The organism is Microbacterium sp. TW_SC_2, from assembly GCF_055361165.1.
In genome coordinates this window covers 55,598-112,236 of sequence record NZ_CM143952.1, presented here as the reverse complement: position 1 = coordinate 112,236, position 56,639 = coordinate 55,598, and the positions used below count along the sequence as shown (strand labels likewise).

General features: G+C 69.5%; 54 protein-coding genes and 3 pseudogenes (2 of these 57 running past the window's edge). 29 read left to right on the top strand and 28 right to left on the bottom strand.

The annotated features are described in order from the left end of the window. From ACWA14_RS00560 to ACWA14_RS00510, 11 genes are all read right to left on the bottom strand, one after another. Window positions 1–87 carry the beginning of an ABC transporter substrate-binding protein gene (locus ACWA14_RS00560; RefSeq protein WP_463795496.1) on the bottom strand. It extends 831 nt beyond the left edge of the window, so only the first 87 of its 918 coding nucleotides appear in the window; the start codon lies at window positions 85–87; the stop codon falls past the left edge of the window. Between the two features lie 53 nt (window positions 88–140). Continuing rightward, complete coding sequence (locus ACWA14_RS00555; protein WP_463795495.1) at window positions 141–875, bottom strand: ABC transporter permease; 735 nt, start codon at window positions 873–875, stop codon at window positions 141–143. Next, window positions 872–1,552 (bottom strand): ABC transporter permease, encoded by a 681-nt coding sequence (locus tag ACWA14_RS00550; RefSeq protein WP_463795494.1) that lies wholly within the window; start codon window positions 1,550–1,552, stop codon window positions 872–874. Before ACWA14_RS00550 ends, ACWA14_RS00555 begins: the two co-directional genes overlap by 4 nt. Beyond that, window positions 1,549–2,430, bottom strand: coding sequence for an ABC transporter ATP-binding protein (locus ACWA14_RS00545; protein WP_463795493.1), 882 nt, complete (start codon window positions 2,428–2,430; stop codon window positions 1,549–1,551). The genes ACWA14_RS00550 and ACWA14_RS00545 overlap by 4 nt, the downstream gene beginning before the upstream one ends. Window positions 2,431–2,494: 64 nt before the next feature. Next, window positions 2,495–2,797, bottom strand: coding sequence for a DUF427 domain-containing protein (locus ACWA14_RS00540; protein WP_463795492.1), 303 nt, complete (start codon window positions 2,795–2,797; stop codon window positions 2,495–2,497). A gap of 208 nt (window positions 2,798–3,005) precedes the next feature. Further along, entirely contained in the window at window positions 3,006–4,445 is a 1,440-nt protein-coding gene (locus ACWA14_RS00535; RefSeq protein WP_463795491.1) for a dihydrolipoyl dehydrogenase family protein, read from the bottom strand. Between the two features lie 230 nt (window positions 4,446–4,675). Continuing rightward, entirely contained in the window at window positions 4,676–5,797 is a 1,122-nt protein-coding gene (locus tag ACWA14_RS00530) for a lactonase family protein (protein WP_463795490.1), read from the bottom strand. 10 nt (window positions 5,798–5,807) lie between these two features. Then, entirely contained in the window at window positions 5,808–7,094 is a 1,287-nt protein-coding gene (locus ACWA14_RS00525; protein ID WP_463795489.1) for an adenylosuccinate synthase, read from the bottom strand. A gap of 181 nt (window positions 7,095–7,275) precedes the next feature. After that, the gene (locus tag ACWA14_RS00520; protein WP_463795488.1) at window positions 7,276–8,535 is read right to left on the bottom strand and encodes a hypothetical protein; all 1,260 of its coding nucleotides are present in this window, start codon (window positions 8,533–8,535) and stop codon (window positions 7,276–7,278) included. An 80-nt stretch (window positions 8,536–8,615) separates the two neighbouring features. Continuing rightward, entirely contained in the window at window positions 8,616–8,993 is a 378-nt protein-coding gene (locus tag ACWA14_RS00515; RefSeq protein ID WP_463795487.1) for a hypothetical protein, read from the bottom strand. 460 nt (window positions 8,994–9,453) lie between these two features. Beyond that, on the bottom strand, window positions 9,454–10,614 hold the full coding sequence (locus tag ACWA14_RS00510; protein ID WP_463795486.1) for a hypothetical protein: 1,161 nt from the start codon (window positions 10,612–10,614) through the stop codon (window positions 9,454–9,456). A 383-nt stretch (window positions 10,615–10,997) separates the two neighbouring features. On the opposite strand from ACWA14_RS00510, the gene ACWA14_RS00505 reads away from it, so the two are divergent. Then, window positions 10,998–11,936, top strand: a complete 939-nt coding sequence (locus ACWA14_RS00505; protein ID WP_463795485.1) for a DMT family transporter — start codon at window positions 10,998–11,000, stop codon at window positions 11,934–11,936. Here the strand turns inward: ACWA14_RS00505 and ACWA14_RS00500 are convergent. Further along, window positions 11,933–12,754, bottom strand: a complete 822-nt coding sequence (locus ACWA14_RS00500) for a CAP domain-containing protein (RefSeq protein WP_463795484.1) — start codon at window positions 12,752–12,754, stop codon at window positions 11,933–11,935. The genes ACWA14_RS00505 and ACWA14_RS00500 overlap by 4 nt on opposite strands. Before the next feature lie 130 nt (window positions 12,755–12,884). Next, on the bottom strand, window positions 12,885–13,619 hold the full coding sequence (locus ACWA14_RS00495; RefSeq protein ID WP_463795483.1) for a GntR family transcriptional regulator: 735 nt from the start codon (window positions 13,617–13,619) through the stop codon (window positions 12,885–12,887). A gap of 291 nt (window positions 13,620–13,910) precedes the next feature. Here ACWA14_RS00495 and ACWA14_RS00490 point away from each other — a divergent pair. The 8 genes and pseudogenes from ACWA14_RS00490 (at window position 13,911) to ACWA14_RS00455 (ending at window position 20,221) form a co-directional block, all read left to right on the top strand. Continuing rightward, a pseudogene (locus ACWA14_RS00490) lies at window positions 13,911–15,026 on the top strand (AAA family ATPase). Window positions 15,027–15,060: 34 nt separating this feature from the next. Next, window positions 15,061–15,396, top strand: a complete 336-nt coding sequence (locus ACWA14_RS00485) for a DUF58 domain-containing protein (protein WP_463795482.1) — start codon at window positions 15,061–15,063, stop codon at window positions 15,394–15,396. After that, entirely contained in the window at window positions 15,321–15,947 is a 627-nt protein-coding gene (locus tag ACWA14_RS00480; protein WP_463795481.1) for a DUF58 domain-containing protein, read from the top strand. Before ACWA14_RS00485 ends, ACWA14_RS00480 begins: the two co-directional genes overlap by 76 nt. Before the next feature lie 466 nt (window positions 15,948–16,413). Then, window positions 16,414–16,617 carry a hypothetical protein gene (locus ACWA14_RS00475; RefSeq protein WP_463795480.1) on the top strand — a complete coding sequence of 68 codons (204 nt, stop codon included), beginning with the start codon at window positions 16,414–16,416 and terminating at the stop codon, window positions 16,615–16,617. Window positions 16,618–16,668: 51 nt separating this feature from the next. Beyond that, the gene (locus tag ACWA14_RS00470; protein WP_463795479.1) at window positions 16,669–17,400 is read left to right on the top strand and encodes a VWA domain-containing protein; all 732 of its coding nucleotides are present in this window, start codon (window positions 16,669–16,671) and stop codon (window positions 17,398–17,400) included. 327 nt (window positions 17,401–17,727) lie between these two features. Continuing rightward, complete coding sequence (locus tag ACWA14_RS00465) at window positions 17,728–18,027, top strand: VWA domain-containing protein (protein WP_463795478.1); 300 nt, start codon at window positions 17,728–17,730, stop codon at window positions 18,025–18,027. A gap of 179 nt (window positions 18,028–18,206) precedes the next feature. After that, a complete protein-coding gene (locus ACWA14_RS00460; protein ID WP_463795477.1) occupies window positions 18,207–19,652 on the top strand; it encodes a hypothetical protein in 1,446 nt (481 codons plus the stop codon). Window positions 19,653–19,864: 212 nt separating this feature from the next. Continuing rightward, entirely contained in the window at window positions 19,865–20,221 is a 357-nt protein-coding gene (locus ACWA14_RS00455) for a hypothetical protein (protein WP_463795476.1), read from the top strand. Window positions 20,222–20,406: 185 nt separating this feature from the next. Here the strand turns inward: ACWA14_RS00455 and ACWA14_RS00450 are convergent, their stop codons facing one another. Beyond that, a complete protein-coding gene (locus ACWA14_RS00450; protein ID WP_463795475.1) occupies window positions 20,407–20,868 on the bottom strand; it encodes a ZIP family metal transporter in 462 nt (153 codons plus the stop codon). Window positions 20,869–21,318: 450 nt separating this feature from the next. On the opposite strand from ACWA14_RS00450, the pseudogene argG reads away from it, so the two are divergent. The 7 genes and pseudogenes from argG to ACWA14_RS00415 form a co-directional block, all read left to right on the top strand. Beyond that, window positions 21,319–22,749, top strand: a pseudogene (gene argG / locus ACWA14_RS00445) (argininosuccinate synthase); the annotation flags it as partial. A 296-nt stretch (window positions 22,750–23,045) separates the two neighbouring features. Then, a pseudogene (locus ACWA14_RS00440) lies at window positions 23,046–23,120 on the top strand (TetR/AcrR family transcriptional regulator); the annotation flags it as partial. Between the two features lie 334 nt (window positions 23,121–23,454). Beyond that, entirely contained in the window at window positions 23,455–23,604 is a 150-nt protein-coding gene (locus ACWA14_RS00435) for a hypothetical protein (protein WP_463795474.1), read from the top strand. A 147-nt stretch (window positions 23,605–23,751) separates the two neighbouring features. After that, window positions 23,752–24,468 (top strand): hypothetical protein, encoded by a 717-nt coding sequence (locus tag ACWA14_RS00430; protein ID WP_463795473.1) that lies wholly within the window; start codon window positions 23,752–23,754, stop codon window positions 24,466–24,468. Continuing rightward, window positions 24,465–26,342 (top strand): YhgE/Pip family protein, encoded by a 1,878-nt coding sequence (locus tag ACWA14_RS00425; protein WP_463795472.1) that lies wholly within the window; start codon window positions 24,465–24,467, stop codon window positions 26,340–26,342. The genes ACWA14_RS00430 and ACWA14_RS00425 overlap by 4 nt, the downstream gene beginning before the upstream one ends. 133 nt (window positions 26,343–26,475) lie before the next feature. Then, window positions 26,476–29,151, top strand: a complete 2,676-nt coding sequence (locus ACWA14_RS00420; RefSeq protein WP_463795471.1) for a penicillin acylase family protein — start codon at window positions 26,476–26,478, stop codon at window positions 29,149–29,151. Window positions 29,152–29,195: 44 nt separating this feature from the next. Beyond that, entirely contained in the window at window positions 29,196–29,957 is a 762-nt protein-coding gene (locus ACWA14_RS00415) for an alpha/beta fold hydrolase (RefSeq protein ID WP_463795470.1), read from the top strand. A gap of 78 nt (window positions 29,958–30,035) precedes the next feature. Here the strand turns inward: ACWA14_RS00415 and ACWA14_RS00410 are convergent, their stop codons facing one another. From ACWA14_RS00410 to ACWA14_RS00380, 7 genes are all read right to left on the bottom strand, one after another. Continuing rightward, complete coding sequence (locus ACWA14_RS00410; RefSeq protein ID WP_463795469.1) at window positions 30,036–30,938, bottom strand: endonuclease domain-containing protein; 903 nt, start codon at window positions 30,936–30,938, stop codon at window positions 30,036–30,038. Window positions 30,939–31,165: 227 nt separating this feature from the next. Then, window positions 31,166–31,555, bottom strand: a complete 390-nt coding sequence (gene mnhG, locus ACWA14_RS00405) for a monovalent cation/H(+) antiporter subunit G (protein ID WP_463795468.1) — start codon at window positions 31,553–31,555, stop codon at window positions 31,166–31,168. Continuing rightward, a complete protein-coding gene (locus ACWA14_RS00400) occupies window positions 31,552–31,821 on the bottom strand; it encodes an MrpF/PhaF family protein (protein WP_463795467.1) in 270 nt (89 codons plus the stop codon). The genes mnhG and ACWA14_RS00400 overlap by 4 nt, the downstream gene beginning before the upstream one ends. Beyond that, window positions 31,818–32,402, bottom strand: coding sequence for a Na+/H+ antiporter subunit E (locus ACWA14_RS00395; protein ID WP_463795466.1), 585 nt, complete (start codon window positions 32,400–32,402; stop codon window positions 31,818–31,820). The genes ACWA14_RS00400 and ACWA14_RS00395 overlap by 4 nt, the downstream gene beginning before the upstream one ends. After that, window positions 32,399–33,952, bottom strand: a complete 1,554-nt coding sequence (locus tag ACWA14_RS00390; RefSeq protein ID WP_463795465.1) for a Na+/H+ antiporter subunit D — start codon at window positions 33,950–33,952, stop codon at window positions 32,399–32,401. The genes ACWA14_RS00395 and ACWA14_RS00390 overlap by 4 nt, the downstream gene beginning before the upstream one ends. Beyond that, window positions 33,949–34,524: a Na(+)/H(+) antiporter subunit C gene (locus ACWA14_RS00385; protein WP_463795464.1), complete on the bottom strand. Its 576-nt coding sequence runs from the start codon at window positions 34,522–34,524 to the stop codon at window positions 33,949–33,951. Before ACWA14_RS00385 ends, ACWA14_RS00390 begins: the two co-directional genes overlap by 4 nt. Then, window positions 34,524–37,469, bottom strand: a complete 2,946-nt coding sequence (locus tag ACWA14_RS00380) for a Na+/H+ antiporter subunit A (RefSeq protein WP_463795463.1) — start codon at window positions 37,467–37,469, stop codon at window positions 34,524–34,526. The genes ACWA14_RS00385 and ACWA14_RS00380 overlap by 1 nt, the downstream gene beginning before the upstream one ends. A 159-nt stretch (window positions 37,470–37,628) precedes the next feature. On the opposite strand from ACWA14_RS00380, the gene ACWA14_RS00375 reads away from it, so the two are divergent. Next, entirely contained in the window at window positions 37,629–39,134 is a 1,506-nt protein-coding gene (locus ACWA14_RS00375; protein WP_463795462.1) for a hypothetical protein, read from the top strand. Between the two features lie 36 nt (window positions 39,135–39,170). Here ACWA14_RS00375 and ACWA14_RS00370 read toward each other — a convergent pair whose 3' ends face one another. Then, entirely contained in the window at window positions 39,171–40,232 is a 1,062-nt protein-coding gene (locus ACWA14_RS00370) for a LacI family DNA-binding transcriptional regulator (RefSeq protein ID WP_463795461.1), read from the bottom strand. Window positions 40,233–40,292: 60 nt separating this feature from the next. Between ACWA14_RS00370 and ACWA14_RS00365 the strand changes: the two genes are divergently transcribed. The 3 genes from ACWA14_RS00365 to ACWA14_RS00355 all read left to right on the top strand — a co-directional run bounded on the left by ACWA14_RS00365 (window position 40,293) and on the right by ACWA14_RS00355 (window position 43,004). Next, a complete protein-coding gene (locus tag ACWA14_RS00365) occupies window positions 40,293–41,528 on the top strand; it encodes an MFS transporter (protein WP_463795460.1) in 1,236 nt (411 codons plus the stop codon). Window positions 41,529–41,575: 47 nt separating this feature from the next. Continuing rightward, window positions 41,576–42,271, top strand: coding sequence for an endonuclease NucS (gene nucS / locus ACWA14_RS00360; protein ID WP_463795459.1), 696 nt, complete (start codon window positions 41,576–41,578; stop codon window positions 42,269–42,271). A 67-nt stretch (window positions 42,272–42,338) separates the two neighbouring features. After that, window positions 42,339–43,004, top strand: coding sequence for an HAD hydrolase-like protein (locus tag ACWA14_RS00355; protein ID WP_463795458.1), 666 nt, complete (start codon window positions 42,339–42,341; stop codon window positions 43,002–43,004). A 104-nt stretch (window positions 43,005–43,108) separates the two neighbouring features. On the opposite strand, the gene ACWA14_RS00350 is transcribed toward ACWA14_RS00355, so the two are convergent. Continuing rightward, on the bottom strand, window positions 43,109–43,315 hold the full coding sequence (locus ACWA14_RS00350) for a cold-shock protein (protein ID WP_042540947.1): 207 nt from the start codon (window positions 43,313–43,315) through the stop codon (window positions 43,109–43,111). Window positions 43,316–43,977: 662 nt separating this feature from the next. On the opposite strand from ACWA14_RS00350, the gene ACWA14_RS00345 reads away from it, so the two are divergent. Together ACWA14_RS00345 and ACWA14_RS00340 are read left to right on the top strand one after the other, a co-directional pair. Continuing rightward, window positions 43,978–44,796 (top strand): shikimate 5-dehydrogenase, encoded by an 819-nt coding sequence (locus ACWA14_RS00345; RefSeq protein ID WP_463795457.1) that lies wholly within the window; start codon window positions 43,978–43,980, stop codon window positions 44,794–44,796. Window positions 44,797–44,879: 83 nt separating this feature from the next. Beyond that, window positions 44,880–46,064, top strand: coding sequence for an alcohol dehydrogenase catalytic domain-containing protein (locus ACWA14_RS00340; RefSeq protein ID WP_463795456.1), 1,185 nt, complete (start codon window positions 44,880–44,882; stop codon window positions 46,062–46,064). A gap of 85 nt (window positions 46,065–46,149) precedes the next feature. On the opposite strand, the gene ACWA14_RS00335 is transcribed toward ACWA14_RS00340, so the two are convergent. The 3 genes from ACWA14_RS00335 to ACWA14_RS00325 all read right to left on the bottom strand — a co-directional run bounded on the left by ACWA14_RS00335 (window position 46,150) and on the right by ACWA14_RS00325 (window position 47,850). Next, a complete protein-coding gene (locus ACWA14_RS00335) occupies window positions 46,150–46,440 on the bottom strand; it encodes a hypothetical protein (RefSeq protein ID WP_463795455.1) in 291 nt (96 codons plus the stop codon). Beyond that, window positions 46,437–46,724, bottom strand: coding sequence for a hypothetical protein (locus ACWA14_RS00330; protein WP_463795454.1), 288 nt, complete (start codon window positions 46,722–46,724; stop codon window positions 46,437–46,439). Before ACWA14_RS00330 ends, ACWA14_RS00335 begins: the two co-directional genes overlap by 4 nt. Before the next feature lie 130 nt (window positions 46,725–46,854). Further along, window positions 46,855–47,850, bottom strand: a complete 996-nt coding sequence (locus tag ACWA14_RS00325; RefSeq protein WP_463795453.1) for a LacI family DNA-binding transcriptional regulator — start codon at window positions 47,848–47,850, stop codon at window positions 46,855–46,857. Between the two features lie 67 nt (window positions 47,851–47,917). On the opposite strand from ACWA14_RS00325, the gene ACWA14_RS00320 reads away from it, so the two are divergent. From ACWA14_RS00320 to ACWA14_RS00290, 7 genes are all read left to right on the top strand, one after another. Continuing rightward, complete coding sequence (locus ACWA14_RS00320) at window positions 47,918–49,411, top strand: mannitol dehydrogenase family protein (RefSeq protein WP_463795452.1); 1,494 nt, start codon at window positions 47,918–47,920, stop codon at window positions 49,409–49,411. Further along, a complete protein-coding gene (locus ACWA14_RS00315) occupies window positions 49,408–50,412 on the top strand; it encodes an L-idonate 5-dehydrogenase (RefSeq protein ID WP_463795451.1) in 1,005 nt (334 codons plus the stop codon). Before ACWA14_RS00320 ends, ACWA14_RS00315 begins: the two co-directional genes overlap by 4 nt. Before the next feature lie 41 nt (window positions 50,413–50,453). After that, window positions 50,454–51,848 carry an MFS transporter gene (locus ACWA14_RS00310; RefSeq protein ID WP_463795450.1) on the top strand — a complete coding sequence of 465 codons (1,395 nt, stop codon included), beginning with the start codon at window positions 50,454–50,456 and terminating at the stop codon, window positions 51,846–51,848. A gap of 72 nt (window positions 51,849–51,920) precedes the next feature. Continuing rightward, window positions 51,921–53,147, top strand: coding sequence for a D-mannonate dehydratase ManD (gene manD / locus ACWA14_RS00305; protein ID WP_463795449.1), 1,227 nt, complete (start codon window positions 51,921–51,923; stop codon window positions 53,145–53,147). Beyond that, window positions 53,137–53,781, top strand: coding sequence for a bifunctional 4-hydroxy-2-oxoglutarate aldolase/2-dehydro-3-deoxy-phosphogluconate aldolase (locus ACWA14_RS00300; RefSeq protein WP_463795448.1), 645 nt, complete (start codon window positions 53,137–53,139; stop codon window positions 53,779–53,781). The genes manD and ACWA14_RS00300 overlap by 11 nt, the downstream gene beginning before the upstream one ends. Further along, window positions 53,778–54,731 carry a sugar kinase gene (locus ACWA14_RS00295; protein ID WP_463795447.1) on the top strand — a complete coding sequence of 318 codons (954 nt, stop codon included), beginning with the start codon at window positions 53,778–53,780 and terminating at the stop codon, window positions 54,729–54,731. Before ACWA14_RS00300 ends, ACWA14_RS00295 begins: the two co-directional genes overlap by 4 nt. A 134-nt stretch (window positions 54,732–54,865) precedes the next feature. After that, the gene (locus ACWA14_RS00290) at window positions 54,866–55,750 is read left to right on the top strand and encodes an aldo/keto reductase (protein WP_463795446.1); all 885 of its coding nucleotides are present in this window, start codon (window positions 54,866–54,868) and stop codon (window positions 55,748–55,750) included. Between the two features lie 26 nt (window positions 55,751–55,776). Here the strand turns inward: ACWA14_RS00290 and ACWA14_RS00285 are convergent, their stop codons facing one another. Continuing rightward, the gene (locus tag ACWA14_RS00285) at window positions 55,777–56,469 is read right to left on the bottom strand and encodes an ABC transporter ATP-binding protein (protein ID WP_463795445.1); all 693 of its coding nucleotides are present in this window, start codon (window positions 56,467–56,469) and stop codon (window positions 55,777–55,779) included. Continuing rightward, window positions 56,466–56,639 carry the 3' end of an FtsX-like permease family protein gene (locus ACWA14_RS00280; protein ID WP_463795444.1) on the bottom strand. It continues 897 nt past the right edge of the window, so only the last 174 of its 1,071 coding nucleotides appear in the window; its start codon lies beyond the right edge, outside the window; the stop codon is at window positions 56,466–56,468. The genes ACWA14_RS00285 and ACWA14_RS00280 overlap by 4 nt, the downstream gene beginning before the upstream one ends.

The following is a 56,639-nucleotide window of genomic DNA, read 5'->3' as shown; positions in this document are numbered from 1 at the left end:
GTTGCCGCCGCAGGCGGAAAGGGCGAGTGTCGCTGCGGCGACCAGGCCGACGGCGAGGACGGAGCGCTTGCCTCGTGCTGTGAACATGGACTTCCTCTTCTCTGGGACTTCTTCTGATGCTGTGAGTGCGGGACGGAGGATCAGGCGGGGGATGCCGCCGGCGCCGGTGCCGGGGTGAGCGGACGGGTGCGCCGACGCGCGGGACGACCGGTGCGGAGTCCGTGCGGGACGGCCGCCTTCTGTGCGGTCGCGAGCAGCAGGTCGACGAGCAGCGCGAGGACGGCCACGATGAGCGCGCCGCCGAGGACCTGGTCGAAGCGACGCAGCGGGATGCCCTGGATGATCGGCCAGCCGAGCCCCCCGAGGTTGACGTAGGCGGCGATCGTGACGGTCGCGATGACCTGCAGCAGGGCGGCCCGGATGCCCCCGACGAGCAGCGGCAGCCCGAGGCGCACCTCGACCTTCCAGAAGATCTGCCACTCGGTCATGCCCATGGCCCGCGCCGCGTCGATCACGCGGCGGTCGATCGCCTCGAGGCCTGTGTAGGCACCGGCCAGGAGCGACGGGATCGCGAGGAGCACGAACGTGGTGATGGCGGCCTCGGGAACGCGCAGCACCCCGAGCACGAGCACCAGCAGCACCATGAGGCCGAAGGCCGGGATGGCCCGCGCCGCGCCCGAGACGGCGACCGCGATCTCGCGACCGCGACCGGTGTGACCGATCAACCATCCGAGCGGGAGGGCGATGATCGCGGCGATCAGGACCGAGATCGCGGTGAGGGCGAGATGCTCGCCGAGGAGCTTGGGCAGGGCGTAGTTCCCGGTCCACTGCTCGGGGGCCAGCATCCAGGCGATGGCGTCTGTGAACAGATTCATGCGGCGGCCCTCACGGGAACGGTGCGGCTCGCGGTGACGCGACTGGTCGCCCTCGTCCACGGCATCAGCGCGCGGCCGATCAGCAGCAGGATCAGATCGATCACGAGCGCGATGATCACGACCGCGACGACACCGGCCAGCACCTCGGCGATGATGCGGCGCTCGAGCCCGTTCGTGAACAGGTAGCCGAGGTTGGTCACGCCGATCAGGATGCCGACGGTCGCGAGCGAGATCGTGCTGACCGCGGCGACGCGGAGTCCGGCCAGGATCACGGGCCCGGCGAGCGGGAACTCCACCGCCCAGAAGCGGCGGAACGGCGCGAAGCCGGTGGCGGTCGCTGCCTGGCGGACGCCGTCGTCGACCGAGTCGAGGCCGTCGGCGACCGCGCGCACCAGGATCGCCACGGCGTAGATCGTCAGGGCGATCACGAGATTGGTCTGACTGATCGCGGAGTAGCCGAGTGTGGCCGGCAGCAGGATCAGCAGAGCCAGCGACGGGATCGTGTAGAGGAGTCCGGTGAGCACGATGATCGGACCGCGCACGAGCCGGTAGCGCCACGCCACCCAGCCGAGCGGCAGCGAGAGCACGAACCCGAGCACGATCGGCACGATGCTCTGCCGCAGATGCACCAGCGTGAGGTCGAAGATCAGCCCGAGATTGTCGGTGACCCAGTTCACGGAGCGCTCCCGGGCACCGACCCGTCGACAGGCCCGGTGACGGACGAGGCGGCATCCGTCTCGGGCTCGGCGACGATCGCTCCCTGCGTCCGCCCCTCGGAGTCGACCACGACGGTGCCGTGCGGCGTGTGCTTCAGGCGCAGTGCCCGCCGGCCGCGATCGGCGCCGATGAACGCCGAGACGAAATCGTCGGCGGGATTCTCGATGATCTCGCTCGGACTGCCCACCTGCACGATGCGGGCGCCCTTGTCGAGGATCACGACCTGGTCGCCGAGCAGGAACGCCTCGTCGATGTCGTGCGTGACGAACACGACCGTCTTGTCGAGCTCGTGCTGCAGACGCAGGGTCTCCTGCTGCAGGTCGGCGCGGACGATCGGGTCGACGGCGCCGAAGGGCTCGTCCATCAGGAGGATGTTCGGATCGGCCGCGAGGCCTCGCGCCACCCCGACGCGCTGCTGCTGCCCGCCCGAGAGCTGGCTGGGGTAGCGGTCGGCGAGCGCCTGGTCGAGGCCGACCGTGTCGAGCAGGGTGCGCGCCCGCTTGTGGGCTTCCTGCTTCTTCACCCCGGTGAGCCGCAGCACGGTGGCGACGTTGTCGATCACCGAGAAGTGCGGCATGAGCCCGGAGTTCTGCATCACATAGCCGATGCGGCGGCGCAGCTGCACCGGATCGCCGACCAGGACGTTCTCGCCGTCGATCTCGATGTCACCCGAGGTCGGTTCGACCATGCGGTTGATCATGCGCAGGAGTGTGGTCTTGCCACACCCGGAGGATCCGACGAAGACCGTGGTCTTGCGGGAAGGAAGGACGAGGTTGAAGTCCTCGACGGCCACGGTGCCGTCGGGGAACTGCTTGGTGACGTGGCGGAATTCGATCATGGCTGGACTCCAGTCGGTCGATCGACGAGGCGTGCATCGGCGCCACGGCGCCGGCAGACGGACGTCACTGAGAGATCTCGACGCTCGGGTCGAAGGCGACGTAGCCGGAGAAGTCCGTGCCGACGCGGTCGAACGCAGAGGGGTAGGGGGTGGGGTACGACCAGGCGAGATCCTTGTGGAGCGCGTCGTCGACCTGGATCGAGAAGTACTGGGCGTCGCCCTTCCAGGGGCACCGGTAGGCGGTGGGGCTCTCGACGAGCGCACCGGGCGTGATCGATGCGGGCGGGAAGTACCAGTTCCCCTCGATCTTCACGAGATCGCCCTCTGCGGCGTCGGCGATGACGGTTCCTGCGAGTACAGCCTTCATGGTGGTGCCTCCTCGGATTGAGATTCGAGCGTATAAGAGGTCGACGACATTCACGCGAGGCTTGCGCGAGGGGCCGTCAATGTGAGAAACAAACCGTTCCCACCTGCGGGCACGCGGAACTGCGGGGCGCGCCCGCTCTCTGTTCGGAGCGGGCGCCGGAACGGATGCCGTGCGACCGCATCCGTTCCGGCATCCTGCCCCGCCAGGGTCATGCCGACGCTCGGCCGTAGGTCTCGAGCAGACGGAGCCAGATCTCGCTCACCGTCGGGTAGGAGGGGACCGCGTGCCACAGCCGCGAGATCGGGACCTCGCCCACCACCGCGATCGTCGCGGCATGGACGAGTTCCGCGACCTCCGGACCGACGAAGGTCGCCCCGAGCACGACGTCCCGCTCGGTGTCGATGACCAGACGCGCCTGGCCCTCATAGCCGTCCTCGTAGAGACTCGCGCCGGCGATGCCGCCCAGGTCGTAGTCGACCACCTGGATCGTCCGCCCGGCCTCGCGCGCCGCGCTCTCGGTCAATCCCACCGACGCCACCTCGGGGATCGAGAAGGTCACCTGCGGGGTCGCCGCGTGATCCGCCGTTGCCACGTGGCGGCCCCAGTCGGCGTCGTCCACCGTCTCGCCCTTCGCACGGGCGACGATCACGTCGCCCGCCGCGCGCGCCTGGTACTTGCCCTGATGCGTCAGCAGCACCCGGCCGTTCACGTCGCCCACGGCGTACAGCCAGTCGGATCCGGGAACGCGCAGCGTGTCATCCGTCTCGATCCAGCGTCCGGGCGTCAGACCCGCGATCTCCAGACCGATGTCGCCGCTGCGGGCCGAACGCCCTGTCGCGGCGAGCACCTCGGTCGCGACGACCGTCGATCCGTCGGCCAGGGTGATCGTCACGCCGTCGTCACCCCGGTGCACCGCGGTGGTTCCCGTGTCGGTGCGCACCGTGACGCCCAGCTCCCGGAGCCCCGCCGCGACACGTTCACCGGCGAACGGTTCCATGGACGCCAGCAGCGCCCCGCGCGCGATGAGGGTGACCGTCGAGCCGAGGGCCGCGTAGGCGGTGGCCATCTCGACGGCCACGACACCGCCGCCGATGATCGCGAGCGAGTCCGGAAGCTCCTCGGCGCTCGTCGCCTCGCGGCTGGTCCACGGGGAGGCCTCGCGCAGTCCGTCGATCGGCGGGATCACGGCATCCGACCCCGTGCTGATCGCCACCGCGTGCCGGGCGCGCAGCACGCGCGTGCCGCCGTCCACGTCGGTCACGGTGACCTCGCGCTCGCCTGTCAGCCGGCCGTGGCCGCGGGCCAGGTCGATGCCCGCCGAGTCGAGCCACTTCACCTGTCCGTCGTCCGACCAGTTGCTCGTGAACGAGTCGCGTCGGTCGAACACCGCGCGCACGTCGAGGCCGCCGGTCACGGCCTCCTTCGATCCGGCGACGTGCTGCGCCGCCCGCAGCGCCTGCGCCGAGCGGAGCAGTGCCTTCGACGGCATGCAGGCCCAGTACGAGCACTCCCCGCCGACGAGCTCGCTCTCCACGATGATCGCGGTCAGCCCGCCCTGCACGGCACGATCGGCGACGTTCTCTCCGACCGGTCCCCCGCCCAGAACGATCAGGTCGTACTCGTCGGTCGATGTGTTCTCAGCGCTCATGCCTCAAGCCTCTCGTCGCCGGTCGTCATGTTCAAGACCAACATCGGATCACGGGCCGGATGTTCCCGACGCGCCGAAACGGGGCATGGGGTCGTCGGGCGCCGGGGGGGCTGTGGCGAGTGCGGGGGGCCGAGTGCTGTGAGCGGGTGCGGCCGGCCGAGCCTCGGCGTCGAGCGCGACGTGCAGGAGAATCCGCCGGATGCAGGAGGAAACGCGCCGTGTGGTGGGTCTCAGCGCACGGGCAGGAAGTGCGTCGGGGTGGGGACCTGAGCCTGATGGCGGATGCCGCGCACGGCGCCCGAACGCTCGTCGAGGTCGAGCAGGCTGATCGTGTTCGAGCGCTGACCGGCGACGAGCAGCTTGCCCTCGTGCACCAGATGGTGGCGCGGCCAGTCGACGCCGGAGTCTGCGAGCGCGACCGACTCGAGCGACTCGCCGGCGCCGCGCACCCGGAGCGTGACGATCGTGTTGCTGCCGCGCAGCGCGGTGTAGAGGAAGGCGCCGTCGCGCGTGCGGGCGAGTTCGGCGGGGAAGTCGGTGCCGATCTCGGCGATCGGGCTCGCCAGCAGCGAGGACACGACGCTCCAGGTGCCGTCGACGGCAGCCGCGAGCGTGAAGACCTCGCACGAGTACTCGGTGACCACGTGCAGGTGGCCGCTCGGATGCATGACCATGTGGCGCGGACCGGTGCCCTGCGGCAGCACCACCTCGTGATCGAGGCGGAGTCCGTCGCCGGTCGGTCGCCAGATCCGTACGAGGTCGAACCCGAGGTCGGTCGTCGCGATGCGTCCGTCGGGAAGGAACACGGCGGAGTGAGCGTGCGACGCGCGGTCGGCGTCGTAGGGGTCGGATGCCGGTGCGCCGACGCCCGCGGGAAGCGGGGCGGCAGCGGCATCCGCCGATTCCGATCCGTCGTCTCCGAAGAGCGCGGCCCGCAGCGCCGCGGCCTTGGCGGCCCGGTCACCCGCCGCAGGGACGAGTCTCCCGGCGGCGTCCAGCCCGATGCGGACGACCCGCCCGTCGCCGTAGCAGCTGGCGATCAGCGAGTGTCCGTCGGGGGCGACCGCGACGTGGCACACCGAATCCCCGGCCCCGACCGGCTCGCCGAGGGGCACGAGGGCCTGATCGCCGGAGCGCGCGAAGGCCTGCACCGCGGCATCCCCCTCGAGCGCCGCGTAGACGACGTCGAGTCGCGGGTGCGCCGCCAGCCACGACGGCGACGGCGTGCGGGTGACGGCCCCGCGATACGACAGGCTGTTCGCCTCGCGTCCGGCGTCGCCCGCGAGCAGACCGATGCCCTCGGCCTGCCCCTCCATGCCCTCGCCGTAGCCGCCGAGCCAGAACCGCGTCATGGCGGCGGGCTCAGTCGAGCAGGTCGTGTCGCACGATGACCTGGTCGCGCTCGGGGCCGACGCCGATCACCGAGATGCGCGTGTTGCTCATCGCCTCGAGCGCCAGCACGTAGTCCTGGGCGTTCTTCGGCAGGTCGTCGAAGGTGCGCGCGGTCGAGATGTCCTCGCTCCAGCCCGGGTAGTACTCGAGCACGGGCGTGGCGTGGTGGAAGTCGGTCTGGTTGACCGGCACCTCGTCGAAGCGCTCCCCGTCGACGTCGTAGGCGACGCAGACCGGGATCTTCTCGAGCCCCGTGAGGATGTCGAGCTTGGTCAGCACGAGGTCGGTGATGCCGTTCACGCGGGTCGCGTAGCGGGTGATGGGAGCGTCGTACCAGCCGACGCGGCGCGGACGGCCGGTGGTGGTGCCGAACTCGAACCCGGCGGACCGCAGCCACTCGCCCTGCTCGTCGAAGAGCTCGGTCGGGAACGGACCCGATCCGACGCGGGTCGTGTACGCCTTCACGATGCCGACGATGCGGTCGAGAGCACCCGGGCCCACGCCCGAGCCGGTGGACGCGCCACCCGCCGTGGCGGACGAGGAGGTGACGAACGGGTAGGTGCCGTGGTCGACGTCGAGCATGGTGGCCTGGCCACCCTCGAAGACGACGACCTCGCCGCGGTCGAGCGCCTGCGAGATGAGGTAGCCGGTGTCGGCGACCATCGGGCGCAGTCGCTCGGCGTAGGAGAGCAGGTCTTCCACGATCTCGTCGGCCGTGATGGCGCGACGGTTGAAGATCTTCACCAGCAGGTGGTTCTTCTGGTCGAGAGCGCCCTCGACCTTCTGGCGGAGGATGTTCTCGTCGAAGATGTCCTGCACACGGATGCCGACGCGGTTGATCTTGTCGGCGTAGGCCGGGCCGATGCCGCGGCCGGTGGTGCCGATCATGCGCTTGCCGAGGAAGCGCTCGGTGACCTTGTCGAGCGTGCGGTGGTACTGCGTGATGATGTGCGCGTTGGCGCTGACCTTGAGCCGCGAGACGTCGATGCCGCGGGCGGCGAGCGCCGAGAGCTCGAAGAACAGCACCTCGAGGTCGACCACGACGCCGTTGCCGATCACCGGGTTCACCCCGGGAGACAGGATGCCCGAGGGCAGCAGGTGCAGGGCGTACTTCTCGTCGCCGACGACGACGGTGTGCCCGGCGTTGTTGCCGCCGTTGAACTTCACCACCCAGTCGGTGCGCTCACCGAGCAGATCGGTGGCCTTGCCTTTTCCTTCGTCGCCCCACTGCACGCCGACGATCACGATTCCTGGCATGGGTATCCCCCTGGCTTTCGCCGGGTTCGCACCGGCCGATGAGCTGGCCCTCTTCGGGCGGTCCCATCCTATCGGGAGGGCCGGACACGGCCCTTCGGGCCTGTGCACTCGAGGTGAACCGGTCGAGGAACGCCTGCAGGTGAGACGTGCTCGTCTCCGCCGAACAGATCCTCGCCGGCGGTCATCGTCGTCGCGCCTCCTCCGCGCGATTGCGCGCGTTGGCCTCGATCTCCCGCATCCTGGCGTAGAACGCCTCGATCCGCCGCGCCTGCGGCGAATCGGGCGCGGGATATCGCAAAGAGGCCGGCATCACTACTGCGGCTCTGCTGCAACGACCTTCTTGGTCGGGGTCGACGGCCCCGCGGAACTCAGAAGAGATCCAGGGCTCCCCGCTCAGCCGTCGGAGCTCATCCGCCTCGGCCGGATGCTCCGTCCAGCGGTGAAGAGTTCCCCGCGAGTTCGCCGTCATACGCGCGGCATCGAGGTGCGGTGCGACCAGCTCGGCGTACTCCGGGCCGAACCAGGTCAGCCACTGCGGAGCCGTCGGCAACCCGCTCCACGGCTCACGAAGCTTGACATCCATGAAGGGTAGCGAATCACCATAACGGCTCGTGTTCACCTCGGCGAAGGCGAAGAAGCAGCCGGCTCGCTCGGCGAGCGCAATGAAGAAAGGCTCGATGTCCTCCAGCGCCTTCAGTTTTCTCAGCCGGTCGAGGTCATACGTCAGCTGAACTGACTGGGTGCGCTTCCACAGGTCGTTTGTCCAGTCGCCGATCGACCCCGACTCGATCGGCTTGCCGAAGAGCAGCAGACTCCCGATCTGACACTTCTCGCGGTACATCGATGCGAATGCCGAGTCGTCGTCGCGGGGGAACTTACCCTGGAGCGGCTCGTAGGTGCCGAATCGCGGTGGCACCGCGAGCGGGAAGTACTCTCGGGCCGTGCGGAGATAGATCTCGGCGAGATCCTTCGAGTCGTCACGCAGGCGGTGCCATTGCAGGTGCAGAAAGCGTGTCTTCGGTGATTCAGGCTCCGGCACTGCTGCAGGCACCGATGGCTCATACGTCTGCAGGTCGATCACGGTGCCATCGACGCGCTCCGCCAACCGTGCCGCGAAAGCCGTCGCCGCGGTCAGATTCGGCTCTTCGACGGTGGCCGAGAACCCGCCGGCTCCCGTCCGCACGTCATACGAGACGTGGATGCTGTAGAGCACCGTCGCTCCCAAGACCTCGGTCCATCCCTCCGGGATATCCTCCGGTTCGAGCTGCGCGGGCCCGTCGAGCTCGAACGCCGTCTCACCGGTCCGCTTGTGCACGATGGATGAGATCGTCCGAGACCGCCGATCGACCTCGGCCTTCAGACCACGCACCGTCGAAACCACCTTCGCCAGGTCTCGCGCCGTCAGCGAGACCTTCCCGTACACATCGACGTCATAAGACATCGGCTTGCTCCTTCAGGTTGTGAACCGAGCGAGGAACTCCTGCAGGCGACCCCGCGAGAAGAGGGTCCGACCAGTGCCGATCACGCCTGGAGGTCCACGACCAGGCCGTCGAGCCGGTCGGCGAGACGTGACGCGAAACTCAGTGCCGCCGAGAGCTGCCGCGGATCCGCCTCGAAGGAGAAGCCGGCCGAGGTGTCCACGATGTACGGGACCTGGATGCTGTAGAACACCGTCGGAGGGGTGCTCCCGGTCCAGTCATCGGGGACCCATCTCGAATCCACGTCCATCGGCCCGTCGACGGTGAAGCAGTGCTCGCCGGAGCGCTTCCACTCGACCTCACCGACTCCGCCGGTCGCGCGATCACCCTTCGCCTTCAGCTCTCTGTCGGCCTTGACCGTCTTGACCAGCTCACGCGCCGTCAAGGCTCGCTGCGCATACACTTCCACGTCGTACGACATCTCTCCCCATTCGCCGGTTGCCTCCGCCACGCTATCGAAGGCACAGTAGCTACCCGATATTTCGCATCCGGTCGCGCACGTGGCCATCCGCAGCCCCTGTTCAGGCCAGACGTGACGGGTGTGTGCGCGTCTGCGCGAATGCGGCTTGAAAACGCAGGTCCTCGACTGAGCCGCTATGTTTGCGGCGGCTGGTGTGTGCGGAATACATGAACGAGCGCCTCCCGTATCTGGTCAGCCTCGCCCGGCTTCATTCCGACCAGCGATGAGAACTCCCAATCGTCGATGGCCAGGCGCGATTGCGAGATCGCATTCGCGAAGAAAGCAATCTCGTCCAAGGTGACGACGAGTGCCCCCCACTGCATCGGGGGAAGCTTCGTCGATTCGAAGGTCGGGAAGTGTCAAGAACTGCACGTTTCACCCAATCAGTTGAGCTGGTTGACAAAGTCGTCGTACTTATCAGCTACTCGCTCGGCTTCTCGCCGAACAGCCGATCCAGGAACGTTCGCCCGCGAGGCGAACCTCCTAGAGATACCGGCATGACACGGGCATCGGAAGTCGCCAGGAGCTTGCGCTCTGAGTCCTTCTGCTGAGGAAGCAGCTTCTCCGGGACCCATGGTGCTCGCTCGATTTGCGACGCAATCTGGAGCGCCGGTTCAGGAGTATCGGCCCACAGGTGGACTACGCCGCCATCCACAGACCTCTTGCGGCCGTTGAGGTAGGGCTCAACCAGGAGCGCGTACTCCGTGGAGTACCATGTCATCCATTGCGGGATCCGCGGAAGTCCCGGCCAACGCCCGGACGGACTCGACGGCACCGAGGTAAAGACCCGGCTGTCATTCACCTCGGCACAGCCGAAGAAGCTCCGACTCTTCTGGGCTACATCTACGAAGAACGACTCCAGGTCAGCGGGTGCCAATGCCGGGGAGGCGTTGAGGTCAAAAACGAGCGCAAATGTCTTGACGAAGCTCCGCGACCATTCCGGCACACTGCCACGCACGAGCGGGCCATTCCCTTTGAGAAACAGTTGGCTTGCGGAGCACTCGCGCCTGTAATACTCCATAAGCCCGATTTCACCCACCTCACGAAATCTCTCCGACAGTGGATGATGAGTGCCGAATAGTGCTGGCAGCGCCACAGGGAGAAAATCTCTCGATGCAGCGATGTAGTCCGAGAGGAGAGAAGTCGACTCGCCATCGCTTTGGAAATACCACTCCAAGTGAAGGTACCTGGCGGTGCCTACTCTGACCGCTTCGACCTCGGGTTCAGCGGAGATGTCAGTCTGCAGGTCGACTACGACACCATCGACTTGCTCGGCCAAGCGCTGCGCGAACACGATCGCCTGAGACGGTGGAACCTCGCCACCCTCGACGGTGATTCTGTAGAGCCACTTCATCGCCTCAAGCTTGCGCCGGTGACGGTGCGGCAAATCATCGATCTCGATCCTGTGCGGCCCGGAATATGTGAATGCGTAGACGAAGGTCGCCGCCGATGTCAGCATCACGGGGGCGGGGCGCGACGCTATCTGCTGTCCGCTCGCGGCGAGGCCGTGTGCATCCACCATCTCCCGGAGCTGGTGGGATGTGAGCGTTGACCGCCCGTACACCTCGAGGTCGTACGACATATTCTTCGATCCTGGTTCTAGGGACAGATCAGTTTGATCATGTTCCCGCTGAGGGACTTCCCGTTCTCGTCGGAGAGGAACTTCGCGAGTATCTCCACATGTGTCGGCGGCTTGCAGAGCAGACTTTATCGATCGTCTGCGAATCTGTCTGTCCGCCGAAAGGCCTACTTGACGGTATGAAAGGAGCGTGAGATCGGAGAACTCTCACTCATCTGCGGTCGGGCCGCATCTGGCCGAAGTCTGAAGCTCGTCCGATATTCTGCACCTGGCGAGGCGACGCGCCGGGCTCGATAGTCATCACGGCTTCTCCGTGACGGAAAAGCGACGGATGCTGGCGCTTCGGCCGGTCGTGGAATGTCCGACCCCGATGCCAGGATCGGAGGATGTCAGAAGCCGTACCCGGCGACCCGGGCGTCCGCATGCCCACCGCCGCCCCGAAGACGCAGGGGCCGCTCGTCCTCCTCGCGGCGCTCGTGACCGTGGTGCTCTGGGCGTCCGCGTTCATCGGCATCCGCGGCGCGGGCCCGCACTACGACCCGGGAGCCCTGGCCCTGCTGCGCATGGGCGTCGGCAGCGTGGTGCTCGCGATCATCGCGGTGCGCCACGGCATCCGCCTTCCCGAGCGTCGGCACTGGTGGCTCGTCGCCGTGTGGGGCGTGGGCTGGTTCTGCGTGTACAACCTCGCGCTCAACGCCGCCGAACGCACGCTCGACGCGGGCACCGCCGCGATGGTCGTGAATCTCGCCCCGCTCATGGTCGTGATCTTCAGCGGTCTGTTCCTGCGCGAGGGATTCCCCCGGCCGCTCGTGATCGGCGCTCCGATCGCGTTCCTCGGCGTGGTGCTGATCGGCATGAACTCGTCGACGAACGAGGGCCCCGACATCACCGGCCTGCTGCTCGCCCTCCTCGCGGCCGTCATGTACGCCGGCTGCACGCTGCTGCAGAAGCGCCTGCTCAGCGCCGGGACGGATGCGACGACGCTCACGTTCCTCGGCGCCGTCGCGGGCACGGTCGCCCTGCTGCCGTGGATCGGCAGTCTCGTCGGCGCCCTGCAGACCGCACCGCTCGACGCGACGCTGTGGGTCGTGTACCTCGGCATCTTCCCCACCGCGATCGCTTTCACGACCTGGGCGTATGTGCTGCAGCGCAGCTCGGCCGGTCAGACCTCGGCGACGACCTACGTGGTACCGGCGATCGCGATCCTGATGTCGTGGGCGATCCTGGGTGAGGTGCCGACGCCGCTGATGTTCCTCGGTGGCGCCCTGTGTCTGCTCGGCGTGCTCGTCACGCGGATGCGGTGGGGACGACGGCCCTCCGGCTAGGAGCGGCCGAACAGCTGTGTCCAGTAGATGCCGTACGAGCCGCCGTGGGCGATCCCGATCCCGACCGTGGCGCTGTCGCAGTTGAGGATGTTGGCGCGATGGCCCTCGCTGTTCATCCAGCTGGTCATCACGTCCTGCGCCGTGTCCTGCCCCGCCGCGATGTTCTCGCCGCTCCCGTCGGAGTAGCCGGCGGCCTCGAGCCGATCCCAGGGCGAGCGTCCGTCCAGAGAGGTGTGGCTGAAGTACTCCTGATCGGCCATGTCCTGGCTGTGCGCCCGGGCGACCTGCTCGAGCACCGCAGTGGCCGTCACCGGTCCGCAGCCCGCATCGCCCCGCTCGATGTTGACCAAACGCACGACCTCGGCCGCCATCGCGGCGTCACCGGAGAGCGCGACGGGCTGGGACGGGGTGACCGGCGCCGGAGGGGCTGCGGGCGGAGCCGGAGCGGCAGGCGGGGCGCCGGGCGCCGGGGCCGTCTCGCCTGCTTTCGGGCCGCGTTCCGGGGACGGCACGGGAGAATCGGGCGCCGCTGACGCCGTCGGAGTGGCAGTCGGGGTCGGCGTGCCTGTCGGCATCGTCCGGCCGGTCACCATCTCCGACCCCGGCGCACCGACCGGCCGCCGTGTCGGCTCTCCGGCCGAAGTCGGACCGGAGGCGCCGGGCTTCGGCGCGGTGTCGGACGCCGACAGGATCGTCGGCGCTTGCACCGCGTAGGCCACGGCGCCGGTCGCACCGATCGCGACGACCGCGATCAACGCACCGATCCACCACGAACGTCGGTCGCGGCGCGCACGCTCCAGCATCTGACGAACACGCATGAGTCCTCCATGCCGACACCGTCGAGACAGGACAACGGGGGCGTCCTGAATTCGCGCCGACCTTTTCACGATAGGACGACGGGCGGGCCCTCGCTCCCCCGCGGGAGGCGAAACCCGCGCCCCGGTCACGCTACATATCGGTATTCCGCTGAGCGCCCGCGTGACGTCCTCGATCTCCCGGCAGCGCCTGGTCCCTCTCCTGTGACAACAGGGCCACCGTGGCGCGGTACTGCCGGCGGAAGAACTGCTCCGCCGCGCCGGCGTCGCCCGCGAGCATCGCCGCACGCATCGCGCGATACGACGTCGCGCGGGCATCCGGCGACCCCAGGACGATCCGGGCCGTCCGCAGGTTGCGGGTCACCAGCAGATTCACCGCCTCCATCGCCTCGGCGAAGATGGGGTTGCCCGATTGCCGGGTCAGGAAGACCATGAGCGCGCGCGCCCCGATCAGGACTCCGGCCTCATCGTCGACGTCGGAGGCGGCGATGACGCGGTCGACCAGGTGGATCGCCTGCTGCAGCGCCTCGGTGTCCATCCGCTGCATCGCGAGGTGGATCGCCACACCCGCCTGCATCCCAGCGAACTCCAGGGTGTGCGCGATCGTGTCGTGGCCGACGACGCTCACGCGGGTGAACCGATTGGGCAGCACTTCGACCAGACCGAGCCAGGACAGATGACGCAGGGCCTCCCGCGCCGGGGTGCGCGAGATGTGGAGCGCCTCGGCGATCTCCTTGTCGCTGATGTGCTCGCCCGGGGCGAGTCGTCCCTCGACGATCGCATCGCTCAGGGTCTCGAAGACGCGTTCTCCGAGCACCGCCCCCTCGCCGAGCGGACCGAGTCTCGCCCGCAGTTGCGAATCGCCCATGATTCCCGCCTTCCGCCCGATTCATACGCCGTCGAGCGCACCCCGCACCGTCATCAGGCCACCCCCTCGTGGGAGCGATCTCATCGTTTGGGTATGAGCTATGTATACCGATATGTTGCGGCTTTCGATAGCGGTCCGCGCAACCGCAAGCCGCAACGGAGGCCCCGGTGGGCGGCTCCCCCTTCGTCGTCATGCCGCGGGGGCGGTCGCTCCGCCTCGCGCCGATGCGGTTACGCTGTTCGCGGGGGCTGGACGTGCTGTGCGCCCCCGGAGGATCGAGGGAGCCACCAGATGAACGAGCCCTACGCGTCGGACCGGCAGACGGACTCGGCACCGCCCCCTCCGCCCGCGCCCCCGGCACCTCCCGCCGCCGCACCTCCCGCCGCGCGACCGGCCGCCCCGTCCACGCCGGTGGCCGGCGACGCGCCCACCGCGTCCGAGCTCGCCCGCGCCGGCGAGGTGCTGACGATCATCTCCGACGCGTACTCGGCCAAGATGATCGGGCAGGAGCGCCTGCGCACGAGCCTGCTGGTCTCGCTGATCGCCGGCGGCCACATCCTGCTCGAGAGCGTCCCCGGCCTCGCCAAGACGACGGCCGCGAGCACCTCGCCGACACCGTCCGCGCGCAGTTCAAGCGCATCCAGTGCACGCCCGATCTGCTCCCGAGCGACATCACGGGCAACCAGATCTACGATGCCGCGACCGGCTCGTTCCGCACGGTGCTCGGCCCGGTGCACGCCAACTTCGTGCTGCTCGACGAGATCAACCGCTCGAGCGCGAAGACGCAGAGCGCGATGCTCGAGGCGATGCAGGAGCACAGACCACGATCGGCGGCGAGGTGCACCACCTGCGAAGCCCTTCCTCGTGATCGCGACGCAGAACCCGATCGAGCAGGAGGGCGCGTCCGAACTGCCCGAGGCGCAGATGGACCGCTTCCTGCTCAAGGAGATCGTGAAGTCTCCGAGCCCGGCCGAGAATTCGAGATCCTCGGCCGCATCGATTCGGGCGTGCTCGACCCCGACCGGCATGTCCCGGGCGCGGTGTCCCTCGACGACGTGCGCCTGATGCAGGACGTCGCGAGCCGCATCTACGTCGACCCGGCCATCCGCAAGAGACTGCATCCATGTCGATCGCCTACGTGACCCAGAACCCGCGCCCTACATCGGCGAGGACCGCGCCCGGTTCATCAAGTACGGCGCGAGCCCGCGCGCAAGCATCGCGTTCCTGCAGGCGTCGCGCGCGCTGGCGCTGCTGAAGGGCCGCTCGCACGTGCTGCCCGAGGACATCCGCGAACTGCGGCATCTGGTGCTCCGCCACCGCGTGCTGCTGACGTTCGAGGCCGATGCCGAGGGCATCCGCCGCGAGGAGATCATCGACCAGATCTTCGCCGCCGTGCCCACGCCCTGATTCCCTCCGACCCCTTCGACAGGACCAGGGAGCCATGGCCAGTCTGATCGCGCAGGTGAAGAGCAAGCTCTTCATCCATTCGTCGCGCACCTCGATGCACGCGCTCGACGGCGCCTACGCATCGCTGCTGCACGGGCGCAGTCTGGACTTCGAGGACCTGCGCAAGTACGAGTACGGCGACCAGGTGCGCGACATCGACTGGCGTGCGACGGCGCGCCTGGGCACGCCGCTGGTCAAGCGCTCCCGCGCGACCCGCATGCACACGATCCTGTTCGTGGTCGACGCGGCAGGTCGATGGCCACCCTCGCCGCCGACGAACGGTCGAAGAAGGACCTTGCGATCCTCGCCACCGGCGCCCTCGGCGTACTGACGCTGCGCCACGGCGACGACTTCACGGCGGTCTACGGAGATGCGTCGCGCGTGCGCCGTCTCGCCCCCGGCCGCAGCGAGGGCGCGCTCGAGCACGCCCTGCGCACGATCGACCGCGCGATCGACGAGAGCTCCGCGCCCAGCGACCGCGATGCCCTGCTCTCGTACGTCACCCGCACGATCTCTCGCCGCATGATCGTCGTCGTCGTCACCGACGAGGCACCGATCACGACCGAGACCGAGCGGATGCTGCGCCGACTGCGCGTGCAGCATGACGTGCTGTGGCTCACGGTCCGCGACGCCGAACCGGTGCTCGACCACGCGACCGGACGCACCCGCCGGGACGTGGACAGCCTCTGGGAGGTGCCCGACTTCGTGCGGGCGACCTCGGCATCGTGCAGGAGGCTCACCCGGCAGACCCAGGCGGATGCCGCGCATCTGGCGGAGACGCTCACGCGCATGGAGATCAGTCATGCCGCGCTCGACGGACAGGACGACGCCGTCTCGCAGCTGCTGACCCTGCTGAACCGGAGGTCGAATGCCCGGTTCTGACGAGCTCTACCCCCCGGCGCAGTACGGCTGGGGATGGATGCTGCTGGCCATCGGCATCCTGCTGCTCCTGATCGCCGCCGCCTGGCTGCCGTGGTCGTCCTGACGCGGCCTGAACGCGTGGGCGACACCGGCGACGCGGGCCAGCCGCAGCCGCTCGCGGAGGATGTGCTCTCGCAGCTGCGCACGGAGTACATCGAGCGCATCCAGCGGATCGAGACCGATTACCGCGAGCGCCGCCTGACGCCGCGCAATGCGAACCTCGAACTGAGTCGCGTGGTGCGCACCTTCGTGAACGAGTACAGCGGCCTCGAGGCGCCCGTCCTCTCGCTCGAAGACCTGCGGGCGCGCGGGGTCCACCCGCGCTGCTCGACGCGATGGGTCGCCACTACTACCCCAGCATCTTCCGGCAGGGCCCCGCGATCGACCCGCTCGCCGGTGCCGAAGCGGCACGGACGGTGGTGCGCACATGGCACTAGCGAACCTCTGGGTGCTCTTCGTCGCCATCGGGGTCGCCGTCGTCGCGATCGCGATCGGCCTGTTCCTCGGTCTGCGACGTGACGGCCACCCGCACGCCGCGGATGCCGCCCGTGTCGCCCGGGCCGAACGCCTGCGCGCGCTCCCCACCTCCGAACCGCCCTCACGCGCCGGGTCGTCGCCCTCGCCGGGGTGATCGCGATCGCCACAGTCTCGACGATCGCCGCCGGTGGTGAGGCGCGGCCCGATGTCGTCGCAGACCATCCAGCCGGTCAACACGAGCCGCGACATCATGCTCTGCCTCGACGTGTCCGGATCGATGACCGAGGTCGACGTCGAGGTGCTCTCGGTGTTCGAAGAGCTGCTGGAGGGATTCGAGGGCGAGCGCATCGGCCTGACGATCTTCAACAGCTCACCCGTGCAGATCTTCCCGCTGACCGACGACTACGAGTTCATCCGCGGTCACCTCGAGAGCATGATGCAGAGCTTCGACTACGTCGACGAGATCCCCGAGCACTGGGTCGGCACCCTCAACGGCAACGGCGCCTCGCTGATCGGGGACGGGCTCGCCGCCTGCACGCTCGGCTTCGACCGTCCCGACGACGAGCGGCTCGCGGTCGGTGATCTTCGCGACGGACAACGAGGTGAACGGCGCGTCGATCGTGTCGCTCGAGGAGGCCGCGGCGTTCGCACGGCATCCACGGACGTCCGCGTGTTCGCGCTGAACCCCGTGCAGGGCAAGGACGCCGATGTCAGCGCCGAGCTCGCGGCCGCGGCGGAGGCCACGGGCGGTGCGGCCTTCGGTCTGCGCGACACCACGACCGTCGCCGACATCGTGGCGCAGGTGCAGGAGCAGGATGCGACCGAGCTGCGCGGCGAGGCCCAGATCGTGTGGACCGACACCCCGAACCTCTGGATCGTCGCGCTCCTGGCCGGCGTCCTCGCCTTCATCGTGGTGCTGTGGAGGGTGAGACTGTGATCCTCCAGCCCGTCCTCCACCCCCTGCTGCTCCTCCTGCTTTTCGCGCCCGTGCTCGCGCTGGTCGTCTGGGTGATCGTGCGTCCGCCGCGTCCGGCGGCGAGCGCCGGCGCCCCGGCATCCGCGTCCCCGCATCGCGCGCACCGCACGCTCTGGTCGCTGCGGCTCGTGATGGTGCTGGCCTGCCTCGTGATGCTGCTGCGCCCCGGCATCCCGGGCGGTGCGACCCAGACGCTCGCGACCGACACCGACATCCTGCTCGTCGTCGACACGACGGCGAGCGTGGTCAGCGGAGGACTGGGACGACGACCGTCCGCGCCTCGACGGCGTGCGGGAGGACGTGGCGGCGCTGATCCAGGAGTACCCCGGCGCCCGCTTCGCCCTCGTGACCTTCGACGCCGCGGCGGAACTGCGGATGCCGTTGACCACCGACACCACGGCCCTGGTCGGCTCCCTCGGGGTGCTGCGCCCCGAGGTGACGAGCCAGTCGCGAGGGAGCTCGATCGGGATCGCGGCCCCCCTCGTCGCCGAGACGCTCGCCACAGCCGCCGAGGCATCGCCGGATCGATCGCGCATGGTGTTCTACTTCGGCGACGGCGAGCGAACCGTCAGCTCGCCACCGGAGTGAATTTCGACAGAGAGCGCGAAGTACACGGATGCCGGGGCCGCTTCGGCTACGGCACCGCGAGGGCGGCCCCGTGCGGATCACGAGCGGGGGCGTCAGACCGTCGGGCGGCAGCGACGAGGGCTACATCGAGTACGAGGGTTCCGACGCCCTGTCGACGATCGACGACGAACCTGCAGGCCGTGGCCGAGCAGCTCGGCATCGTCTACGAACTCCGGACGGCGGACACGCCTCCGGCGCTCCCGAGGCCCGCCGCCACGACGACCAGCTACGCCGAATCGGGCGAGGTCGGCAACGTCATCGAGCTGTACTGGATCGCCGCGCTCGTGATCGTCGCGCTGCTCGGCATCGAGCTGGCCCGCGCGACGATGCTCGTGGCCCGCCTCCGTCAGCTCCGCGCGCCGGGCGGCCCCACCCTGAGCGAGCGCAGCGAGACGAAGGGCGCCCACGGCACCGACGGAGCGAGGTGCATCGTGACTCCGCAGAACGATGCCGCCGCCGCGCTGCTCGCGTCGAATCGCCGTCGCCGCCGCATCCGTCGCTCGATAGCGATCGGCACGTTGCCCCTCACTCTGGTCGCGCTGCTCTTCGTCGGCAAGCTGCTCAGCATGTACGCCTTCGCGCATCAGGCGATCACGGCGTACGTGGTGGACGACTACGCAGGTTCGGAGGCCGCGGCGCGGGGTCAGGAGTTCCTCAACGGGTTCGAGCCGTACAAGGCGCCGTTCAACGTCGGCACCGCCCTCGCCGGGGCCGAGCGGCTGCCCGAGGCCCGGGCGGAGCTCGAGAAGGCGCTGGGCCTCGCCTCCGGTCTGGAGGTCTGCGGCGTGCGGATCAACCTCGCTCTCGTGATCGAGCGGATGGGCGATGCGGCACGCGCCGACGGCGACGGCACGGCAGCCGCGGCGTTGTTCGACGAGGCCCTCACGATCACGATCGAGACGCCCGAGGAATGCCGCAGCGAGGAAGCGCAGGAGCAGTCCTCCGACCCGAGCGACATGAGCGACACCCTCGACGACACCGAACAGCGCCTGACCGAGAAGCAGCAGGAGCAGCAGCCTCCGCCGGAGGAGCAGCCCGAGGAGCAGGAGGAGCCGCAGCCGTCCGATGACAAGCTGCAGGAGCCTGAAGGACAAACTCGACCAGGGCACTCAGGAGCGCGACCAGCAGCAGGACGGCGACGATCCGGGCGGATCCGGGACGGACAGGCCATGGTGATGGATCACGAGAAGCAGCGGGCACGCTCATCGCGGGCTCCGAGGGCGCGCCGCCCGTGCCGCCTCCGGGCGGGTACCGGGGAGCGCGTCGCGTGCCGGCGCCCAGCCGGGGCGGTCAGGCCGGCTCCGATGATCGACCCCGCGGGCCCGGACGGCCCGGAGGAGAAGACCTCCTCGAACGCGATCGGCTGGATCGCCCTGGTCACCGGCATCCTGTTCGTGCTGATCCTCTTCGGCGCCCTCCTCGCGGGGGGCACCGATGTGCTCTACGGCGTCACGATGCTCGCCCCTGCAGCTGGTCGTCGTGGGCGTGATCGTCGCGGCGATGCTCTCCCCGCGAGGACGACGCCTGGGCACGGTGGCGCTGATCGCGAACGATCCTGTTCAACGTCGCGACCGTCGGCGGCATGAGCGCCTGCAGACGTCGGCCTCGGGCAACTACGACGGGGCGAAGACGGATGAGCAGAAGCACGCGAGGCCTACCCGGGCATCAAGGGCACCGACCCCCAGGACGTGCTGAACCAGCAGTCGCTGGAAGAGGTGCGCGCCGATGCCGACGGCCTGTTCGCCGAGATCCGCGCGCGGGTGACCGAGAAGTTCGGCTACACGTGGGTGCAGGTTGGGTGAGGAAGACCTGCGGGCCCGAGCGCAACGGCTACGGCGGGGAGTCGATGCTGTACGAATACGCGTCGGTCGGGTGGGCCACGACCGAGCCGATCCAGGGCTACAGCCGCAAGCTCGCGGTGCTGGCGGTCGTGAATCAGGTGATCGTGGAACGCGGGCTCTGGGACCTCTACAGCTTCAACGATCCGGAGCTCTCCGGTCTCGATCCGTCCATGATCGCCAAGCTCTACGGCACCGACGACCCCCGCACCCAGCACACGTGGGAGAATACTGCACCGAGAACTACCCCGACCCGCTGCGCTTCTACGCGAACATGTACGACCTGTCGAACGATCCCGGCGGGGACTTCCGCGTGACGCGCGAGGCGCAGAGTGCGCGCACGGGCGAGCCGCTCGAGGGACTTCAGCTGGTGGTGATCGCCAGCGCCGTGCTGCCAGCGAGGCCGACCGTGCGGAGTTCGAGGAGACGCTCCAGGAGTACCCCGGGTACTGGCGGGCAGGTGCGAGGCCGGTGTCGCCGGGGTCGGGTGCGGGGCCGATGTTCAGGAGCTGAGGGCGAGGGCGGAGGCGAGCGCGAATCCGAGCACGGTCGCCAGGCCGGTCGACTCCTTCGCCTTCGACTGCGCCTCGGGAACCATCGAGTCGACGGCGTGCGCGAGCAGGGCGCCGGCGGCGAATCCGCTGGCGACGGCGCGGAACTCGTCACCTGTCGCGCTGGCCAGCAGGAACCCGGCGATCGTGGCGAGAGCACACACCACGGCGACACCGCCCCACAGCAGCAGCACGCGCGACTTGGCCATGCCGCTCTCGAGCAGGTCGGATGCCGAACCGATCAATTCGGCGAGGTTCGACGCCAGGATCGCGACGACGAGGGCGACGCTGACGGGTTCGCCGGAGGCCAGGCCGATGCCGAGCACGAGCTGCTCGGGGATGCCGTCGAGCAGGGCGCCGACCGCGAGCTGGCCGCCGCCCCACCTGCGCCTTCTTCGCGGCCGCTCGGGCATCGAGGATGCGCGCGGCGACGTAGTAGCTGAGCGCGCCCGCCGCGACCCCGGCCACCAGCGGGATGGGGCCGGCGAGGGCGAGTCCCTCCTCCCAGAGCTCGAACGCGATCGACGCCATCAGGGCGCCCGCGCCGAAACCCAGCACGATGCCCGAGCCAGCGCGGCGGCCACTTCCGCAGCATCGCGAGCACGGCCCCTATCAACAGGGGTGCCGCGGCCACCGACCCCCACAGCACTGCCTCGCCCATGCGCACTCTCCCTCGTGCGCCTACTCTCCCCACTTCCCCACTTCCCGAGATGCCGACCCACCCCTTTGTGCGCGAGCCACCCCCTTATGAACGCGCACAAAGGGGCCGGTAGACAAAAGGGGGCCGGTAGGCATCGAGAGGGAAAAGTCAGCAGCGTCATGCGGCACGGGGCGACACGCCGCCCGCGGATAGACTGGGAAGCATGTCCAAGGTCCTCCAGTCCCTTCCCGTCGGCGAGCGCGTCGGCATCGCCTTCTCCGGAGGACTCGACACCTCCGTCGCCGTCGCCTGGATGCGCGAGAAGGGCGCCGTGCCCTTCACGTACACCGGCGATCTCGGCCAGTACGACGAAGACGACATCGCGTCGATCCCCGGGCGCGCGCTCGAATGGCGCCGAGGCCTCGCGCCTGGTCGACTGCAAGACCGCCCTGGTCGAAGAGGGTCTCGTCGCCCTCTCCTGCGGCGCCTTCCACATCCGCTCCGGCGGCAAGACGTACTTCAACACCACGCCCCTCGGCCGCGCCGTCACCGGCACGCTGCTCGTGCGCGCGATGAAGGAGGACGGCGTCGACATCTGGGGCGACGGCTCCACCTACAAGGGCAACGACATCGAGCGGTTCTACCGCTACGGTCTGCTCGCCAACCCGCGCCTGCGCATCTACAAGCCGGTGGCTCGACGCCGACTTCGTCACCGAGCTCGGCGGACGCAAGGAGATGAGCGACTGGCTCGTCGCCCGCGACTTCCCGTACCGCGACTCCGCCGAGAAGGCGTACTCGACCGATGCCAACATCTGGGGCGCCACGCACGAGGCCAAGACGCTCGAGCACCTCGACGTCTCACTCGAGACGGTCGACCCCATCATGGGCGTGAAGTTCTGGGACCCCTCTGTCGCGATCGAGTCGGAAGACGTCACGGTCACCTTCGAGGCCGGCCGCCCTGTCGTGATCGAACGGAACCTCGTACAGCGACCCCGTCGCCCTGGTAATGAAGGAGGCGAACACGATCGGCGGACGCCACGGCCTCGGCATGAGCGACCAGATCGAGAACCGCATCATCGAGGCGAAGTCGCGCGGCATCTACGAGGCGCCGGGCATGGCGCTGCTCTTCATCGCGTACGAGCGGCTCGTCAACGGCATCCTGAACGAGGACACCCTCGCGACCTACCACGAGCAGGGCCGCCGCCTCGGCCGCCTGATGTACGAGGGACGCTGGCTTGATCCGCAGTCGCTCATGCTGCGCGAGTGGATAGGCGCTGGGTCGGCCTCACGATCTCGGGCTCGGTGACGATCCGTCTGCGTCGCGGCGACGACTGGACCATCACGGACACCGTCTCCTCGAACCTGTCCTACGGGCCTGAGAAGCTCTCGATGGAGCGCGTCGGCGACGCCGCGTTCGGCCCGGTCGACCGCATTGGCCAGCTCACCATGCGCAACCTCGACATCGCCGACTCGCGCTCGCGCCGCCTCAGCAGTACGCGGGCCTGGGGCTCATCGGCGGCGCCACGGGCGAGCTGGTCGGACGCGTGACCGCCGGCGAGTCGGGCGAGATCACGGGATCGGTCGAGGCCGTGGAACGAGACCCTCGCGGATGCCGTCGACACGGCGTCCCGGAGCGGCTTTCGATTCCGGCACCCATAAGCACGCCGCCGGCTCGGATCACCGCAGAGCGAAGGGGCGGATGCTGCGGCATCCGCCCCTTCGTCGTCTCCGGCGCCTGGCCTCGCCGTTCACAATTCAGTCTTTTCGCCCCGTTCGAGGCCCGCAACCTCTCGAACGCGGCGGAACGAGTTCTTGACTGAGTTGCGAACAGGGAGCGCGCGCGACCCTGTGAAACCACCTCTGTATCTTGCACATGTCTGTGCATGATAAGTATCATGAAGGCATGACCTCCCGCGCTCCCGCCGCGATGCCGTCGAGAACCGCCTCGGCATCCTGTCTGCCGCCCGTGCCGCACTGTCGATCGACCCGCACGCCTCGATCGACACCATCGCGCGCAGTGCCGGCCTCTCCCGCCGCACCCTGTACGGTCACTTCGGCGATCGCGAAGCCCTGATCCGCGAGCTCATCGCCCACGGCGCCCAGCGCTTCAACGCGATCGCCGTCGCGGTGTCCGACTCCGACGCGCGGATCGCCCTGGCGCACCTGGCCTCCCAACTGGCAGGGCCTCGCATGTGCAGGTCGTGGCGGCGCTGGCCCTCGACGAGACGCACGTCGATCAGCACCGGCGAGGCGCTCGCTCCCCTGCGCCGGACGGTCGCCGACCTCACCCGGCGCGGCCAGGAGGAAGGCGCGTTCCGCCGACATCCCGGCCCCGGCACTCGCGCGCCTGATCGAGGAGATGGCCCGCGGCGTGGTCACCGGGACGGATGCCGCCGCACCCGGCGCGGCGGATGTCGCGGTGCGCGCTGTCCTGTCGATCGCCGGCCTCTCATGGCAGGAGGCCGACGAGCTGCTGGGCGCCCACCCGAGATCCTCGACCCTGCCATGACGCCCGCGAGCGAGGCCCGCGTATGAGGATCGCCCTGCACGAGGTCAGCGAAGAGACGGCGAGTGGGCCCTCCCGCCCCTGAGCCTGGAGTTCCACACCGGCGCCGTGCGGTGATTCGCCCTCGCCGAGACCGAGCAGCGTCCGACCGTGCTCGGCCTGATCGCCAGTGGACGGATGCGACCCGACACCGGCCGCGTCACGATCGACGGTGCCCGGAACCCGAAGGACATCCGCCGACGCATCGCGTCGTCGAATGTGGACGCCAGTGACCCGCACGCCGACATCACCCTCGCCGGCGTCGTGGGCGAGGAGCTCATGTTCGCGGGACTCGGCGCGACCCCGCTGCATGCACGACGGTGGCTCGCACAGCTCGGTTTCCACGAGCTGGCGTCGGTGCCCATCGGCGCGGTCGACCCCGCCGCACGCGTGCGCATCCTGTCGAGCCGAGGTGCTGCGCGAGGGGGTCGACGGGATCGTGCTGGTGTCCCCGGACCGACACGGCGGCAGCCCCGACGGCTGGTGGCGCATCGCGGGCGAGTTCGCCGACCGCGGCTACGCCATGCTCGTGATCGTGGGCGGATCCGCGGCGGTCGCCTGGAGCGGATGCAGGAACTGGGCGCCGTCAATGCCTCGGGCCCTGTCGAGCCCGCTGCACGTCCCGGCCGGAGACCGGAGCCCGAACCGGCGACGGAGCCCGAACCGGAACCGGAACCGGAACCCGAACCGACCCCCGAACCGGAACCCACCCCGGCCCCGGAACCGGAACCGACCCCCGAACCGGAACCGGAACCGACCCCCGAACCGGCGACGGAGCCCGAACCCACCCCCGCCGACGATCCCACCGCGAACGGAGCCGCACGATGAAGGTTCCCTCCATGATCGCCGCCGAGCTGCGGCGCCTCACCGCCAGTCGGATGGGCGTGATCGCGCTGATCGCGCTCGTGTGCGTGCCGATCCTCTACGGCGGTCTGTACCTGTGGGCGAACCAGGATCCCTACGCGAAGTTCCCCGATGTGCCGGTCGCGCTCGTGGTCGCCGACGAGGGCGCGCCCACCCCGACCACGGGGAACGAGGCGCCGACGGGCGAGACCGTGAACTACGGCGAGGACGTGGCCGAGAACCTCATCGAGGGCAACGCGTTCGACTGGCAGCGGATGACGGCGCGCGGAGCAGCCGCCGCGTTGCGCGACGGGAGCGTCGACTTCATCGTGACGATCCCCGCCGACTTCTCGTCCGCCCTGACCTCCGCCGCGGGCGACGACCCGCATCGCGCCGGCATCGAACTCGAGACCAACGACGCGAACAACTACCTGGCGTCGTCGATGGGCACCCAGGCGGTCGAGAAGATCCGCAGCTCGGTGGCGGAGATGGTCGGCAGTGAGGCCGCGGAAAGGCTGCTCACGGGCTTGAGCGACGTGCGCGACAATCTCGTCACCGCGGCGGACGGCGCGACGCAGCTGACCGACGGCGCCGACACCGCCGCATCCGGTAGCACCACGCTCGCCGACGGCACGGCCCAGCTCGCCGACGGCACGGCTCAGCTGGCCTCCGGAGCGCAGACGCTCGCGACGGGCGCCCAGACGCTCGCGACCGGCGCGCAGCAGGTGAGTGACGGCAACCGGCAGCTCGCCGACGTCGCCGACCGCGCCGGCACGGCGGTCCAACAGGCGGCGAACGCTCTGCCCCAGGTGCGGACGGACATCGCGAATGCGCTGACCGCGCAGGGATTCACCCCGGAAGAGGTCGATCAGGTCCTCGCGAAGCTCGATCCGCTCGGCACCCGCCTGCAGGAGGGCAACGCCCAGGTGCAGGGCGCCGTCGCCAAGGTCGACCAGCTCGCCGCCGGCGCGGCATCCGTCGCCTCCGGTGCGTCGGACCTCGCGACCGGCGCCGGCACGCTCGCGAGCGGCGCCGGCACGGTCGCCACGGGAGCATCCGCCGCGAACAGCGGTGCCGCGCAACTGCGCGACGGCCTGCAGACTCTCGCCTCCGGCACCGCCGAGCTGCGCGACGGACTCGCCGGGGGCGTCGAGAAGATCCCGGCGTCCACCCCGGAACTGCGCACCCTGCAGGCCGACACGATCGCCGATCCCGTGCAGGTCTCGAGCGACAAGGTCGCCTCGGCGGAGGACTACGGCGCGGGACTGGCTCCGTTCTTCGCGGCCCTGTCGGCGTGGATCGGCATCTATGCGCTGTTCCTGATCGTGAAGCCGATCTCCCGACGCGCGATCACCGCCCTGCACTCGCCGATCCGCATCACGCTCGCGGGCTGGATGACGCCGGCGATGCTCGGGGCGGTGCAGATGGTGGGTCTGATGGGCATCCTCGCGCTGACCCTCGGCTTCACGTTCCACCAACCTGTCGGCACGCTCGGGGTCATGGTCTTCGCCTCCGCGACCTTCGCGGCGATCATCCTCGCCCTGAACGTGTGGCTCGGGTCGGTCGGGCAGTTCCTGGGACTCGTCCTGATGGTGCTGCAGCTCGTCACCGCCGGAGGCACGTTCCCCTGGCAGACCTTGCCCGCCCCGCTCGCCGCCCTGCATCACGTGCTGCCGCTCGGCTACGTCGTCGACGCGATGCGTCAGCTGATGTACGGCGGCAGCATGGGCCGTGCCGGGTGGGACATCGCGGTGCTGGGGATGTGGCTGGTCGGCGCCCTGCTGTTCGCGATGCTCGGAGTCACACGTATGACGCATCGGCGCACGCTGCGCGATCTGCAGCCGAGTCTGATCGGGTGAGATCCTCGCGCGGGGCGATCACCGCCCCGCGCGGACGCAGGTGTGTATAGGATGCGAGAGCGCGTACCCGAAACGCGCTCCGGACTTCAGTGGAACTGAGTCCCACCGGACTACCCCGAAAGCGCCCTCGACGATGACGACCGATTCGCAGACGATCACCGTCCCTTCGCGCCCCTCGCTGGGCGTCCGCATCGGGCGGATCGCGTTCCTCGTGGTCGCCGCGATCGTCGTGGTCGCGGTCGCCGCCGCGTTCTTCGTGACCTGGACCATCCAGCGATCCTTCCCCCAGACCTCCGGATCGCTCGACATCGAGGGGCTGACCGCCGAGGTCACGGTGCAGCGCGACGCGCAGGGCATCCCGACCATCACGGCCGACACCACCGACGACCTGTTCTTCGCCGAGGGCTTCGTGCATGCGCAGGACCGCTTCTTCGAGATGGACTTCCGCCGGCACGTCACCTCCGGTCGTGTGGCCGAGATGTTCGGTGCCTCGCAGGCCGGAACCGATGCCTTCCTGCGCACGCTGGGCTGGCGCGCGGTGGCCGAGGCCGAGGTCGCGGCGATGGACGAGACGACCCTCGGCTACTACGAGGCCTACGCCGATGGCGTGAACGCCTACCTCGCCTCGCGGTCGGGCGCCGAGCTCTCGCTCGAATATGCCGTGATCGGCATGCAGAATCCCGACTACACGCCCGAGCCGTGGGAGCCCGCGGATTCGGTCGCCTGGCTCAAGGCGATGGCGTGGGATCTGCGCGGCAACGTCGTCGACGAGACCGAACGCGCGCTGCTCGCAGCCGACCTCGAGAGCGCCGCGGGCACCGAGGCCGCGCCGGAGTCCGACACGACCGCCCTGCTCGAGAAGCTCTACCCGGCCTACCCGTTCGACGAGAACCCGGTGATCGTGCCGAAGATCTCGACCGCGCCGGCCGCCGGGACCGACGCGGATGCCGCGCTCTCGACCGTCTCTCCCGAGGCGCAGAACACCGACCTGCAGCAGGCGGCGACCACGATCGAGTGGGAGGAGACCGCGAGCGTCGTCGAGGCCGCCGGCATCCTGAACGGCGACATGGGCGAGGGCATCGGCTCGAACTCCTGGGTCGTCTCGGGCTCGCTGACCGAGAGCGGGATGCCGCTGCTCGCCAATGATCCGCACCTCGGCGCCTCGCTGCCCTCGGTCTGGTACCAGGTGCAGCTGAAGTGCTCCACGGTCGACGAGGACTGCCCGTTCGACGTCGCCGGCTTCTCGTTCTCCGGACTCCCCGGCATCGTCATCGGGCACAACCAGACCATCGCGTGGGGGTTCACCAACCTCACCACCGACGTGTCGGACCTCTACATCGAGAAGATCGAAGGCGACCAGTACTGGCGTGACGGCACCCTGGTGCCGCTGACCGAGACCACCGAGACCATCAAGGTCGCCGGTGGCGACGACATCGAGCTGACCATCCGCTCGACCGCCCACGGCCCCGTCATCTCCGGGCTGACCGATCAGTTCACCGCGATCGCCGACGATCCGCTCCCCGGACTCACCGCGGATGCGCCGACCGCTCCGGTGCCGCCCGGCGATGCCACGGCCGACTCCGAGTACGCCGTCAGCCTGCGGTGGACCGCGCTCGACCCCGGCACGGCGGCGACCGCGATCTTCGCGCTGTCCACGGCGCAGGACTTCGACGACTTCCGCCGCGCGGCATCCCTGTTCGACGTCCCGGCCCAGAACCTGGTCTATGCCGACACGTCCGGCAACATCGGGTATCAGGCGCCCGGACGACTGCCGATCCGCGGCGCGGGCGACGGGTGGATGCCGCAGCCCGGCTGGGACAGTGCGTACGACTGGACGGGGTTCATCCCGTTCGACGAGCTCCCCATGTCGTACAACCCGAGCTCGGGGTACATCGTCACGGCGAACAACGCGATCGTCAGCGACGACTACGCCTACTTCCTGTCCCGCGACTGGGATCACGGTTACCGGGCCGCTCGCATCGTGCACCTCATCGAGCGACGGTCGGCCGTCGCGCCCCTCACCGCGGACGACATGCGCGAGATCCAGATGGACAGCGAGATGTGGATCGGGAAGCAGCTGACCACCGCGCTCGACGACGTCGAGATCACGGGCGCCGGCCCCTCGGCCGCGGTCGAGCTGCTGCGCACCTGGGACGCCCAGAACACGGCATCCTCCGCGGCCGCGGCCTACGCCAACGTGCTGTGGTCGAACCTGGTGCGGAACATCTTCGCGGAGCGCGAGCAGCCGCTGCCGACCGGCGGACAGGGGCGACTGTTCACCGTGGTCTCGACCATGCTCGACGATCCGGACGACCCCCTGTGGATCAACGAGAGCATCGACGTCTCCGGCCGCGACGAGATGCTCGCCCTGTCGGCGGAAGAGGCGTTCACGGAGCTGTCGTCCGCGCAGGGCGCCGATTCCACGCACTGGAACTGGGGCGCGCTGCACGCGATCACCCTCACCAGCGACACGCTGGGGTCGTCGGGCATCGCACCGGTCGAGGCGCTCTTCAACCGCGGCCCCTACCCGGTCAGCGGAGGCGCATCGGTCGTGAACGCCACGGGCTGGACGATCGGATCGGGCTACGCGACCACCACGGTGCCGTCGATGCGCATGGTCATCGACCTCGCGGACTTCGACGACTCGACGTGGAACCACCTCACGGGCGCCTCCGGACACGCCTTCCACGCGAACTACGTGGACCAGACCGCGGACTGGGCCGCCGGCATCCAGCAGCCGTGGGCGTTCTCGTCTGCGGCCGTGTCCGCGTCCACGATCGACACCCTGGTGCTGCGGCCGACCGGCTGAGGCGAGCCGAGCGGTCGTCCAGCCGCGTCGGCTACCGTTGACAGGTGCCATCCAGTTACCTCGCCCCCCGCGGCACTCCCGTCACCCTCCTGGAGTTCGAGCACGCCGGAGCGATGCTGATCGCCGAGACCTTCGGGGAGGGCCCGCGCACCTTCCTGCTGCTGCACGGCATCGGCATGGGGCGCAGCGTGTACCTCGACGTCGTGCAGCGCCTGCGCGGACGGGTGATCGCGCTCGACCTCCCCGGGTTCGGCGAGGCGCCCGAGCCCTCCCGCACGTTCACCATGGAGCGTCACGCCGACCTCGTCGCCGCCTATCTGCGACACGTCGACGCCGACCCGGTCGTGGTGATCGGGCACTCCATGGGCAGTCAGATCGGCGCGGAGCTGGCCGCTCGGCATCCGTCGCTCGTCGAGGGTGTGGTCCTGGCGGGACCCACCGTCAACAAGGCGGCGCGCAACATCGGCGCCCAGGCGAGCTACCTGCTGACCGACCTGGTCGGCGAGCGGCCGCTGGTCATCTGGCGCGGCGCGCGCGAGTACCTGCGCGGTGGACCGCACCTGTTCCGCAAGATGCGCGCCACGATCGTGCATCAGCCCGAGAAGGCGTTCGCGCGCATCACGTGCCCGGTGCTCGTGCTGCGCGGGGAGGACGACCCCCTCGCCCCGATGAGCTGGTGCCAGGAGATCATCGACGAGATCCCGGGTGCCGAGCTGAAGGTGATCCCCGATCACGGCCACGGCACGCTGATCAGCGACTCCCAGCCCGCCGCGCGGCTGATCCAGGCGTTCGCTGACGCGCTCTGACTCAGGGAGGCGTCGGGCAGCGTTCACAACTCAGGACGTTCGCGGCCTGAACGCGGAGAACACGGCTCTTTCAGCCCGTCACCGCATGTTCTGACTGAATTGTGAACGCCGAGCCGCCGACACCCGGGGCCCGAGGGCCTCGATGATCTCCCGCAGCATCTGCTGCACCGCTGCGGGATCGCCGAGGATGTCCGCGGCCATCGGACGCACGGTCACGTACCCCTGGCGGGCGGCTTCGAGATCCCGCGCGCGATCCTGCTTCTGCTTCGCCCACCCCTCGTGGAACTCCTTGCTGTCGCACTCGATGATCAACCACCCGTTCACGAGGAAGTCCACGTAGCCGACCCGATCGATGAACACCTGGGTCTCGTACACGACGCCGATCGCACGGAGCATCAGCCGCACGAAGGTCTCCGGTCCGGATCCCGCAGAGCCGTCGACCAAGACCAGGATCGGCCGGAAGCGCGCCGGCAGTCCGTCGAAGACGTGCTGCAGCTGCTCGGCAGTGAGCAGACGTTCGTGGCGGAGGCTGTCGAGTGTCGCGACGGCCGCACGCGGGGTCTGGCACCGCATGGCATGACGCACGGCATCGATCAGCGGCGCGACGTGTATCGGCGCCGCCTCCCCCGACGCGGTGTTCCAGTGCCGCGTCACCGGGTGCACGCGAGGGCGCCGCAGCTGGCAGGAGTTCCGCGCGATCGCGATGTGGAGCCCTATCCCGCGGTGGACGAAGACCCCCATCGACGCCAGCAGGGAAAGGCAGGTCAGCCGACCCCCGATCCGCACGGCCTCGGCCACGTCCTCGGTCGCGGACGGCAGCACGTAGCGGTCGCGGCGCACATGCACGAGGTGACCGCCCCGCACCGCCGAGGCGATCGCGCGGCTCGACATCCCCGCCGAGATCAGGTCAGCGCGTGTGAACGCGACGGGTGAATACGCGGCAGCGGCCCGCTGAAGGACGGTGAGTTTCTCCTCGATCATCTGAGAAGTCTGCGAAAGCGACGAGTGCTTCGGGCGGCGGACGACGCCACTGGTGAGGAACTCTGCACAATCGGCACCTGTGCAGGAAGAGTGGTTGCCCGTGCCTGCCGTTCACAATTCAGTCAGAAAACGGATCGCGGTCGGATCTGGGGCCGAAACGCCGCCTACCGCGATGGTTCTGACTGAATTGTGAACGCCTGCGCGGGCTGCCCCGGTCCGGAGCTGGATCAGCCGGCGGCGGGCGGGGTCTGCTTCGACTCCGCCAGCTCGTCGACCACGAGCGCATGCTGCTCGGTGTTGCCGTTGCGATACGCCTGGCGCCCGACCATGTGCGCCGACAGCGGCGCGGTCGCGAACTGCATGAGCACGACGGGCGCGACCAGAGCCAGCGCGACCAGGATGGCACCGACGCTGCGCTGCGACAGCGCCACGGCGAGGCAGATCAGGACGAGGCCGAGCACCTGCGGCTTGGTGGCCGCGTGCAGGCGCGACGGCACATCGCGGAAGCGCAGCAGCCCGACCGCGGCCGAGAGGCACAGGATCGCGCCTAGCAGGATCAGCACGAGCACCGTCGCCTCGATCACGGCGTCGGGAACCATCAGACCGAAGATGTTCATGGTGTCGTGCTGTCCCTTCTCGCGACGAAACGGGCCACGGAGATCGAGCCGAACACGCCGACCGCGGCGATGATCAACATGACCGGGATGCTGCGCAGGTGTCCGTTGATCGCCATCTCGGCGCCGAGCACGCACATCACCTCGGTGAGGAGCACGTCGGAGGCGACGGCCCGATCGAGGATCGACGGTCCGCGCACGATCCGCACCAGCGTGAGGATCGCGGCGACGCCGAACACGACGAGGATCAGCAGGAGCAGGATGTTCACCGGACACCGCCCTTCTTCGAGGCCGCACGATCGTCGTCGCGGAGGGCACGGTACTGTGCGGGGCTGCCCAGGGCGCGCACGATGCGACGCTCCCACAGCAGCACGCCTTGACGCTGCTTCTCGGCGTCGTCCTTGTTCCGCACGCCGATCACGTGCAGATACAGCACGCGCCGGTCACGATCGGCCTCGACGATCAGTGAGCCGGGGATCAGCGAGGAGGTCACGGCGACGTGGGTCATCACCAGATCGTCGGCGTACCGCAGCGGCACGGCGATGATCGCGGTGCCGGGCTGGCGGCGGAAGTCGAACACCTGCGCGGTGACGGACACTGCGCCGCGCAACATCGCGAGCAGGAACTGGGCGACGAAGAGCACCGCGAACCACAGGTTGATACGGCCGGACAGCGCGATCGTGGGAAGGCGGAAGACACGGGTGACGAAGATCGCCACGACGAGGCCGGTGAGGAAGGAGAGCACCGTGACCTGGGCCCACAGCAGCATCCACAGCACGATGAGCCACGCGAGGAACGGCAGCTGCGAACCGATGTCGCGCCACAGGTGACGGCCTTTGCGGGCGCTCATCCGTCCACCTCGTCCTGCAGCTGCACGAGCACGACGGGCTCGAGGAGTGCCGCCCCGATCCGGTCGCACAGGGCGTAGAGCGGTCCGGCGAAGACGGTCAGGGCGAGCGTCACGCCGACCATGCCCGCGGTCGAGACCGTCATGATCCTCGGGATGCGGCGACGCTCCTGCTGCTCATCCGCCGCGGGCGCGTTGCCGAGGTAGGAGATGCGCCCCTCGGTCTCGGTCGAGTCCTCCTCCTCGCGCCAGAAGGCGAGGTTCCAGGCGCGCATCAGGGCGTAGAGGGTGAGCAGCGAGGTGATGATGCCGCCGAAGATCAGCACGATCATCAGGGGGGTGCCGACGGAGGCCGCGGCCTCGAACAGGGCGAACTTGCCGATGAACCCCGAGAACGGCGGCAGACCACCGAGGTTGATCGCCGGCACGAAGTAGAGCACGGCGATCACGGGCGCGACTTTCAGCAGGCCCTTCACCCGGAGGATCGATGTGCTCCCCGCTCGGCGCTCGATGAGTCCGACCGCGAGGAACAGGGTCGTCTGCACGACGATGTGGTGGACGATGTAGTACACCGTCGCCCCGATCGCGGCGGGGGTCGCGATCGCCAACCCGAAGATCATGTAGCCGACGTGGCTGACCAGCGTGAACGACAGGATCCTCTTCAGCTCGGCCTGTGCCACCGCGCCGAGCACGCCGACGATCATCGTCGCGAGCGCCACGATCAGCAGCACGGTGTCGATGCTGTTGTCGGCGAAGATCTGCGTCTCGGTGCGGATCAGCGCATACACGCCGACCTTCGTCAGCAGGCCGGCGAACACCGCGGTGACCGGGGCCGGGGCCGTCGGATAGGAGTCGGGCAACCAGAAGGACACCGGGAAGATCGCGGCCTTGATGCCGAACGCGATCACGAGCATCAGATGCAGCACGAGCTGCGTCTCCTGCGGCAGCTCGGTCATCCGCTCGGCGATCTGCGCCATGTTCACGGTTCCGAGTGCGCCGTAGATCATCGCGATGGACGCGAGGAACAGGATCGACGACACCAGGGAGACGACGATGTAGACGGCACCCGCCCGGATGCGGGACTCGGTGCTGCCGAGCGTGATCAGCACATAGGACGCGACCAGCAGGATCTCGAAGCCCACGTAGAGGTTGAAGAGGTCACCGGCGATGAAGGCGTTGAAGATACCCGCGGCGAGGATCAGGTACGAGGGGTTGAAGATCGAGATCGGCGTCTCGTCGGTGCCGTCGGCGACGCCCTGGCCGATCGAGAACAGGAGCACCGCGAGCAGCACGATGCTCGAGATCAGCACCAGGAGCGCGGCGAGCCGGTCGACATAGAGCACGATGCCGAAGGGCACCGGCCAGCCGCCGACCGAGACGGCGAGAGGCTGACCCGCGTCGACCACGACCAGCAGCACGGCGGCGATCACCGAGACGGCGGCCAGGGTCATCACCGTGACCGCGACCTGCAGTCGGGCGTTGCGGCCGAAGATCAGCGTGACCGCCGCCCCCAGGAGGGGCAGGGCGACGAGCAGGGGGACGAGGGCGGTCATGGACGGTCACGCCCTTCGTCTTCGGGGCCGTCGTCCCCGAAGCCGCCGTCATCGCTTCCCGTGTACGGGCGGGACGGCAGGTCGGTGGGCGCATCGTCCTGGATGGCGGAGTGGTCGCGCATGTGGAGCACCGTGATCGGCGCGGTCTGCACACCCACGAAGTCGGTGGTGGCCTCGGCCCCTCCGGCCTCGCTCTCGTCGTCCATGAGGTCCTCGTCGGCGTCGGTGCGGGCGCGGAGCGCGATGTCGGCCTCGTCGTCCTCGACGGTGTCGGCCTGACCGAGCTGCCAGGACCGGTAGATCAGGGCGAGCAGGAAGGCGGAGACGGCGAACGTGATCACGATCGCCGTGAGCGTGAGCGCCTGCGGCAGCGGATCGCTCACCACGTCCTCGGCGTCGTAGAACGGCGCGCTTCCGGGGACGCCCATCACGATCAACAGCAGCAGGTTCGTCGCGTTGCCGAGCAGCAGGAAGCCGATCAGCACGCGCGTGAGGCTGCGCTCGAGCATCGCGTACACGCCGCAGCCGAACAGCACGGCCATGATCACGATGAGGGTCAGGGAGACGTCCATCAGCTGCTCACCGCCCGCTCACGCATCTCCTGCGACTGCCGATCGACCTCGGCGCCGAGGCTGCGCAGCACGTCGAGCACCAGCCCGATCACCACCAGGTACACGCCGACGTCGAAGATCGTCGAGGTCACGAACTCCATGTGGCCGATGCCCGGGATCTCCCACTCCCAGAACGTGCTGGTGAGCGGCGCCATGCCGAAGAACAGCGGGATGACGGCGGTACCGACGGCGAGGATCAGTCCGGTGCCGAGGAGCCGACCGGCGTCTGTCGGTGTGGCGGCGCCCAGTTCCCAGCGACCGCCCGCGATGTAGCGCATGACCAGCGCCATGCCGGCCACGAGCCCGCCGGCGAAGCCGCCGCCCGGCAGGTTGTGCCCGGCGAAGAGCAGGAAGATCGACACCACGATGATCGTGTGGAACAGGATCCGCACGATGACCTCGAGCAGGATCGACCGGTTCTCCGGCTTCATCTTCTGTCCGCCGACGAGCCAGGCGCGCGGGCTGCTCTGGTTCTCCGCGGTCTGGAAGCGGATGCCGTCGGTCGTCTCGACCAGCGGACGGCTGCGTGCGGACTTGCGCGTGGCACGAGGGAGCACCTTGGTGGCGGCGAGCAGGTCGGCCCGGTGCGTGACGAACACCAGCGATGCCACACCCGTGGCGGCCAGGACGAGCACCGAGAGCTCACCCATCGTGTCCCAGCCGCGCAGGTCGACGAGCGCCACGTTGACGACGTTCTTGCCGTGACCGATGTCGTACGCCAGCTCGGGGAAGGTCAACGAGATCGGGTCGGCGACCCGCGACTGCGTGGCAACGACCGCGACGAGCGCCATCGTGAGTCCCACGCCGATCCCGAGCAGCGCGCGGGGGATGCGGCCGACCGAGGCGTTGTGCTCGCCCATGCGGGCGGGGAGTCGTCGCAGCACCAGCGCGAAGGTGACCATCGTCACGGTCTCGATGAGGATCTGGGTGAGCGCGAGGTCGGGGGCGCCGCTGGTGGCGAACAGCGCGACCATGCCGAGGCCGGTGACCGACACGAGCACCACACCGGTGTAGCGCTTCTGCGCGCGCACCGCGAAGACACCTGCGGCGGCCATGATCGGTGCGACCACGATCTGCGTCGGCGTGTGCCAGGCCGAGAGGGTGAACCGGTCGACGTCGCTCGCGACGAGCGCCGTCACCTCCGCCGCGACGAACACCACGAAGATCGTGCCGACGTAGACGGGCAGCGAACCGCGCTGCGTGAGAGTGGTGCTGAGCACCGAGAGCCGGTCGACGCCGCGCATCACGACGTAGTAGACGTCGGCAGCGGTGAAGCGCAGCAGGCGCGCCTGGCGATCCCATCCCGTGCGCCGGGTGAGCAGGAACAGCCCGATGCCGAGCAGCACGGTCAGGATCGAGATGCCGAGCGCGGGCTCGAGGCCGTGCCAGAGCGCCAGATGCCCGGGCCCCTCGGTCGCCTCGCCCGTCGCGGGGTCGAGCCCCGGCGTCGCGGTGACCGCATATCCCTGCAGGGCGATGTCGAGCGCCGGAGCACCGATCCCCACGGCCAGGGTGACCCCGGCGAGGATGATCGGAGCCGACAGGAAGCCGACCGGCGGGTCAGGCCACTCGGTGGTCGGGAGCTTCTCGCCCTGGGCGTCACGCTTGGTCCAGAACGCTCCCCAGAGGAAGCGCGCTCCATATGCCGCGGTGAGCATGGACCCGAGAGCCACCCCGATGATCGCCACCAGTCCCCAGACCGAGCCGGCGAGGGCATCGTCGAGGAGGGCGGTGAGGGTGGACTCCTTCGCGACGAACCCGATCGTCGGCGCGATGCCCGCCATCGACGCGATCGAGATGAACGCGGCGGTCGCCATCACGGGCGCCTGCCTGCCGACCCCGGAGAGCTCCCGGAGATCACGCGTGGAGAGCTGTCGGTCGATGACGCCGACGATGAGGAACAGCGCGGACTTGAACAGCGCATGTCCGATCACCAGGGCGAGCCCCGCCAGGGCCGCGGCCTGCGTGCCGTATCCGACCACCAGCGCGAAGAACCCGAGCTGGCTCACGGTGCCGAAGGCGAGCACACGCTTCAGGTCGGTCTCGCGCAGCGCCTGGATGCCGCCCACCAGCATGGTGATGATGCCGAGGCTGATCACGATCGGACGCCACGGAGCGCTGAAGGCGAACACCGGGGCGAAGCGGGCGATCAGGTAGATGCCGGCCTTCACCATGGCCGCCGCATGCAGGTAGGCGCTCACCGGAGTCGGCGCGGCCATGGCCCCGGGAAGCCAGAAGTGGAAGGGGAAGAGCGCGGACTTGCTGATCGCGCCCACCAGGAGCATCACGATCGCGGCGTCGACCACGGCACCCGTGGGGGCGAGTTCGAGGATCTCGCGGATGCTGGAGGTTCCGGCATCCACCACCAGCAGCACGACGCCGACGAACATCACGAGTCCGCCGAGCGTGGTGACCAGCAGCGCCTGCAGCGCGGCGCGGCGGCTGGCGGCGCGGCGTCGGTAGTGACCGATCAGGAGGTACGAGAGGATGCTCGTCACCTCCCAGAACATGACGAGCATCACGAGGTCGTCGGTGAGCACGAGGCCGTACATCGCCCCGGCGAAGGCGAGCAGCACGCCCGCGAACTGGCCGATGCCGGCCGCATCGTCGAGGAAGTACCAGCGGCAGTAGAGGAGGACGAGAGCGCCCACACCCGTGACGATCAGGGTGAGCACCCACCCCAGCACATCCATGTGCATCGACAGGTTCAGGTCGAGCTGCGGGATCCAGGAGACCGTGACGAACGGGGAGTCGCCCTCGATCACCTGCGGCGTCAGCACGAGGGCGTGGACGAATGCCGCCGCGGGAATGAGAGCCGCGATCGCGAATGCCTGAGACCCCAGCCAGCGCACCAGGACGGGCATCAGGAGTGACCCGAGGAGGAACACGGCGAGGAGCGTCAGCATATAAGCGGCTCCTCGAAGCTCGTCGGCCATACGGCGCAGGCGGGCGGATGTGCCTTCAGTTTACCGGGCGGCGGGCGTGCTCAGGTCCCCGGGTTCCGATTCGGGACTCTCGACGCCTCGAACGTCCGCGGTCGGCGGCGCCGTGGGAGAGTATCGGTCATGCGGCGGACGTGGGTGCGAGAGGGACTCGGATGGCTCGGGGCCCTCGCCGTCGCGCTGATCGTCTCCGGCCAGGCGATGGCGTCCGGGCGCGCGGAGCTGATCTTCCGCGACGCCGACTCGCTGATCGTGACGATGTTCGCCCGCGCGCTGCTCGACGGCACCGCCGGGGACTGGGCGTTGTCGACCGTGCTGTTCCTGCCGGAATCGTTCGTCTACGCGGGTCTCGATGCGCTGCTGCCGGTCGGCATCGACGCGATGTTCGCGGTGAGCGCCGTCGTGAACCTGCTCGCCCTGTACGGGGCGCTGCGGCTGGCGGCGGGACGTCGGCGACCGGGTTCGGCTCCCGTCGCCTGGGCCCTGATCGGACTCGCGGTGTTCGGGATGCTGGTGGCCACCGAGACCTCGTCGTCGCGCAACGCGTTCGAACTCGCCTCTCTGCTGCTCACCACCACCTACTACTCCGCCACGGTCGTCGGCGTCGTGCTGACGGTCGGCCTCCTCCGGCGATATGTCGAGGGCGCGACCGGGGGCATCGCCCTGCTCGCCGCCCTCGCCGTCACCGCTGCCGTCTCCACGCTCACCAATCCGCTGTTCGCGGTGTGGGCGACCGGTCCGCTGAGCATCGTCCTCGCGCTCCTGGCGTCCACCTCGCCCGCGGGCGGACGCCTCCGGCTCCTCATCCCGCTGCTCCCGCTTCTCGGTGGCACGGCTCTGGGGTTCGCTCTGCGCATTCCCTTCGCGGCATGGATCACGAACACGGGTGCGGGATACCTCCGCCCCGAGCGGTGGGCGCAGTCGCTCGCGTACTACGGCGACCTGCTCTTCGAGCGTCTCTCGTCGCCTCTGGGCGTGCTCGGCACCCTGCTCACCCTCGCTCTCCTCGTGCTCGCCGTCCGCCGATCCTTCGGCGCCCGCCCTCCGGCGGAGCGCCTGGTCGCCCTCGCCGCGTGGTCGATGCCGCTCCTGGTGCTGGTCGGCGCGATCGCGATGGGCACCGAGGCCGCCCGCTATCTGCAGCCCCTCGCGTTCGCGCCCGTGCTCGCGCTGATCGCTCGCCCTCGCGCGCTCGCGCTGCCCCGACGGGTCGCGCGACAGCTCACCGCCGTCGTCGCGGTGCTCCTGCTCGTCGGTGCAGCGCTCAGCGTTCCGAGGGTCTCCGCCGCCGTGCAGGAGCCGGATGCCGATCTCGCCTGCGTCACCGACTGGGTCGACGCCTCGGATCGCACCGGGGCGGGGCAGTTCTGGACCGTCCGCCTGCCGAAGCTGCACCTCGACGATCCCCGGCGGCTGGTCCAGGTCGACCATCGGCTGAACGCCTATGCGTGGCTGGTCGATCGCGGTGATCTCGCGGGAGCCCGCATCACCTTCCTGCTCGAGGACGCGCAGACGGTCGGCTGGCAGCTTCCGATCGCCGCGGTGCCCGAGGCGGTCGTCGACTGCGGGCGCTACCGGATCCTCGACTTCGGGGAGAGGGAGCTGCCGCTCGGCCCCGCGCACGGCTGACCCCCGGCCACCGACGGCCGACGGGGACTCCCGCGGTCAGCGCCGCGGGGGCGCTGTGGTGGTGCCGGCCCGGAACTCGCACGTGAAGTGCTGCGTCTGCGCCCGCTGACCGTTGAGCATCCGCGCGACCTGTTCACCGGCGGCTCGGCCCTTCTCCACGGCCGGCTGCACGCTGGTCGTGAGCACGGGTCCGCCGAGACCATCCACGGCGATGCCGTCGAAACCGGCCACCGAGACGTCCTCCGGCACGCGCAGTCCCAGTTCCTCCGCCGCGCGGATGACCCCGACCGCGAGCAGGTCGCTCTGGGCGATCACCGCGGTCGGACGGTGCGCCGCATCGGCCAGCAGCATGCGACCGACGATGATGCCCTCGTCGATCAGGCTGCCCGCTGCCGAGATCGCCGGGGCATCCGGGAACACCGCACGCAGGCCCTCGAGCCGGTCGATCGTCACGTCGACGGTCGCGTCCGCGAGGCGCTCCGGCGTGACGAGCCCGCGCTCGCGCTCACTGTCGAGCGACAGCGTCACGAAGGCGACGTCGGTGTGTCCGAGATCCTTGACGTGCTGGGCGACCGCGGCCGAGGCGGCGGCGTTGTCGAGCGTGATCCGCGGGATCTCGTCGCCGGCGTCGCCCTCGATCACGACCACCGGGAGTCCACGACCGCGGACCACCTCGAGCGAGGCACGCGTGCGGCCGGAGCATCCGATCAGCACGAAGGCGTCGACCGGGGCGCTCGCCAGGGCCGAGCCGTCCTCGCCCGGCTCGTCGCGCATCAGGAGGATGCCGGCGCTGAGATCCGCGAGTCCGTCGGTCAGCCCGTCCATCATGGCCGTCGTGACCGGATCGAGGAAGGCCGCGCGCAGGTGGCCCTCGAGCACGACCGCGACAATCCCGCTGCGGCCACGGCGCAGGGACGCCGCGCGGGGATCGGGTCCGGTGTAGCCGAGAGCGGCGGCGGCGGCGAGCACGCGCTCCCGCGTCGCCTCCGCGACCTTGGCCTTGCCGCTGAACACCACGGAGGCGGTCGAGATGGCCACTCCCGCCTGGCGCGCGACATCGGCGATGGTCGCCCGACGCGGCGTCTCGAGACTGGTCATGCTTCGAGGATAGCTCGCTTCCGTCGCGCGAGATCGAATCGATTCGATAGGCTGTCCGACATGGAATCCGCCCTCACCCGCTCCCAGTTCGTCCGCTGGCGTGCCGCGATCTTCGCGATCTTCTTCGCCAGCGGTCTGTCGATCGCCACCTGGGCGTCTCGCGTGCCCAGCATCAAGGCCGACCTCGGACTCGACAACGCGCAGGTCGGGCTGATCCTGCTCGGCATGGGAGTGGCGTCGATCCTCGGCATCTCGACGAGCCCCGCGGTCATGGCCCGCACCGGTGCGCGTCGCGGCATGTTCGTGACGATGCTGCTGTTCGCCGCCGGCATCACGCTCGTCGGACTGGGCGCCACGGTCTTCGGCTCCGTGCCGATCGTGCTCGTCGGCATGGTGCTCTTCGGCTTCGGCAACGGCAGCGTCGACGTCATGATGAACGTCGAGGCCACCGCGATCGAACAGCAGATGGCGAAGACGATCCTTCCCGTGTTCCACGCGTTCTTCAGCTTCGGCACCGTCATCGGCGCCGGCATCGGCGCTCTCGCCGCCCACCTCGGCCTGAGCGTCGCGGTGCACGCGGGATTCATGGGGGCGCTCATCGCGATCATCGCGGCCGTCTGCGTCACCCAGGTGCCCGCACGTGCGGCCGCTCTCGACCCGGACCCCGGCGAGAAGCGGGCCTGGCGCGAGCGCCTGCACGTCGGCCTCGAGGCGTGGCGCGAACCGCGCACCTACCTGATCGGCGTGGTCATGCTCGGCATGTCCTTCGCGGAGGGCGGGGCGAACGACTGGATCGCGCTCGGCACCGAGCAGGGCCATGGCTTCGCCACCGGTACCGGAGCGATCGCCCTCGCCGTGTTCTCGGTCGGCATGACGGTGGTGCGTCTGTTCGGCGGGCCGCTCGTCGACCGCTTCGGTCGTGTCGTCGTGCTGCGCATCCTCGCCGGAGCGGCGGCATCGGGCATCCTGCTCTTCATCCTCGGACCCAACCTCCCGCTCGTGCTGCTGGGCGCGGCGCTGTGGGGCATCGGCGCCTCGCTCGGGTTCCCGCTCGGCATGTCCGCCGCGGCAGACGACCCGCAGAAGGCGGCGGCCCGCGTGAGCGCCGCCGCGACGATCGGGTACGTCGCGTTCCTGGGCGGCCCCCCGGTGCTCGGCATCATCAGCGAGCACATCGGGCTGCTGAACACGCTGTTCATCCTGGTCGTGCTGGTCGTGGCATCCGGTCTGTTCTCCGGCGCCGCACGTCCGCTCCGCGAGGACGAGAAGAGCCCCGTCCCGACCGCATCGACCTGATCGGCGGGCGGGGCGGCCCCGCACACGGATGCCGTTAGGCTCGACGGGTGCGTCTCGTCATCGCCCGCTGCTCCGTGGACTACACGGGCCGGCTCAATGCCCATCTTCCGCTTGCCACGCGTCTGCTCGTGCACAAGGGAGACGGGAGTCTGCTCGTGCACTCCGACGGCGGCAGCTACAAGCCGCTGAACTGGATGAGCCCGCCGTGCTCGCTCTCGAACGAGGCACCGGGCGAGGAGGAGGCCAGTGCCGGCGTCGTCGAGGTCTGGCGCGTCACGCACAAGAAGACCGGCGACGCCCTGCGCGTACAGATCTACGAGATCATCCACGACACCTCGCACGAGCTCGGCATCGACCCCGGCCTGCAGAAGGACGGCGTGGAGGCCGACCTGCAGCGTCTGCTCGCGGAGCAGGTGGAGCGCATCTCGGAAGGCGCGACGCTCGTGCGCCGCGAGTTCCCGACCGCGATCGGGCCCGTGGATCTGCTGGTGCGGGATGCCTCGGGCGCCGCGATCGCGGTCGAGATCAAGCGCCGCGGCGACATCGACGGCGTCGAGCAGCTCACCCGCTACCTCGAACTCCTCGGGCGCGACCCGCACCTCGCCCCCGTGCAGGGCGTGTTCGCGGCACAGGAGATCAAGCCCCAGGCCCGCGTCCTGGCCGAGGACCGCGGCATCCGCTGCCTGGTGCTCGACTACGACGACATGAAGGGCATCGAGTCGGGCATCCCTCGGCTGTTCTGAGAGCGCGCTTCGCTGCCGCCGCTGCCGAGGAGATCTCGGCGGCAGTCCAGCCCATAGGCTGGAAAGCATGGCAACTTCCCCCTATTCCTGCGTGCTCTGGGACGTCGACGGCACCATCGTCGACGCGTCGATCGGCATCCTGCGTCGTCTGAACATCGCTCTCACCCACTTCGGGCACCCGGCGCCGACGCGGGAGCAGCTGGTGCACTGGATCGGCCCGCCGATGTTCCAGTCCTTCCAGGACCAGGCCGGCATGACCCCGGAGCAGTCGGCCGAGGCCGTCTCGTTCTACCGCACCCTGGGCAAGGCCGACGGCTACACGACCGACGTGACCACCTACCCCGGTGTGACCGCGCTGATCCACGACCTGCACGCGGCGGGCGTGCCGCAGGCCACCGCCAGCTCGAAGCCGGAGAACCAGGTCGACGCGCTGATCGACCACTTCGCGCTGCGTCCGGCATTCCTCACCACGGTGGGGGCGACGCCCGACGAGTCGACGCTCGCCTCGAAGACCGACATCGTGGCCGAGGCGCTGCGCCGCCTGAGCGCACTCGGAGCCGACGTCTCGCGCCCCGTGCTGATCGGCGATCGGCACCACGACGTCGAGGGCGGCAACGCCAACGACGTGCCGGTGATCTTCGTCGAGTGGGGCTTCAGCGACCTGAGCGAGGGCGACGCGGCCGCGTTCCGTGTCGCCTCGGTCGAGGAGCTGCGGGCGCTGCTGCTGCACTGACAGCCCGCGCGCGGAGCGGCCTCACGACCCGAAAATGCACAGAACTCCCCGCCGGACCACGCGCAGGCGCGGATCCGGACGGGGAGTTCGGTGAAATCGCCGCCTCAGAGGGGGCGGATGTTCTCAGCCTGCAGGCCCTTGGGGCCCTGCGCCACGTCGAACTCGACTCGCTGGTTCTCTTCGAGAGACCGGTAGCCGGATGACTCGATGGCGGAGTAGTGCGCGAAAACGTCAGCGCCGCCGTCGTCGGGGGAGATAAAGCCGAAGCCCTTCTCCGAGTTGAACCACTTGACCGTGCCCTGGGTGCTCATGTACTGCCTGTTCTGCTGGTGAAGAAGCCGACGCAGGTATGCCCCGACATCGCTAACGCTAGTGGAGGAGGCCCCACGCTGAACAGTCAGTGCGAGAAGGTAACCCAAATGTTGCATGAGCGGCATTCGGGGCTCGGGTGCCCGTGCGTCCGGATCCGTCACGGCGAGGGCCCCGGAAAATGGTGTGGCCCTCACCGCGGGGGGAGCGATGAGGGCCGAAGACGACCGGAGGGTGCGTCAGATTCCAGCATAGACGATGTTTTCGATTCTTGTCCCCCATTTGGGGGACAAAACGAAAAAAAGATGCGATGATGGACGACAGCGGCCCCCTCGAATAGCCCATTGGGGACTGAACTACTCGAGAGGGCCCAATCGCATGCACGGATCGTCTTGCCTCTGGGGAAGGCAGCCCGTCTTCTGGGGATGACGGAGACGATCGAATCCCCTGTGCATGCACCTTCACCATAAGGGAGGACGCACGATCCCGCTATGGAATCTTGTTCCAGAAAGCGGGAAGGCGGACGGGTGGGGAAAAGGATCCGCAAGGATCGCAGGCTTCGAGAGGAGACAGGGCGAACAGCACGGAGGCACCTCCGGCGCCCTGTCTCCCTCGAAACCGCGAGACCGGCGTCCGATCCGACGGACCCCGGTAGCCTGATCCGGTGACCATGCTGAACAAGGACATGACGCTGTGCATCTCGCTCTCGGCCCGGCCGAGCAACAACGGCACGCGCTTCCACAACTTCCTCTACGAGGCACTCGACCTCAACTGGATCTACAAGGCGTTCGCGCCCACCGACCTCGCGCAGGCCGTCGCCGGCGTCCGGGGCCTCGGCATCCGCGGCTGTGCGGTCTCGATGCCGTACAAGGAAGACGTCATCGCCCTCGTCGACCGGATGGACGCTTCGGCCTCGGCGATCGACTCGGTCAACACGATCGTCAACGATGACGGCGTCCTGACCGCCTACAACACCGACTACTCGGCGATCGCGCAGCTGATCGAGCGGAACGCGCTCGACCCGGAGTCGTCCGTGCTGCTGCGCGGATCGGGCGGCATGGCCAAGGCCACCGCCGCCGCCTTCCGCGATGCAGGCTTCACCCGCGTCACGGTGATCGCCCGCACGGAGCAGGCGGGCCGCGCGCTGGCCGACCTCTACGGATTCACGTGGGCCGCGGATGCCGAGGGGCTCACCGGCGACATCGTGGTCAACGTGACCCCGATCGGGATGGCGGGAGGCGCCGACGAGCACGCGCTGTCGTTCGCGGACGAGGTGATCGCCGCGGCATCCGTGGTGTTCGACGTGGTCGCGCTGCCGGCCGAGACGCCTCTCGTGCGCGCGGGGCGGGCGGCGGGGAAGACCGTCATCACGGGCGCCGAGGTCGCGACGCTGCAGGCGCTGGAGCAGTTCGTGCTCTACACCGGCATCCGCCCGACGCCCGATCAGGTGCGCGCCGCCGAGGACTTCACGCGTTCCCCGTAGCGTCCCGCTCTGTCAACCCGGTGTACCGATCCGCCGTCGCGGGGGAGAGTGGTCCGTCCACTCACCGAACGACGGAGGACCCGATGAAAGCACTGACCTGGCAGGGAACACGCACGGTGACGGTCGAAGACGTCCCCGAGCCGAAGATCCAGGAACCCGGCGACGCCATCATCCGGGTCACCTCGTCCGCGATCTGCGGATCGGACCTGCACCTCTACGAAGTGCTCGGCCCGTTCATCGACCGCGGAGACATCCTCGGTCACGAGCCGATGGGCGTGGTCGTCGACGTGGGCAGCGGCGTGACGACGCTCAAGGTCGGCGACCGCGTCGTCATCCCCTTCAACATCTCGTGCGGCACGTGCTTCATGTGCCGCCGCGGACTGCAGTCGCAGTGCGAGACGACCCAGGTGCGCGAGTACGGGAGCGGCGCGGCCCTGTTCGGCTACACCAAGCTGTACGGCCAGGTGCCGGGCGGCCAGGCGGAGTATCTGCGCGTTCCCCTCGCGGACTACAACCACATCTCCGTGGGGAGCGACCTGCCGGATGAGCGATACCTCTTCCTGAGTGACATCCTGCCGACCGCCTGGCAGGGCGTCGAGTACGCGCAGGTTCCCGACGGCGGCACGCTCGCCGTCATGGGCCTCGGACCCGTCGGCCAGTTCGTGGCCCGGATCGGTCGGCATCGCGGCTACCGCGTGCTGGCGGTCGACCCGGTGCCGGAGCGGCGCGCCATGGCCGAGCGACACGGCATCGAGACCTTCGACCTGACCGACACGGTGATCGACGAGCTGCGCGATCTCACGGAAGGACGCGGTACCGACTCCGTGGTGGATGCCGTCGGGCTCGAAGCCCACGGCAACTCGGGCGTCGAGTTCATCCAGAAGGCCGTCGGCCTGCTGCCCGATGCGGCGGCGCGGAAACTGCTCGACAAGGCCGGGATCGACCGTCTGGCCGCGGTGTACGCGGGGATCGACGTGGTGCGCCGCGGCGGAACCGTGTCACTCAGCGGCGTGTACGCCGGAGACGCCGACATCATGCCGATGAAGACGATGTTCGACAAGCAGATCAGCCTGCGGATGGGGCAGTGCAACGTGAAGAGCTGGACCGACACGCTGCTGCCGCTGGTCGAGGACGCCGCCGACCCGCTCGGGGTCATGGACCTCACCACCCACCACGCCCCGCTGGAGGACGCCCCCGCGCTCTACAGCACGTTCCAGAAGAAGGAGGACGGCTGCATCAAGGTCGTCCTGCACCCGTCGACCGTGTGATCGACGGTGCGGGGTCAGAAGCGCCCCTCCCGGAGCCGTCTCCGGTGCGCTTCTGACCCCGCAGCGTCACTCCGCCACAGCCGGCTCAGGCGTCGCGAGCCTCGCGGCGCGAGCGGCGGGTGCCGATCCCCGGCTCATCGTTGTGCGTCGATTCGTCGGGGACGGATGCCTCGGACGCGGGGTCGACGCGCACGGTGGCACCGCCACCCGAGTCGGCACCGGCTCCGCCCGCCGGGGTGTCGCCGACGTACAGGAGCTCTCCGCTCCCCTCACCCTCGCGCGCCTCGAGGTGCTCGGCGATCCGCGCCTGCGCATCGGAGTCCTGCGGCCTCGAGACGTTCGCCGGACGGGTTCCGCCGTCCTCGGTGCCGCTCATTCGGCGGTCCGCAGATCGGTCGGGGCGTCGCCGCTGTGCTGCGCGCCCTCATCCTCGGGCGCGAGGTCACCCTGCCCGTCCTCGCCGAGCTCGGCCTCGACCGGGTCATCGCCCTGCGTCTCCGGCTGCGCGACATCGGCCGGGAAGACGCCGTCGGACGGATCCTGCGCCGCGACGCGCGCCTCGGCCGTCTCCTCCTCCTCGGGCACGAGCGGCTCCTCGGGAGCCGTCGGCATCTCGGGTGTCGGGACCTGACTGTTCACGAGACCATCGGGATTCGACATCCTGCACTCCGTTCGTCGGGGATACTGAGTCTCCCAGAATCGTGCGGATGCCGGAGAAAAGCAGCACCGTTGACAGCGGCGGAGCGCAGGAGTAGCCCGACCGGCCGCGCCGGATCGCGGCGGAGACGGCTCAGATCGCGGCGGCAGCCGGCGCCGCGGTGGAGGCGCGCACGATCAGCTGCGAGCCGAGCGTCACGACATCGCTGATGACGGTTCCCGAGATCGCCTGCAGGAGCAGGTCGACCGCGAGAGTGCCGCAGCGCTCGATCGGCATCTGCACCGTGGTGAGCCCCGGGGTCACCGCGCCGGCGAGGTCGATGTCGTCGATGCCCACGATGCTGATGTCCTCCGGGCACGTGCGTCCGAGCTCCGACATGCCCGCCTCGAGTCCGAGCGCGACGAGGTCGTTGTACGCCACGACAGCCGTGGCGCTGCTGGCCGCGGCGAGCGCGGCGGCGGCACGACCTCCCTGGATGGAGGCGGCGTGGTGGCTGAGGCGCGTCAGACGGATGCCGTGGCGCTCGCAGGCGCGCGAGATGGTGTCGAACCGGCGGGCGTCCGCCCAGGATCCGCGCGGCCCGGAGGCGTAGGCGACGTGCTGGTGGCCCAGCGCGACGAGGTGCTCGATCGCCTGCGTGGGGCCGTGCTCGGTGTCCATCACCACGCAGGGTGCGCCGTCGATCTGCCGGTTGACGACCACGTACGGCGTGCTCCCGACCAGCGCCAGGACTTCGTCGTCCGGCAGACGCGGCGAGCACAGCAGGATGCCGTCGAGCTTGCGCGCCTGCACGATCTGCTCGCGCTCGCGCCGGAGGTCTTCGTCGGCGTCGAACAGCACGATGCGATGCCGGCCGTGCCAGGCCTGGCCCTGGATGGCCTTGAGCAGCATCGCGTACACGGGGTTCGCGATGTCGGGCACGATCACGCCGATCGTGCGCGTGGCCACGCTGTTCTGCGGAGTCGAATAGCCGAGATCGACGGCGGCCTGCAGCACCCGCTCGAGCGTGCCGCCGGCGAGCCGGTCCGGTTCGCCGAACGCGCGGGAGGCGGTCGCGATGGACACGCCGGCCCGTCGTGCCACGTCCGTCAGTGTCGCTGCCACGTTCGCCTTCCGCTTCGTCGTCATCCTATGATCCTGCATCCCGACGTGTAACGGGTTGACAAGTTTGTACAACTCATACACACTGCTTTACATGACGATCATCGCCGATCACCCTCGGCCCGACAACGCCGGCATCCTGCACCTCGGGCTCGGCAGCTTCCACCGCGCCCACCAGGCCGTCTACACGGCTGCGGCCCTCTCGGCATCCGACGGCGACTGGGGCATCGTCGGCGTCGCCTCCCGCTCCCGCACCGTGGTCGACGCGATGCACTCGCAGGATCTCCTCTACACGGTCGCAACCGTCTCCCCCGAAGGCACCTCGCTGAGCGTGCCCGGAGTGCACACCGACGCCTTCGTCGGCGCCGCGCAGCCCGAGCGCGTGGTGGCGCAGATCGCCGACCCCGGCATCCGCATCGTCACCCTGACCGTGACGGAGAACGGCTACAGCTACTCGGCCGCGACGCAGCACCTCGACCTCGACGACGCCGCCGTGCGCGCCGACCTCGGCGGCGGAGCCCCGCGGTCCACGATCGGACAGCTCGCCCGCGGCCTGCAGGCCCGAGCGGCATCCGGCGCACCGATCTCCGTGCTCAGCTGCGACAACCTCGCCGCGAACGGCGCCCACACCGAGAAGCTCGTCCGGGAGTTCCTGCAGGCGCTGCCCTCCCGCGAGGGCGCCGACACGCTCGCGTTCCTCGACCAGGCGGTCGCGTTCCCCTCGAGCATGGTCGACCGCATCGTGCCGTCGACGACCCCCGAGCTCCGGGAGCGCGTGAGCGCGCTCCTCGGCACGCACGACGAGATCCCCGTTCCCGCCGAGCCCTTCACCATGTGGGCCATCGAGGACCGTTTCGCGGGCGGCCGTCCGGCCTGGGAGGCCGGCGGCGCCGTCTTCACCACCGAGGTCGGCCGGTACGAGCAGATGAAGGTCCGTCTTCTCAACGGCACGCACTCGCTGATCGCCTACCTCGGCGCGCTGCGCGGCGTCGGCACGATCCCCGAGGCGATCGGTCTCGAGGCGATCGCGACCGCCGCGCTCCGTGTGCTCCGCGACGAATACGAGCCGTCGATCGAGGTGCCGACGGGAGTCGACATCCGCGACTACGAGAGCCAGCTCTTCGAGCGCTGGGGGAACAGCGCGCTCGGTCACCGCACGAGCCAGGTCGGCACCGACGGCTCGGTCAAGCTGCGCCAGCGCATCCCCGAGCCCGCTCTGCAGGCGCTCGCCCGCGGCGAGATGCCGCACCTGATCGCGCTGACCGTGGCCGGATACCTCTCCTGCATCGCCCCGCTGCCCGGGTTCGATCCCGGCGGGCATGCGGCGGCCATGACGGATGCGGCCCGCGCGCCCCTCGCGGCCCTCGCCGCGACCGCGCGCACCGGGCGCGAGCTCGCCGAGCGCGTGATCACCGAACGGCAGCTCTTCGGCGACGGCCTCGCCGGGCACGACGCCTTCATCGGGCGGGTCGGCGATCTGATCGATACGATCCAGCGGCAGGGCGTCGATGCGGCGATCACGGATGCCGTCTCGGCCTCCCCTGCCCTCACGTCCGCACGGACCAACGCAGAGGAGATGCAGCCATGAAGGCTCTCGCCATCCACGGCAAGGAAGACATCCGCTGGGAGGATCGCGAGACCCCGACCCCCGGCGACGGCGAGGTGCGTCTCCGCGTGAGGTACGTCGGCATCTGCGGCTCCGACCTGCACTACTACTTCCACGGCGCCAACGGCGAGTACACGATCCGGGAGCCGCTCACGCCCGGCCACGAGCTCTCCGGCGTGGTCGACCTCGACCCCTCCGGCCGTCTCGCCCCCGGCACCCCGGTGACCGTCCACCCGGCGCGCTACGGCCCGAGCATCCCCGGCCTGGAGGACCGCCCGCACCTGCGTCCCGGCGGCGACTACTTCGGCAGTGCCGCGGCGAACCCCCACCGTCAGGGCGGGGCGTCCGAGTTCCTGATCGTCGAGGACCACATGGTCCGCGTGCTCCCGGATGCGCTCCCCCTCGAGCGCGCCGCCCTCGCGGAGCCGCTCGCGGTCGCGATCCACGCCGTGGGCCTCGCCGGGGACATCACCGGGAAGCGCGTGCTCGTGATCGGCGCCGGCCCGATCGGACTCCTCGTGGTGGCCGCGGCCGTGCACGCCGGTGCCGCGGTCGTCGGCGCCAGCGATGTGCGCACCGAACCACTCGACCGGGCCGCGGTCCTCGGCGCCACCGAGGTCTCCCTCGTCGGCCGCGACACGATCGCGGACGAGTCGTACGACGTCGTGTTCGAGTGCTCCGGCGTCGGCGTCGCCCTCACCTCGGCCGTGCGGGCCGCGCGTCGCGCCGGCACCGTCGTGCAGGTCGGCATGCTCCCGAACGCCGACATCGGGGTGAACCTCGCACCGATGCTCGCGAAGGAGCTGACGATCCGCGGCGCCTTCCGCTTCTCCACCGAGATCGACGACGCGGTCCGGATGCTGGCCGCATCCGACGCCCTCGACACGGTCGTCTCCCACGTCGTCCCGGCATCCGACGCCGTGCAGGCGTTCGCGCTCGCCCGCGACTCGTCCGCCTCCGCCAAGGTCCTGCTCTCCCTCTAGCGCTACCCCCCCCCCGTTCCTGGTCCGAAGGAGTACCTCTCATGTCCGAATCGCAGACGACGGCCACGGCTGTCGACGACCCCACCGCGAAGAGGTCCGTCCGCGACCTCGTGCGCGCCGCCATCTCCGGATGGCTCGGCACCGCCCTCGAGTTCATGGACTACCAGCTGTACTCGCTCGCCGCCGCACTCGTCTTCGCGGATCTGTTCTTCTCCTCCGAGAACCCGGCGGTCGCCGTGGTCGCCGCGATGGCGACGTACGGCGTCGGCTACGTCGCGCGTCCGGTCGGAGCCTTCTTCTTCGCCCGCCTCGGCGACAAGACCGGCCGCACGAAGGTGCTGTTCTACACGATCCTCCTGATGGGACTCGCGACCACCCTCATCGGCTTCCTGCCGACGTACAACCAGGTGGGCGTGCTCGCGCCGATCCTCCTCGTCCTGCTCCGCATCGCGCAGGGCTTCGGTGCCGGCGCGGAGATCTCGGGCGCCGGGGTCATGCTCGCCGAGTACGCACCCGCGAAGCGCCGCGGCATCATCGCCTCGCTCGTCGCGCTCGGCACCAACTGCGGCACGTTGCTGGCCTCGGGCATCTGGGCGATCCTCCTCGTCGCGTACAGCGAGCAGGAAGTCATCGACTGGGCCTGGCGCATCCCGTTCATCGGCAGCGCGGTCATCATGCTCTTCGCCATCTGGGTGCGCTTCAACCTCAAGGAGACCCCGGTCTTCGAGGAGCGCGACGACGTCGTCGACGGCAAGGCCCTCTCCCGTCAGGAGACGATCCAGCTCGCCACCGAGACGGGCGACGTGCGCACGCTCGAGGCGATGCAGCGCAAGCCCTGGAAGGCCTTCTCGATCGCGCTCCTGCTGCGCTTCGGCCAGGCCGGCAACTCCGGCATGATCCAGACGTACCTGATCAGCTACATCACCGTCGTGCTGCTGCTCGACCGCTCGATCGGCGTCAACGCCGTCATCGTCTCCTCGCTCGTCGCGTTCATCACCGTCCCGCTGTCGGGCTGGTTGGGCGACCGCTTCGGCCGCAAGCGGATGTACATGATCTGGGCGATCGTCGCGCTCATCGTCATCGTGCCGACGATGCTCATGATCAGCAGCGGTGTCACGCTGCAGGTCTTCATCGGCTACGTGGTGCTGCACAACCTCGCGGTGATGAGCTTCGCCTCGCTCGAGAACCTCACGCTCCCCGAGCTCTTCGGCGCGCGCAACCGTTACACGTTCACGGCCATGGCCCGCGAGATCGCGGCCATCATCGCGACCGGCGCCGGTCCCGTCATCGCCGCCGCCTGGGTCTCGGCCGTCACGGGCTCGTTCATCCCGATCATCATCATGCTGTTCATCTTCACGCTGAGCGCGCTGATCGCATCGATCTGGATGCCCGAGGTCGCCGGTCGCGACCTGACCGATCCGCGCGACGCGATCTGACCGTCCATCACGACCCGGGGTGCGGCTGCCCGAACAGCCGCACCCCACCCCCACCTCCTGAGGAACCCCGCCATGACCATCGAGCTCGCCGACGTCATCATCACCAGCCCCGGCCGCAACTTCGTGACGCTGAAGATCACGACCTCCGACGGCATCACGGGCCTGGGAGACGCCACCCTCAACGGCCGCGAACTCGCGGTCGCGTCCTATCTCGCCGACCACGTCGCCTCGATGCTGATCGGTCGCGACGAGGACCGCATCGAGGACACGTGGCAGTACCTCTACCGCGGGCCCTACTGGCGCCGCGGACCGGTGACGATGGCCGCGATCGCCGCGGTCGACATGGCGCTGTGGGACATCAAGGCCAAGAAGGCCGGGATGCCGCTGTACCAGCTGCTCGGCGGCGCCAGCCGCGAGGGCGTGCGGGTCTACGCCCACGCGTCGGGCACCGACTACGCCGCGCTCTCCAACGCGATCACGGGATACCAGGAGCTCGGCTTCACGGCCGTGCGCGTGCAGACCGGGGTCCCCGGCCTCGGCCAGATCTACGGCGTCTCGGCCGCCGGGCCCGGCGTGCGCTACGACTACGAGCCCGCCAAGCGCTCGGGCGACCGCCCCAGCGAGGAGACCTGGGACACCCGCAACTACCTGAACCACATGCCCGGGGTGTTCTCGCAGATCCGCGAGGAATTCGGCACCGACCTGCGGATCCTGCACGACGGCCACCACCGCATGTCGCCGATCGAGGCCGCCCGGTTCGCGAAGGACATCGAGCCCTACGACCTGTTCTGGCTCGAGGACTGCACGCCGGGAGAAGACCAGTCGGCCCTGCGGCTGGTGCGCCAGCACTCGACGACGCCGCTCGCGATCGGCGAGGTGTTCAACTCGGTGCACGACTACCAGACGCTCATCACCGAGCGACTGATCGACTACGTACGCTCGGCCGTGACCCACACCGGAGGCATCACGGCGATGAAGAAGCTGCTCGACTTCGCCGCGATCTACGGCATCAAGTCCGGCATCCACGGGCCGACCGACATCTCCCCGGTCGGCATGGCCGCCGCGCTGCATCTCGACCTCGCGATCCACAACTTCGGCATCCAGGAGTACATGCCCCACAACGAGCAGACGCTCGAGGTGTTCCAGACCTCGTTCACGTTCGATCGGGGATTCCTGCACCCGGGTGATGAGCCCGGCCTCGGCGTCGCGCTCGACGAGGAGGCCGCGGCCGGACACGAGTACACCAAGGCGTACCTGCCGGTGAACCGTCTGCTCGACGGGACCGTGCATGACTGGTGAGACGCGTCGGATCGCCCTGCCCGCGCGCACGGTCGCGTCGCGACTCGTCGTGGTCGCCCGTGCGCCGCGCGCCGAGGACTACGACGCCGTGCTCGACGTGCTGATCGACGCCGGCATCCGCAGCATCGAGCTGACCCTCACCACGCCCGGCACCTTCGACCGGCTGCCGCACCTGCGCGCGCAGTACGGTGATGTCGCCGATCTCGGTGTGGGCACCGTGACGAACTCCTCCGATCTCGCCCACGCGGTCGACGCGGGAGCGAGCTACCTCGTGACGCCCATCACCTCGGCCGCGTTCGTGCAGCAGGCGACGGATGCCGGTGTGCCGATCATCCCCGGTGGTCTGACCCCGACCGAGCTGTTCGCGTCGTGGTCGGCCGGGGCGTCGGCGGTCAAGATCTTCCCCGCGGGACAGGTCGGCCCCGGCTACCTGAAGGACCTGCGCGGACCTTTCCCGGAGCTGGTCGCCGTGCCCTCGGGCGGCGTCGACCTCGCCGGGGCCGCGGCCTGGCTGGCCGCGGGTGCTGTCGCCGTGAGCGTGGGCGGGCCGTTGCTCGGCGATGCGTTCTCCGGCGGCGACCGGACGGCGCTGCGCGACCGGGCCCAGGCGTTCGTCGAGGTCTGCGCCCGATGACGGCTCCCTCCGTCGTCACGTTCGGCGAGACCATGGCGCTCGTGCGCACGACCGAGCTCGGCTCTCTGCGGCATGCCCACGGCCTCGCGCTCGGGATCGGCGGTGCGGAGAGCAACGTCGCGATCGGTCTGGCGCGACTCGGGGTCGCGGCGTCGTGGCTCGGCCGGGTCGGCGACGATTCGCTGGGCGAACGGGTGACGCGCGAGATCCGGGCCGAAGGCGTCGACGTGCGCGCCGTGGTGGACGCGGATGCGGCGACCGGGCTCATGGTGAAGGAGCGGCCGTCGGCCGCATCCACGGCGGTGCACTACTACCGCGGCGGGTCGGCCGGGTCTCGGGTCGCCGGCATGGATCTGCCCGATCGCTGGATCGAGGAGGCGTCGCTGCTGCACCTCACCGGGATCACTCCGCTGCTGTCGCCGACGGCCCGTTCCGCGGTGCTCGCCGGCGTCGCTCGGGCACGATCCGCGGGGGTTCCGGTGAGCTTCGACATCAACTACCGTTCGGCGCTGGCACCGGCATCCGACGCGGGCCCGGTTCTGCGCGAGATCGCCGAGCAGGCCGACATCGTGTTCGGCGGGGACGACGAGTTCGCGATCCTGTACCCGGACTCCTCGGCCGAGGAGGCGGCGGCGATCCTGCACGATGCCGGCGTCACGACGGTCGTGCGGAAGCAGGGCCCCGCCGGGGCGACCGCGGTCACGCGGGATGCCGTGGCCGCGGCATCCGGGTTCGTGGTCGACGTGGTCGACACGGTCGGCGCCGGAGACGCGTTCGTCGCCGGATACCTGAGCGCACGGCTGGAAGGGCTCGACGTCGACGCGACGCTGCACCGTGCGAACGCGTGCGGGGCGATCGCGTGCCTCACGCCCGGCGACTGGGAGGCCGCCCCGACGCGCCGCGACCTCGCCCGGTTCCTCGCCGGGGATGCGGACCCCGTGCGGCGCTGAGCGCCGACCGGTGCATCCGTTCCCGTGCAAGGGCATCCGCCTGGCAACCGACTCGTCGGTCGCTCATCTTGGCGCGCCCTCTCCGTCGTGTCCACCCCCTCTCGCACCCGATGGGCCGCGCCTAGGCTCGGCCCATGCACACACGCACAATCGGCAACCAGACCGTCGGCCGCGTCGAGGTCGGAGCGATCGGGCTCGGCCTGATGACCTTCGACCAGACCGGCCACCAGCCCCGCGAGCAGCTGCTCGACACGGTCCGCGCCGCGCTCGACGCCGGCGTCACGCTCTTCGACACCGCCGACGCGTACGGGCCAGGCACGGAGCTGGGCGCGGACGCGCAGGGCGAGAACGAGAAGCTCATCGCCTCGATCCTCGACGAGCTGGGCGTGCGCGACCGCGTGTTCCTGGCCACCAAGGGCGGCGCACTCCGCACCGACGGCGGCGGCTGGGACATCGACGGACGCCCCGAGCACCTGCACCGGGCGGTCGACGCCAGCCTGTCCCGGCTCGGGGTCGAGCAGATCTCCCTGTGGCAGCACCACCGCCCCGACCCGAAGGTCGATTTCGCGGAGACCATCGGCGCGCTGTCCGAGATCGCCGCCGGCGGGAAGGTGCGGATGATCGGGCTGTCGAACGTCGACCCCGACCAGATCCGGGCGGCGCACGAGGCTCTGGGCGACAGCCTGGTCAGCGTGCAGAACCAGTTCAGCCCGAAGTTCCGCAGCAGCCGCCCCGAGATCGACGTCTGCGCCGAGCTGGGTCTGGCCTTCCTGCCGTGGAGTCCGCTCGGAGGACTGTCGGACGCCAAGGAGCTGGCCGCCCACCACCCGGCCTTCCAGCAGGTGGCCGACGCCCGAGGCGTGAGCGCGCAGCAGGTGGCACTCGCCTGGGAGCTGGCACAGTCCCCCGTGGTCATCCCGATTCCGGGGGCCAAGCGCCCGCAGTCGATCCGCGACTCCGCAGCGGCCGCCGACCTCGTCCTCACCCCGGAGGAGCGGGCCGCGCTCGATCAGGACTGATCCCCGGCGGGAGACCGGTCACGGCCTCACACCGCGACGGGAGCCTCCGCGAAGCGGCCGTCGACCAGGTGGACCACACCGTGCATGCGCGGCAGGTGCACGAGGTCGTGCGTCACGAGCAGCGTCGCGGTGTTCAGCTCATCCGTCAGGCGCAGGATGAGATCGATGATGCTCGCGCCGCGTTCCTGATCCAGGGCACTGGTCGGCTCGTCGACGAGCAGCACGCGGGGATCGTTCATGAGCGCCCGCGCGATGTTGACGCGTTGCCGCTGACCGCCCGAGAGCTGGTGCGGTCGCTTGTCACCGTGGTCGGCGAGTCCGACCGCCTCCAGCAGCTCGTCCGCCCGGGTCGCGGCGTGGGTCCGCCGACCGCGGCTATGGCGGGCGCCGAGCTCGTTCATCACCTGGAGCTGCTCCCGGGCGGTGAGCGCCGGGATCAGATTCGACTGCTGGAACACGATTCCCACGGTGCGGCGGCGCAAATCGGTCGCCTCGCGGGCGGTCAACCCGGTCGCGTCGACGTCGTCGATCAGCACCTGACCGGCATCCGGGCGGATGAGGGTCGCGGCGACCGCCAGGAGACTCGACTTGCCGGAGCCGCTGGGGCCGGTGATGCCGGTGACGGTGCCGGGGTGCGCGGTGAGCGAGACATCGTCGACGGCGGTGACGCGGGTGTCGCCGTCGGGGAAGGTCAGGGTGATGTCGTTCAGGCGGATCATCGGTTGCTCCCGAGTGCGGTGAGGGGGTCGGCGGAGGTGACGGAACGAAGAGCGAAGGCGGCCCCGGCGAGGCCGAGGACGATCATGATCACGCCGGGCACGATCGTCGTGAGGGGACTGAGCAGGAACGGCAGGGCGCCTCCGGCGAGCGTGCCGAGCCCGGCGACGAC

Bases quoted from the DNA above. Each gene is read 5' to 3' on its own strand.
- ACWA14_RS00555 (WP_463795495.1), bottom strand. From the start codon at position 875: ATGAATCTGTTCACAGACGCCATCGCCTGGATGCTGGCCCCCGAGCAG.
- ACWA14_RS00285 (WP_463795445.1), bottom strand. From the start codon at position 56,469: ATGATCCGCCTGAACGACATCACCCTGACCTTCCCCGACGGCGACACC.
- ACWA14_RS00340 (WP_463795456.1), top strand. From the start codon at position 44,880: ATGAAAGCACTGACCTGGCAGGGAACACGCACGGTGACGGTCGAAGAC.
- ACWA14_RS00520 (WP_463795488.1), bottom strand. From the start codon at position 8,535: ATGTCTTATGACGTCGATGTGTACGGGAAGGTCTCGCTGACGGCGCGA.
- ACWA14_RS00410 (WP_463795469.1), bottom strand. From the start codon at position 30,938: ATGATCGAGGAGAAACTCACCGTCCTTCAGCGGGCCGCTGCCGCGTAT.
- ACWA14_RS00540 (WP_463795492.1), bottom strand. From the start codon at position 2,797: ATGAAGGCTGTACTCGCAGGAACCGTCATCGCCGACGCCGCAGAGGGC.
- ACWA14_RS00470 (WP_463795479.1), top strand. From the start codon at position 16,669: ATGTCGTCGCAGACCATCCAGCCGGTCAACACGAGCCGCGACATCATG.
- ACWA14_RS00390 (WP_463795465.1), bottom strand. From the start codon at position 33,952: ATGACCGCCCTCGTCCCCCTGCTCGTCGCCCTGCCCCTCCTGGGGGCG.
- ACWA14_RS00545 (WP_463795493.1), bottom strand. From the start codon at position 2,430: ATGATCGAATTCCGCCACGTCACCAAGCAGTTCCCCGACGGCACCGTG.
- ACWA14_RS00335 (WP_463795455.1), bottom strand. From the start codon at position 46,440: ATGAGCGGCACCGAGGACGGCGGAACCCGTCCGGCGAACGTCTCGAGG.
- ACWA14_RS00525 (WP_463795489.1), bottom strand. From the start codon at position 7,094: ATGCCAGGAATCGTGATCGTCGGCGTGCAGTGGGGCGACGAAGGAAAA.
- mnhG (WP_463795468.1), bottom strand. From the start codon at position 31,555: ATGAACATCTTCGGTCTGATGGTTCCCGACGCCGTGATCGAGGCGACG.
- manD (WP_463795449.1), top strand. From the start codon at position 51,921: ATGACCATCGAGCTCGCCGACGTCATCATCACCAGCCCCGGCCGCAAC.
- ACWA14_RS00475 (WP_463795480.1), top strand. From the start codon at position 16,414: ATGGCACTAGCGAACCTCTGGGTGCTCTTCGTCGCCATCGGGGTCGCC.
- ACWA14_RS00480 (WP_463795481.1), top strand. From the start codon at position 15,321: ATGGCCACCCTCGCCGCCGACGAACGGTCGAAGAAGGACCTTGCGATC.
- ACWA14_RS00515 (WP_463795487.1), bottom strand. From the start codon at position 8,993: ATGTCGTACGACGTGGAAGTGTATGCGCAGCGAGCCTTGACGGCGCGT.
- ACWA14_RS00320 (WP_463795452.1), top strand. From the start codon at position 47,918: ATGACGATCATCGCCGATCACCCTCGGCCCGACAACGCCGGCATCCTG.
- ACWA14_RS00535 (WP_463795491.1), bottom strand. From the start codon at position 4,445: ATGAGCGCTGAGAACACATCGACCGACGAGTACGACCTGATCGTTCTG.
- ACWA14_RS00485 (WP_463795482.1), top strand. From the start codon at position 15,061: ATGGCCAGTCTGATCGCGCAGGTGAAGAGCAAGCTCTTCATCCATTCG.
- ACWA14_RS00365 (WP_463795460.1), top strand. From the start codon at position 40,293: ATGGAATCCGCCCTCACCCGCTCCCAGTTCGTCCGCTGGCGTGCCGCG.
- ACWA14_RS00380 (WP_463795463.1), bottom strand. From the start codon at position 37,469: ATGCTGACGCTCCTCGCCGTGTTCCTCCTCGGGTCACTCCTGATGCCC.
- ACWA14_RS00500 (WP_463795484.1), bottom strand. From the start codon at position 12,754: ATGCGTGTTCGTCAGATGCTGGAGCGTGCGCGCCGCGACCGACGTTCG.
- ACWA14_RS00295 (WP_463795447.1), top strand. From the start codon at position 53,778: ATGACGGCTCCCTCCGTCGTCACGTTCGGCGAGACCATGGCGCTCGTG.
- ACWA14_RS00375 (WP_463795462.1), top strand. From the start codon at position 37,629: ATGCGGCGGACGTGGGTGCGAGAGGGACTCGGATGGCTCGGGGCCCTC.
- ACWA14_RS00300 (WP_463795448.1), top strand. From the start codon at position 53,137: ATGACTGGTGAGACGCGTCGGATCGCCCTGCCCGCGCGCACGGTCGCG.
- ACWA14_RS00420 (WP_463795471.1), top strand. From the start codon at position 26,476: ATGACGACCGATTCGCAGACGATCACCGTCCCTTCGCGCCCCTCGCTG.
- ACWA14_RS00505 (WP_463795485.1), top strand. From the start codon at position 10,998: ATGTCAGAAGCCGTACCCGGCGACCCGGGCGTCCGCATGCCCACCGCC.
- ACWA14_RS00530 (WP_463795490.1), bottom strand. From the start codon at position 5,797: ATGACGCGGTTCTGGCTCGGCGGCTACGGCGAGGGCATGGAGGGGCAG.
- ACWA14_RS00450 (WP_463795475.1), bottom strand. From the start codon at position 20,868: ATGCCCGAGCGGCCGCGAAGAAGGCGCAGGTGGGGCGGCGGCCAGCTC.
- ACWA14_RS00370 (WP_463795461.1), bottom strand. From the start codon at position 40,232: ATGACCAGTCTCGAGACGCCGCGTCGGGCGACCATCGCCGATGTCGCG.
- ACWA14_RS00330 (WP_463795454.1), bottom strand. From the start codon at position 46,724: ATGTCGAATCCCGATGGTCTCGTGAACAGTCAGGTCCCGACACCCGAG.
- ACWA14_RS00355 (WP_463795458.1), top strand. From the start codon at position 42,339: ATGGCAACTTCCCCCTATTCCTGCGTGCTCTGGGACGTCGACGGCACC.
- ACWA14_RS00315 (WP_463795451.1), top strand. From the start codon at position 49,408: ATGAAGGCTCTCGCCATCCACGGCAAGGAAGACATCCGCTGGGAGGAT.
- ACWA14_RS00510 (WP_463795486.1), bottom strand. From the start codon at position 10,614: ATGTCGTACGACCTCGAGGTGTACGGGCGGTCAACGCTCACATCCCAC.
- ACWA14_RS00495 (WP_463795483.1), bottom strand. From the start codon at position 13,619: ATGGGCGATTCGCAACTGCGGGCGAGACTCGGTCCGCTCGGCGAGGGG.
- ACWA14_RS00425 (WP_463795472.1), top strand. From the start codon at position 24,465: ATGAAGGTTCCCTCCATGATCGCCGCCGAGCTGCGGCGCCTCACCGCC.
- ACWA14_RS00290 (WP_463795446.1), top strand. From the start codon at position 54,866: ATGCACACACGCACAATCGGCAACCAGACCGTCGGCCGCGTCGAGGTC.
- ACWA14_RS00350 (WP_042540947.1), bottom strand. From the start codon at position 43,315: ATGAGCACCCAGGGCACGGTCAAGTGGTTCAACTCGGAGAAGGGCTTC.
- ACWA14_RS00395 (WP_463795466.1), bottom strand. From the start codon at position 32,402: ATGAGCGCCCGCAAAGGCCGTCACCTGTGGCGCGACATCGGTTCGCAG.
- ACWA14_RS00435 (WP_463795474.1), top strand. From the start codon at position 23,455: ATGGCCCGCGGCGTGGTCACCGGGACGGATGCCGCCGCACCCGGCGCG.
- ACWA14_RS00385 (WP_463795464.1), bottom strand. From the start codon at position 34,524: ATGGACGTCTCCCTGACCCTCATCGTGATCATGGCCGTGCTGTTCGGC.
- ACWA14_RS00310 (WP_463795450.1), top strand. From the start codon at position 50,454: ATGTCCGAATCGCAGACGACGGCCACGGCTGTCGACGACCCCACCGCG.
- ACWA14_RS00325 (WP_463795453.1), bottom strand. From the start codon at position 47,850: ATGACGACGAAGCGGAAGGCGAACGTGGCAGCGACACTGACGGACGTG.